Source organism: Staphylococcus sp. ACRSN, assembly GCF_022346615.1.
GTDB lineage: Bacteria > Bacillota > Bacilli > Staphylococcales > Staphylococcaceae > Staphylococcus.
This window is the reverse complement of record NZ_JAKRNS010000001.1, coordinates 288,357-346,027: the sequence shown is the minus strand read 5'-3', so window position 1 is coordinate 346,027 and position 57,671 is coordinate 288,357. Positions and strand designations below refer to the sequence as shown.

47 protein-coding genes and 2 riboswitches (2 of these 49 cut by a window edge) are annotated in these 57,671 nt (G+C 32.9%); of the genes, 21 read left to right on the top strand and 26 right to left on the bottom strand.

Annotation, left to right across the window (positions count from 1 at the left end):
- On the top strand, window positions 1–1,538 hold the 3' portion of the coding sequence (locus MHZ36_RS01545) for a PucR family transcriptional regulator (protein ID WP_239229161.1). 82 nt of this gene lie to the left of the window's left edge; 1,538 of the gene's 1,620 nt are visible here — the last part of the coding sequence; its start codon lies beyond the left edge, outside the window; its stop codon occupies window positions 1,536–1,538.
- Window positions 1,539–1,662: 124 nt separating this feature from the next.
- Here the strand turns inward: MHZ36_RS01545 and MHZ36_RS01540 are convergent, their stop codons facing one another.
- A complete protein-coding gene (locus tag MHZ36_RS01540; RefSeq protein WP_239229159.1) occupies window positions 1,663–2,178 on the bottom strand; it encodes a GrpB family protein in 516 nt (171 codons plus the stop codon).
- A 205-nt stretch (window positions 2,179–2,383) separates the two neighbouring features.
- Between MHZ36_RS01540 and MHZ36_RS01535 the strand changes: the two genes are divergently transcribed.
- A complete protein-coding gene (locus MHZ36_RS01535) occupies window positions 2,384–3,799 on the top strand; it encodes an MDR family MFS transporter (RefSeq protein ID WP_239229158.1) in 1,416 nt (471 codons plus the stop codon).
- A gap of 69 nt (window positions 3,800–3,868) precedes the next feature.
- On the opposite strand, the gene MHZ36_RS01530 is transcribed toward MHZ36_RS01535, so the two are convergent.
- Window positions 3,869–4,765: a LysR family transcriptional regulator gene (locus MHZ36_RS01530; RefSeq protein ID WP_239229157.1), complete on the bottom strand. Its 897-nt coding sequence runs from the start codon at window positions 4,763–4,765 to the stop codon at window positions 3,869–3,871.
- Window positions 4,766–4,878: 113 nt separating this feature from the next.
- Between MHZ36_RS01530 and MHZ36_RS01525 the strand changes: the two genes are divergently transcribed.
- Window positions 4,879–6,057, top strand: coding sequence for an MFS transporter (locus MHZ36_RS01525; protein WP_239229156.1), 1,179 nt, complete (start codon window positions 4,879–4,881; stop codon window positions 6,055–6,057).
- A gap of 51 nt (window positions 6,058–6,108) precedes the next feature.
- Here MHZ36_RS01525 and cspD read toward each other — a convergent pair whose 3' ends face one another.
- Both cspD and MHZ36_RS01515 read right to left on the bottom strand, forming a co-directional pair.
- Window positions 6,109–6,309, bottom strand: coding sequence for a cold-shock protein CspD (gene cspD, locus MHZ36_RS01520; protein WP_042737587.1), 201 nt, complete (start codon window positions 6,307–6,309; stop codon window positions 6,109–6,111).
- 296 nt (window positions 6,310–6,605) lie between these two features.
- A complete protein-coding gene (locus MHZ36_RS01515) occupies window positions 6,606–7,160 on the bottom strand; it encodes a PepSY domain-containing protein (RefSeq protein WP_239229155.1) in 555 nt (184 codons plus the stop codon).
- A 250-nt stretch (window positions 7,161–7,410) separates the two neighbouring features.
- Here MHZ36_RS01515 and MHZ36_RS01510 point away from each other — a divergent pair, with 250 nt between their 5' ends.
- Both MHZ36_RS01510 and MHZ36_RS01505 read left to right on the top strand, forming a co-directional pair.
- Window positions 7,411–7,998, top strand: coding sequence for a hypothetical protein (locus MHZ36_RS01510; protein ID WP_239229154.1), 588 nt, complete (start codon window positions 7,411–7,413; stop codon window positions 7,996–7,998).
- Window positions 7,999–8,153: 155 nt separating this feature from the next.
- Window positions 8,154–9,047, top strand: coding sequence for an ABC transporter substrate-binding protein (locus MHZ36_RS01505; protein WP_239229153.1), 894 nt, complete (start codon window positions 8,154–8,156; stop codon window positions 9,045–9,047).
- Between the two features lie 44 nt (window positions 9,048–9,091).
- On the opposite strand, the gene MHZ36_RS01500 is transcribed toward MHZ36_RS01505, so the two are convergent.
- The 6 genes from MHZ36_RS01500 to xpt form a co-directional block, all read right to left on the bottom strand.
- Window positions 9,092–9,604 (bottom strand): DUF1440 domain-containing protein, encoded by a 513-nt coding sequence (locus tag MHZ36_RS01500; RefSeq protein ID WP_239229152.1) that lies wholly within the window; start codon window positions 9,602–9,604, stop codon window positions 9,092–9,094.
- Between the two features lie 205 nt (window positions 9,605–9,809).
- Window positions 9,810–10,115: a Dabb family protein gene (locus tag MHZ36_RS01495; protein WP_239229151.1), complete on the bottom strand. Its 306-nt coding sequence runs from the start codon at window positions 10,113–10,115 to the stop codon at window positions 9,810–9,812.
- A 294-nt stretch (window positions 10,116–10,409) separates the two neighbouring features.
- Window positions 10,410–11,951 (bottom strand): glutamine-hydrolyzing GMP synthase, encoded by a 1,542-nt coding sequence (gene guaA, locus MHZ36_RS01490; protein ID WP_239229150.1) that lies wholly within the window; start codon window positions 11,949–11,951, stop codon window positions 10,410–10,412.
- Window positions 11,952–11,971: 20 nt separating this feature from the next.
- Window positions 11,972–13,438, bottom strand: a complete 1,467-nt coding sequence (gene guaB, locus MHZ36_RS01485) for an IMP dehydrogenase (RefSeq protein ID WP_239229149.1) — start codon at window positions 13,436–13,438, stop codon at window positions 11,972–11,974.
- A 37-nt stretch (window positions 13,439–13,475) separates the two neighbouring features.
- On the bottom strand, window positions 13,476–14,744 hold the full coding sequence (gene pbuX / locus MHZ36_RS01480; RefSeq protein WP_239229148.1) for a xanthine permease PbuX: 1,269 nt from the start codon (window positions 14,742–14,744) through the stop codon (window positions 13,476–13,478).
- Window positions 14,744–15,322, bottom strand: a complete 579-nt coding sequence (gene xpt / locus MHZ36_RS01475) for a xanthine phosphoribosyltransferase (RefSeq protein WP_239229147.1) — start codon at window positions 15,320–15,322, stop codon at window positions 14,744–14,746. Before xpt ends, pbuX begins: the two co-directional genes overlap by 1 nt.
- Before the next feature lie 248 nt (window positions 15,323–15,570).
- A riboswitch (purine riboswitch) is annotated at window positions 15,571–15,673 on the bottom strand.
- Between the two features lie 226 nt (window positions 15,674–15,899).
- Between xpt and MHZ36_RS01470 the strand changes: the two genes are divergently transcribed.
- The 4 genes from MHZ36_RS01470 to MHZ36_RS01455 all read left to right on the top strand — a co-directional run bounded on the left by MHZ36_RS01470 (window position 15,900) and on the right by MHZ36_RS01455 (window position 20,100).
- Window positions 15,900–16,316: a general stress protein gene (locus MHZ36_RS01470; protein ID WP_239229146.1), complete on the top strand. Its 417-nt coding sequence runs from the start codon at window positions 15,900–15,902 to the stop codon at window positions 16,314–16,316.
- Window positions 16,317–16,535: 219 nt separating this feature from the next.
- Window positions 16,536–17,204 carry a hypothetical protein gene (locus MHZ36_RS01465; RefSeq protein WP_239229145.1) on the top strand — a complete coding sequence of 223 codons (669 nt, stop codon included), beginning with the start codon at window positions 16,536–16,538 and terminating at the stop codon, window positions 17,202–17,204.
- 126 nt (window positions 17,205–17,330) lie between these two features.
- Window positions 17,331–18,368, top strand: a complete 1,038-nt coding sequence (locus tag MHZ36_RS01460; protein WP_239229144.1) for a RodZ family helix-turn-helix domain-containing protein — start codon at window positions 17,331–17,333, stop codon at window positions 18,366–18,368.
- A gap of 346 nt (window positions 18,369–18,714) precedes the next feature.
- Window positions 18,715–20,100, top strand: coding sequence for an L-cystine transporter (locus tag MHZ36_RS01455; RefSeq protein WP_239229142.1), 1,386 nt, complete (start codon window positions 18,715–18,717; stop codon window positions 20,098–20,100).
- 271 nt (window positions 20,101–20,371) lie between these two features.
- Here MHZ36_RS01455 and MHZ36_RS01450 read toward each other — a convergent pair whose 3' ends face one another.
- Together MHZ36_RS01450 and nfsA are read right to left on the bottom strand one after the other, a co-directional pair.
- Complete coding sequence (locus tag MHZ36_RS01450) at window positions 20,372–20,959, bottom strand: hypothetical protein (RefSeq protein ID WP_239229141.1); 588 nt, start codon at window positions 20,957–20,959, stop codon at window positions 20,372–20,374.
- A gap of 83 nt (window positions 20,960–21,042) precedes the next feature.
- Window positions 21,043–21,798, bottom strand: coding sequence for an oxygen-insensitive NADPH nitroreductase (gene nfsA, locus MHZ36_RS01445; protein WP_239229140.1), 756 nt, complete (start codon window positions 21,796–21,798; stop codon window positions 21,043–21,045).
- Window positions 21,799–22,581: 783 nt separating this feature from the next.
- Here nfsA and ahpC point away from each other — a divergent pair.
- The 4 genes from ahpC to MHZ36_RS01425 all read left to right on the top strand — a co-directional run bounded on the left by ahpC (window position 22,582) and on the right by MHZ36_RS01425 (window position 26,276).
- Window positions 22,582–23,151 carry an alkyl hydroperoxide reductase subunit C gene (ahpC, locus tag MHZ36_RS01440; protein WP_239229138.1) on the top strand — a complete coding sequence of 190 codons (570 nt, stop codon included), beginning with the start codon at window positions 22,582–22,584 and terminating at the stop codon, window positions 23,149–23,151.
- Window positions 23,152–23,167: 16 nt separating this feature from the next.
- A complete protein-coding gene (gene ahpF / locus MHZ36_RS01435; RefSeq protein ID WP_239229137.1) occupies window positions 23,168–24,691 on the top strand; it encodes an alkyl hydroperoxide reductase subunit F in 1,524 nt (507 codons plus the stop codon).
- Window positions 24,692–25,094: 403 nt separating this feature from the next.
- A complete protein-coding gene (locus MHZ36_RS01430) occupies window positions 25,095–25,718 on the top strand; it encodes an NDxxF motif lipoprotein (protein WP_239229136.1) in 624 nt (207 codons plus the stop codon).
- A 342-nt stretch (window positions 25,719–26,060) separates the two neighbouring features.
- On the top strand, window positions 26,061–26,276 hold the full coding sequence (locus MHZ36_RS01425; RefSeq protein ID WP_042737604.1) for a hypothetical protein: 216 nt from the start codon (window positions 26,061–26,063) through the stop codon (window positions 26,274–26,276).
- Between the two features lie 38 nt (window positions 26,277–26,314).
- Here MHZ36_RS01425 and MHZ36_RS01420 read toward each other — a convergent pair whose 3' ends face one another.
- On the bottom strand, window positions 26,315–26,899 hold the full coding sequence (locus MHZ36_RS01420) for a histidine phosphatase family protein (protein ID WP_239229135.1): 585 nt from the start codon (window positions 26,897–26,899) through the stop codon (window positions 26,315–26,317).
- A 138-nt stretch (window positions 26,900–27,037) separates the two neighbouring features.
- On the opposite strand from MHZ36_RS01420, the gene MHZ36_RS01415 reads away from it, so the two are divergent.
- Both MHZ36_RS01415 and MHZ36_RS01410 read left to right on the top strand, forming a co-directional pair.
- Window positions 27,038–27,415: a hypothetical protein gene (locus MHZ36_RS01415; protein ID WP_239229134.1), complete on the top strand. Its 378-nt coding sequence runs from the start codon at window positions 27,038–27,040 to the stop codon at window positions 27,413–27,415.
- 120 nt (window positions 27,416–27,535) lie between these two features.
- Complete coding sequence (locus MHZ36_RS01410) at window positions 27,536–27,871, top strand: DUF4889 domain-containing protein (RefSeq protein ID WP_239229133.1); 336 nt, start codon at window positions 27,536–27,538, stop codon at window positions 27,869–27,871.
- Between the two features lie 116 nt (window positions 27,872–27,987).
- Here the strand turns inward: MHZ36_RS01410 and MHZ36_RS01405 are convergent, their stop codons facing one another.
- From MHZ36_RS01405 to MHZ36_RS01390, 4 genes are all read right to left on the bottom strand, one after another.
- Window positions 27,988–29,322 carry a PepSY-associated TM helix domain-containing protein gene (locus tag MHZ36_RS01405; RefSeq protein ID WP_239229132.1) on the bottom strand — a complete coding sequence of 445 codons (1,335 nt, stop codon included), beginning with the start codon at window positions 29,320–29,322 and terminating at the stop codon, window positions 27,988–27,990.
- A 212-nt stretch (window positions 29,323–29,534) separates the two neighbouring features.
- Window positions 29,535–30,161: a LysE family translocator gene (locus MHZ36_RS01400; RefSeq protein WP_239229131.1), complete on the bottom strand. Its 627-nt coding sequence runs from the start codon at window positions 30,159–30,161 to the stop codon at window positions 29,535–29,537.
- A 282-nt stretch (window positions 30,162–30,443) separates the two neighbouring features.
- Complete coding sequence (locus MHZ36_RS01395; RefSeq protein ID WP_239229130.1) at window positions 30,444–30,758, bottom strand: DMT family transporter; 315 nt, start codon at window positions 30,756–30,758, stop codon at window positions 30,444–30,446.
- Window positions 30,755–31,084 (bottom strand): DMT family transporter, encoded by a 330-nt coding sequence (locus MHZ36_RS01390; protein ID WP_239229129.1) that lies wholly within the window; start codon window positions 31,082–31,084, stop codon window positions 30,755–30,757. Before MHZ36_RS01390 ends, MHZ36_RS01395 begins: the two co-directional genes overlap by 4 nt.
- Window positions 31,085–31,136: 52 nt before the next feature.
- A riboswitch (guanidine-I (ykkC/yxkD leader) is annotated at window positions 31,137–31,236 on the bottom strand.
- Between the two features lie 291 nt (window positions 31,237–31,527).
- On the opposite strand from MHZ36_RS01390, the gene MHZ36_RS01385 reads away from it, so the two are divergent.
- The gene (locus MHZ36_RS01385; protein ID WP_239229127.1) at window positions 31,528–31,758 is read left to right on the top strand and encodes a hypothetical protein; all 231 of its coding nucleotides are present in this window, start codon (window positions 31,528–31,530) and stop codon (window positions 31,756–31,758) included.
- Window positions 31,759–31,792: 34 nt separating this feature from the next.
- Here MHZ36_RS01385 and MHZ36_RS01380 read toward each other — a convergent pair whose 3' ends face one another.
- On the bottom strand, window positions 31,793–32,212 hold the full coding sequence (locus MHZ36_RS01380; RefSeq protein ID WP_239229125.1) for a GNAT family N-acetyltransferase: 420 nt from the start codon (window positions 32,210–32,212) through the stop codon (window positions 31,793–31,795).
- Window positions 32,213–32,493: 281 nt separating this feature from the next.
- Here MHZ36_RS01380 and MHZ36_RS01375 point away from each other — a divergent pair, with 281 nt between their 5' ends.
- A complete protein-coding gene (locus MHZ36_RS01375) occupies window positions 32,494–32,670 on the top strand; it encodes a hypothetical protein (protein ID WP_239229123.1) in 177 nt (58 codons plus the stop codon).
- Window positions 32,671–32,774: 104 nt separating this feature from the next.
- Here the strand turns inward: MHZ36_RS01375 and MHZ36_RS01370 are convergent, their stop codons facing one another.
- Window positions 32,775–33,179 carry an SRPBCC domain-containing protein gene (locus MHZ36_RS01370; protein WP_239229122.1) on the bottom strand — a complete coding sequence of 135 codons (405 nt, stop codon included), beginning with the start codon at window positions 33,177–33,179 and terminating at the stop codon, window positions 32,775–32,777.
- Window positions 33,180–33,347: 168 nt separating this feature from the next.
- On the opposite strand from MHZ36_RS01370, the gene MHZ36_RS01365 reads away from it, so the two are divergent.
- The 3 genes from MHZ36_RS01365 to MHZ36_RS01355 all read left to right on the top strand — a co-directional run bounded on the left by MHZ36_RS01365 (window position 33,348) and on the right by MHZ36_RS01355 (window position 35,348).
- Window positions 33,348–33,722, top strand: coding sequence for a VOC family protein (locus MHZ36_RS01365; RefSeq protein WP_239229120.1), 375 nt, complete (start codon window positions 33,348–33,350; stop codon window positions 33,720–33,722).
- 165 nt (window positions 33,723–33,887) lie between these two features.
- A complete protein-coding gene (locus MHZ36_RS01360) occupies window positions 33,888–34,634 on the top strand; it encodes a poly-gamma-glutamate hydrolase family protein (protein WP_239229119.1) in 747 nt (248 codons plus the stop codon).
- Between the two features lie 294 nt (window positions 34,635–34,928).
- A complete protein-coding gene (locus tag MHZ36_RS01355) occupies window positions 34,929–35,348 on the top strand; it encodes a YxeA family protein (RefSeq protein ID WP_239229117.1) in 420 nt (139 codons plus the stop codon).
- Between the two features lie 241 nt (window positions 35,349–35,589).
- On the opposite strand, the gene rpsR is transcribed toward MHZ36_RS01355, so the two are convergent.
- The 6 genes from rpsR to rpsF form a co-directional block, all read right to left on the bottom strand.
- Entirely contained in the window at window positions 35,590–35,832 is a 243-nt protein-coding gene (rpsR, locus tag MHZ36_RS01350) for a 30S ribosomal protein S18 (RefSeq protein WP_042737618.1), read from the bottom strand.
- Window positions 35,833–36,122: 290 nt separating this feature from the next.
- The gene (locus tag MHZ36_RS01345) at window positions 36,123–36,818 is read right to left on the bottom strand and encodes a thioesterase II family protein (protein WP_239229116.1); all 696 of its coding nucleotides are present in this window, start codon (window positions 36,816–36,818) and stop codon (window positions 36,123–36,125) included.
- Between the two features lie 11 nt (window positions 36,819–36,829).
- Window positions 36,830–37,462 carry a 4'-phosphopantetheinyl transferase family protein gene (locus tag MHZ36_RS01340; protein WP_239229114.1) on the bottom strand — a complete coding sequence of 211 codons (633 nt, stop codon included), beginning with the start codon at window positions 37,460–37,462 and terminating at the stop codon, window positions 36,830–36,832.
- A 73-nt stretch (window positions 37,463–37,535) separates the two neighbouring features.
- Complete coding sequence (locus MHZ36_RS01335; RefSeq protein ID WP_239229113.1) at window positions 37,536–54,335, bottom strand: non-ribosomal peptide synthetase; 16,800 nt, start codon at window positions 54,333–54,335, stop codon at window positions 37,536–37,538.
- 449 nt (window positions 54,336–54,784) lie between these two features.
- Window positions 54,785–55,300: a single-stranded DNA-binding protein gene (gene ssb / locus MHZ36_RS01330; RefSeq protein WP_239229111.1), complete on the bottom strand. Its 516-nt coding sequence runs from the start codon at window positions 55,298–55,300 to the stop codon at window positions 54,785–54,787.
- Between the two features lie 18 nt (window positions 55,301–55,318).
- Complete coding sequence (gene rpsF / locus MHZ36_RS01325; protein ID WP_239229110.1) at window positions 55,319–55,624, bottom strand: 30S ribosomal protein S6; 306 nt, start codon at window positions 55,622–55,624, stop codon at window positions 55,319–55,321.
- Between the two features lie 412 nt (window positions 55,625–56,036).
- Between rpsF and MHZ36_RS01320 the strand changes: the two genes are divergently transcribed.
- Window positions 56,037–56,828 (top strand): GH25 family lysozyme, encoded by a 792-nt coding sequence (locus tag MHZ36_RS01320; protein ID WP_239229109.1) that lies wholly within the window; start codon window positions 56,037–56,039, stop codon window positions 56,826–56,828.
- A gap of 103 nt (window positions 56,829–56,931) precedes the next feature.
- On the opposite strand, the gene ychF is transcribed toward MHZ36_RS01320, so the two are convergent.
- Window positions 56,932–57,671 carry the 3' portion of a redox-regulated ATPase YchF gene (ychF, locus tag MHZ36_RS01315; RefSeq protein WP_239229108.1) on the bottom strand. Its footprint extends 358 nt past the window's final position, so the window shows 740 of its 1,098 coding nt (coding positions 359–1,098); its start codon lies off the right edge, out of view; its stop codon occupies window positions 56,932–56,934.

Here is a 57,671-nt window from a genome sequence, read left to right as displayed (position 1 = left end):
AAGTTACCAATTTAGATATAACGGAAAACAATGATATAAAAAATTTCACTTCAGAAAATTCATTTATATTAACAACAGGTGTGTTATTTCAAGAAAGTCAAGAAGGCTTAAAAAGACTAATCAAAGATTTAAATGATATTCACACAGCAGGTTTAGGTATAAAAGTTTCAAGATTTCTTCATCAAATTGATAAAGAAGTTATAGCTTACGCCGATGAACTTAAGTTCCCTTTAATTGAAATACCTGAAAGTTGGAATTTAGGAGAAATCACACATGAAATTTCTTCTTTTATATCAGATTCTGAAACAGGCAAATTGAATTACGCCCTACATATTCAACAAGAATTAAATCAATTGTTGATAAAAGGATTTAGTATCAAATCAATGATAGAACGTATGAGTAAATTATTAGGTGTTCCAATCATATTGTTCAATCCATTTAAAGTACCCGAAGCACTAAGTCATCACTATAATCAGAACAAATCATTAACCAGCGCTCATATTAGTTATTTCCATAATCATTACCATGAATACCTTGAGCATGACAAAAACAAGCAAGTATTTGAAAATAAAGATCATATTATCTTTAAAGTCTTAGGCTATACTTATTTTCCATATTACCTCATGGTTTCACAGGTTGATAAGTTAACTTATCCTTTCAGTTTATTAACCATTGAGCAAGTCGTCAGTGTGCTAAGTTTCGCTTTATATAAAAACACCAAGGTTGAAGAAGCTGAACAAAATGATATTAATCGATTTTTCGAATCACTGGTAAATAATCGCTCGGAGCAAACATTATCCATTAAAAATCACACTGATTTATTAAATCGCTATCATATATATCAATCGAACTATTACCAAGTTATTATATGTGCAATTGATACTGAGAATTCATTAGAAAATAGCTACTACGTTAACGAACGCCAACAACTCACGTTGCAATGGCTAAAACATAAACTGACAGATATAGATGACTATACAAGTATCTATAGGCTACCTAGTAATGATCGTTTCGCAATATTATTACAAAACAAACATCACTATTATTACGATTATTTAAAGCACATACAAAAGGACTATCCTAACCATTTTGACGGTACAATTTCATTTGGTATTGGGAATGAAGTCACTGAATTCACACAGCTTCCTTCTTCATTTTTTGAAGCAAACGAAGCTTATGAGAATGCCTTACTGAATAATCAACGTGAATTCATTTCAGATTATCACTCAAAAGATATCAAAGAATTATTGCAACTTATTCCAAAAGAAAAGCTTCAACCCTTTGTCACTCACACATTAGGTCCTTTAAGTCACCCAACTGTAAAAAAAGATGCTGAACTTAAACAAACATTGCAAGTCTATATGGATAATCAATGTGACATTACAAAAACTGCTGAAAAAATATACATCCACCGAAACACGGTTAAGTATAGAATCAACAAGTGTAGTCATATGCTAGGAAGAAATATCGAAGATCCACTTCATTCTCTAAACATAAGAATCGCACTATATGTTTCAGAAGTGATGGATTTTGATTAATATATAAAGTAATATTACAAAAAATATATGCAATAAATGTTTAATCTATTTAGATACTATTTACTAAATAGTTAAGCCACCGACTACCTCCAAGATTAACTTGATAAGCAGACGGTGGCCTTTTTTATTTTTTATACCACTGTAATGCATCGCTTTCTAATTGTTTCATATAGTTATATTTACCTTGCCAATAACCTTCACTATCAAAAGGAAATTTCACCGCAAGCTGCTGTTTGAATTCACCATATGCTTTTACAACACGTGGATGGTTTAACAAATAGTCCCTCACTGCTACATGACGTATAATTTCTGCCTGCTCATATTCAGGAAAAATGTGAATATGGTGTGTACGGTGATTTCCTCCTTTTATAAAAAATCTACGGTTTGAAAGTCCATTTTCACCTTTAGCAATATAGCCTAATTTCATCATTTGGCTATTGTATAGATCTACATTTTCTATATGCTTTACAACAATTAGTATATCAATAATTGGCTTTGCATAGAGATTAGGTACTGACGTACTACCTATATGATAAATATCAACGATTTCCTTTGAAAATATTTGTTCCAATTTACTTTTTTCTATACGATATGCATTTACCCACGATGCATCATAAGGTACGACTTTAATTTGTCTCATACTCTCCCCTACAATTCATAAAATTTCATTATTTAATACTTTTTATTTTTAATTCCCTATTTTATGCACCTTCACATATTGATTTTATATTTTTCAAAATAATAATTTCAAATTTATTTAGATTTTATAAACAAATGGTTTGCTTTGCTAACTTAAATTCATTACAATTTATTGTTGGGATGTTATAAAAGGAGATGTATTTGTAATGTCGGAGATTGCTTTATCGAGTAAAAAAAGAAATACAATTATTTTAGTTATGCTAAGTAGTGCTTTTGTGGCAATGCTTAATCAAACCTTACTTAATACAGCCTTACCTGCAATTATCTCAGGTTTGAAAATAACTGAAACAACGGCTCAATGGCTTATTACGGGATTTATGTTAGTTAATGGTATCATGATTCCATTAACTGCATTTCTAATGGATCGCTTCCATACAAGACCACTCTATATATTCTCAATGAGTGCATTCTTACTTGGATCTATTATAGCTGCATTGTCTCCAACATTTGAATTGCTTATGTTTGCACGTGTGATACAAGCAATCGGGGCAGGTATTTTATTACCACTTATGCAGTTTACGGTTTTCACGTTATTCCCTACTGAAAAACGTGGCTTTGCAATGGGACTTACGGGTATTGTTGCCCAATCAGCACCAGCAATAGGCCCAACATTAACTGGTTTCTTAATTGATTCATTTAGTTGGAGAGCGCCTTTCTTAGTAGTCGCTACAATTGCTTTGATTGCATTTATTATTGGTGCTATTTTTGTAGAAAGTAATAATGAAACAAAATTAACGAAATTAGACAAAACGTCAGTTGTATATTCAACATTCGGTTTCGGTCTTATGCTTTATGCATTTAGTAGTGCTGGAAATTTAGGATTTACTTCTCCAATCGTTATCGTTTCGTTAATACTTGGTCTAATTATTGTTGGTGTGTTTGTCTCTAGACAAATTCGAATCGACAATCCTTTATTGAATATGCGCGTGTTTGCAAATAGAACATTTTCTTTATCTGCATTCTCGTCAATGGTGTTATTTATCGGAATCGTGGGACCCGCTTTACTTATACCAATGTATATTCAAACTGGTTTAGGCTTATCAGCTATTTTATCTGGACTAGTAATTTTACCTGGTGCTGTCGTAAATGCATTTATGTCAGTTTACACTGGAAAAATATTCGATAAATATGGCTTAAAAATACTGGCAATACCTGGCTTTATTTTGTTAATAATTATGACTATTTTACATTGTTTCTTAACTGTAGACACACCTTATTGGTATGTTGTAGTCATTTATGCTGTGAGAATGTTCGCAGTCGCACTCATCATTATGCCTTTAAATACAATAGGTATTAATGCCTTAGATGCAAAAAATATTTCACATGGTACAGCTATCATGAATTCATTACGTATTATCGCAGGTGCTATAGGTACCGCAATTATGATTACAATCATGGCTATTGTTAGAACAAATTACGCAAATCATGCTTCAAATCACTCTAAAACTGAAATTATGCAACATGCAACGGTACTAGGTGTAGATGCAGCATTTGCTTTTACCACAGTACTATTAATTATCGGTTTTGTACTAACTTTAATGATTCGTACTCAAAAAAAATAATAATTAGATACACTAAGCCCCTTACGTTATTGTCTTTTACGTAAGGGGCTTTTAATATAAACTATCTTTTTAATTCTTTTCACAAACAGTAGTAGCTCTATCTAAGAACAATTGTGCCGCTTTAGAAAAGGTATGATCTTTACGCCAAACAATATTATGTTTAGCTTCCAATACTGGATACAATGGAATAAAGCACAGATTATTTTCCTCAGATGTATCGATTAAATTTTCCAATGAAATCGCATGACCAATGTTGGCCTTAACCATCATACCGGCATTAAATGCTAAGTTGAACGTAGCCACTACATTCATTTCCTCATCATTCTCGCCAAACCAACTCAAGAATTCGTTATTCGGAATTGTTTTATCAATTGCTTGTCGTGAACAAATAAGTGGTACATCAGTGAGTACTTCTCTGTCAATCTGACTATAATGCGCAAATTCGCTATCCTTTCGCGTAATAAGCCCCCATCTATCAGAAGATGGTAAATTCAGCGCCTCATATTTGTTTAAATTCGCAGGCTGAATTAAAATGCCGAAGTCTAATAATCCTTTATCTAAGCGATATTCAATATCCTCAGCATTCCCACTATAAATATGGAAATAAACATTAGGATATTCCTTTTGAATATCTTTAAATATCTCCGCAATAATTTGGATACCAATCGTTTCTCCACAACCAACATAAACATTACCTTCAATTTGTTTATCAATGTATTTAAACTCATCTTGCAACTTTTGTGACATATCCAATAGCTCTTGAGCACGATGCTTCAATAGTACACCCTCTTCAGTTATATGAATATGATGATTGCTTCTTTTAAATAGTTTGACTCCCAATTCTTCCTCTAAATCTTTAATCTGTCTAGAGAGCGTTGGTTGTGTAATATGCAATGAGTTGGCTGCTCTAGTAATACTTTCTTCTTTTGCAACCGTAACGAAATAGAATAAAGTTCTTAAATCCATTATGCTCCTCCTGTTATACAATTTAAGTATATCTAGACATAGTCATTAAGTAATTGTTATAACTAATTATACATCTTACACTACTAATAACAACTATTTTAGGAGTGAACAAATTGAAAAAACATAGGCTGATTATCTTCATTCTGACATTAGGCGTATTTGGTATTCTAAATACTGAAATGGGCTTTATTGGACTAATACCAAATATTGCAACACATTTCAATGTTTCAACATCTACTGCAGGTTGGCTTGTCTCAGCATTTGCAATTGGCATCGCTATTTCAGGTCCTATCATGCCATTATTAATGTCTAAATTAGAACGTAAACGGATTATGATACTTGTCTTAAGCATTTTTGTCGTCAGTAACCTCATCTCTATATTTACTACAAGTTTCAGCGTACTACTAATTGCCAGAATTATTCCAGCCATATTCCATCCAGTGTACATTGCCTTAGCATTCTCCGTAGCTGCTGATTCTGTTGCAAGTAAAGATGCTCCAAAAGCTGTATCACGTGTATTCATTGGAGTTTCTGCTGGCATGGTAATTGGTGTACCCATCGTCAATTTCTTAGCATCTCAATTTTCTTTAGAGGTAGCAATGACCTTTTTTGCAATGATCAATATCATTGTCTTGATAATGACTTTATACTTTATTCCAAGAATGACCAACAAGGAAACAACATCTTACGGTAGTCAATTACAAATACTAAAACGACCATTAACTTGGATTTCTATTATTGTTTCATTATTATTTAATGCTGGTATATTTGGTGTTTATAGTTATCTCACAGATTACTTAAATAGCGTAACAGAGGCCACACATTACATCACATCTATAACACTATTTATATATGGTGCAGCGAATATACTCGGTAATATAATAAGCGGAAAATTATTAACTATCATTCCGCAGAAAGCTATATTTACTCTCCCCTTCACATTGATTGTTATTTATAGCGCAATGTTTATATTAGGCTCTCAGCTAATTCCAATGCTGATAATCACATTAATTTGGGGTATTGTTGCAGGCATTTCAGCTAATATTACACAATATATTATTACAAGTGCAGCACCAGATGCACCTGACTTATCAAATGGTATCTTTCTATCAGCCGTCAACATCGGTACTACGATTGGCACATTTGTAGGTGGATTATTTATTAGTACCTTTGGTTCAAACTATGTATTACTTGTTGGAATTTTAGCGAGTGTACTAAGTATTTACTTAGTTATATTGAGAAATCGTCAATTTACAGCTAGTGCTGAACACTTTCCCGAAACACAAACTTAAAAAAGCGCATAAAAAAAGAGGCGAGCATTGCTCGTCTCTTTTTATGCGTTATTATAATTTAACAACGTTAGCTGCTTGAGGACCGCGGTCGCCATCAACGATTTCGAATTCAACAGCTTGTCCTTCTTCTAATGATTTGTAGCCTTCTTGAGCGATAGCTGAGAAGTGTACGAATACGTCGTTTCCACCTTCAACTTCGATAAAACCAAAACCTTTTTCTGCGTTAAACCATTTAACTGTACCGTTATTCATATTAAATTCCTCCATGTGCTTTTGCACGAATATTCGTAATCTGTCTTAAAAAATCAAAAGGAGTAAATTCAAAAGAATAAAACTACAAATCAATTTCACGAACTAAATTACTTAATACCTATTATAAAGATAGATGTTCCATTTGTACACCTTTTTGTGTAATAAATTTTAAATTTTAATCAGTATCTTTATTATATTGCATTAAACGATATAATTTTTAAAGCGTAACTTATAGTCGAAAATCAATGATAGACTGTATAAAACCTTGTTATATAGTGTTTTTAGTATTACAAAATTTAATCATCTTTTTCATTTTGTAAAATTTTACCACTTTTAGCATCTACTGTAATTTCATGTGCTTTTTTCCCTTTTTCTAAATTAATATCGTAAATTAACTTTCCTTCATCTTTAGATAATGACCATTCTTTAATTTTACCATTAAATTCTTTTTGAGATTTTTTAATTGCCTTTTTATAGTCGATAGCATCTCCATAGTTGAATAATTCATTTTTATGAATATCATTCTCTTTTTCACTTTCTCTATGGATTACTTTACCTTGTTTATCAGCAATAATGACTTCTGATTCTTCACCATTCTTTTGTTGCTCAACTTTATAACACCATTTTCCATTCTCTCTTTCATATGCTAATCCTTTTAAATCTTGATCAGTATATACTTTACGAGATTTTTTAATCGCATCTTCAGGTGAGGTACTTATTTGGTTTAATGTAATCACCCTATCATCTGCTTTTTTATTATTTTCACTTGATTTTTCACCCGAATCATCATTACTACATCCTAATAACATTGCACTAGTTAAAATAAGCACAGATATATATTTTTGTTTCATAGATAAAACCTCCTTTAATAATTATTTTTAAATTCCCAAATCATAAATTGGCAAACAATATAAATTTTGACTAAATGTAAATTAAGATAAACTTATAGAACATGTGTTTTTTATTAAGCATAAGAATATGTTATCAACATTTGTACAATAATAACTTAAACGAATTATTATATTTTACACAATTTAGATATTATTATTTACGTAGTAATAATGTACTTTATTATTAAAAATTATATTGGGAGGGTGTTTTATGGACGAAAAAAAGGCAGGTATATTTGGTTGTCTCGGATGTTTAGGGTGCTTCGGCCTAATCATTTTAATCATTGTATTATTTAGTGGATGTGCTATGATTATCGATAAAACTCAAAACAACGATACAAATAATGAAGAAAAGAAAATACATAAATCAGATAAAGACAAAAAAGATAAAGATAAGAAAAAAGAGAATGATCAAGATACAAGCGCTATTGATAATGGAGATGCAAGCACTGTCGACACGTCTGAAGAGAATGATAATAATAGTGATACAAATGCATCTCATAATCATGCTACGAGTCAATCTAATTCACAAAATTCAAACTCACAATCAACAACAGAAGGTAGTGAATCTACTGCAGCTTATACCGATCCAGATACTGACGTAGATGTCGATGCACCAGAAAAAAATGATATTCCAAGTACTCCAAATGTAAATTCATCGAATAATAACTCAAACAGTGATTCTAACAATAATAATTCTGGTGTCGATACACCTAAACCTGGTGAAATTACAGCTGGAATGCCTGGTTATGATGCAAGTCGTGATAGAGATAAAGATGGCATAATTAATGAAAAATAGTTGATACATTTAGAGCGTCTACACGAGTTGTAGACGCTTTTTCCATTACAACATAATAGAAAATTTAATAATATTTTTAAAATTCAAATTGATAATGATTCCCAATTAATTCATAATTGATATTAAATAAAATATTGAATAAAAGGAATGATTTTATGAAGAAGACACTCTTCTTATTTATCGCGTTATTACTTATACTCGCTGGGTGCAGTCAGGACAAATCATCATCTTCAAAAGATACAAAAACTTTTGAAACAAAATCTGGAGACAAAATTAAAATTCCAAAAAATCCAAAACGTATCGTTGTACTAACATCAAATGGTGGGAATTTCAAAGACTTAGGTGTGACACCAGTTGGTATTGACGCAGATTTTCCAAAATCAAAATATGTTAACGAAAAAGGTTCCAAACGTGTTGGTTCAGAAGATGTAGAAAGCGTTGCAAAATTAAAGCCCGATTTAATTTTAACTTATGACGTAAACACTAAAGTCAAAAAATATAAAAAGATAGCTCCAACGATTCCAATTAAGTACACAGATTATTCATACAAGGAAATGCATTTAGCAGTAGGTAAAATTTTAAATAAAGAACAAAAAGCCAAAGACCAAATTAAAGACTTAGAAAACCAATTGCATCAAGATGGCGAAGATATTGAACAGAAAATTGGTAAAAATAAAACATTTACGGTTATGGAAATACAACCGAAACAACTTTCAATTTTTGGTGAAAACTTTGGTAGAGGAACACCCATTATTTATCAAGAATACGGATTCCCATTCCCTAAAGGTGCCGAAAACGGATTAGCTAAAAACGGATTTAAAAAGATCCCTTATGAAAAATACAACAAATATGCTGCAGATTATGTCCTAATACCAACAGATTCAGGCAAATCAGAACCAAATGATTTCACAAAATCTGAACTGTGGAAGAATCAAGAGGCTTATAAAAACAAACATGTCTATTACTATTCAAAAAATGAAGCAACATACTCAAACCCTACTTCATTAAAAAAACTTTCTAATCATTTTAAAGATATGCTAACTCAATAACATAAACCCCTTGCACCTTATATTAAAGGTTGCAAGGGATTTTCTTATTTTTGTATAAGTGCATTATTTTTATAGACAAAATATCTTCTCACAAATTCAATCACCATCATCCAAACAACGTGGCCAAATAACTCAGACAAATGCTCATGTAAAGGCTGTTGTAATGCACTAGGCACCACACCCATCAAAGGCATAATAATCAAATGGAATGCTATCCATACTATGATACCAAAGACAGCACCATACCCCATTGCCACCTTTGTAGAATAATTTACGAGTATCGCATAAATGAGTGCAAATGCAATAGCAAAGCTAAAATGTATAATAAAGCTTACCCATGGCATTGATTGCTCAGAAAATTGATATGTTGCATGTGTAAAATCCGAACTAAAACCAAAATGTTGTAATAATTCTTGTGGTGGATTCGTAGCATTACGCTCAGGCGTTCTAGGTGGAAACATGACTTCCCAACCAAATTTCACAATACCAGACAGCACACCACCAATTAACGCCACATATACAATTTGAATAAAGGATAACTTATTTCTATTTTTCACAAATACATCCTCCTTATATTATTTCTTCACAAAAATTCTACCAAAGTAAAATTATGCGTTTCAATATCATTTGGAGGATGAATATTAATTTTTTGCGAACATTTTCACATTGTATAAAGGTATCTTTCACACATTATTAATTACTTGCATAGGTGAACTGAACTAAAATTACCTTTGAATAAGTGATAATAATCAAACTGTAGCTTTAATATTCTATTTGTGCAGAATATAATTCACTTGTAATAAAGCAATCATCTTCTGTTCCATTTATACTATTTATGAATGCATGATATGGGTGAACCATATAGGCGTCAAATGCTTCTTTATCTTCCAAATCTACAACCATTGTTACTGCGTTTTCGCCACCAACCCATCCTGTATTTTTTCCAATTGTTAATTCTAAGACTTCTGGTATATTATTTTTCATGGCGCTCAACAATTCTATTTCTTTATTCAGTTTTTCTTCTGTAATACCTTCTTTAATTGGTGCAATAAATATGTGTCTTATCATTTAAATCATTCCCTTAATTTTATCGAATTTTTAAATTATCAACTTTACATATCTTCTACTTAGTGAAATGCTTTGTGACAAATTACGACCTTACAGTACTTAACTATTTCTTCATATCGCATCTTAGTAGAAATATTCCTCTTAAAGTTAACAATTCTAAATATAAATCCTTCGTGTTACTCGAAGTCAATTGGTTTAGCTTCTTAAAATATTTAATAAATCGCGACGCTCCACCAAAATTAAAAACCCTAAAAACCAAATTTTCATGGTTTTTAGGGTTTTTCTTTTATATTATTATTCCCACTCGATTGTGCTTGGTGGCTTAGAAGTAATATCATAGACTACTCGGTTGACGTGGTCTACTTCGTTTACGATACGGCTAGAAATCTTTTGTAAGACTTCCCAGTCGATACGTGCGAAATCACTTGTCATACCATCAATAGAAGTTACGGCTCGGATACCCACTGTGTGGTCATACGTACGGTAGTCTCCCATTACACCTACTGATTGGATACCAGGCAATACTGTAAAGTATTGCCAAATGTCACGTTCAAGACCTTCCTCACGGATGACTTGTCGTAAGATTGCATCTGATTCACGTACGATTTCTAGTTTGTCCTCAGTAATTTCACCTAGTACACGGATACCTAAACCTGGACCCGGAAATGGTTGTCTCCAAACTAAATGTTCTGGAATGCCTAATTCGATACCTAATTCACGCACTTCATCTTTAAACAATGTGTTGATTGGTTCGATTAATTGGAAATCCATATCTTCTGGTAATCCACCAACATTATGGTGAGATTTGATTGTTTGCGCAGTCTTAGTTCCTGATTCAATAACATCTGTATATAAAGTACCTTGCGCTAAGAAATCAACGCCTTGTAATTTAGACGCTTCATCATCAAATACATATACAAATTCGTTACCGATAATTTTACGTTTTTGTTCAGGATCTGAAACGCCATCTAACTTACTCATGAAACGTTCTTGGGCATTAACACGAATGATATTCATGTTGAAACCTTCACCAAATTGTTCCATAACCATGTCGCCTTCGCCTTTTCGCAATAAACCATGGTCAACGAAGATACATGTTAACTGATCACCAATTGCTTTGTGTAATAACACTGCTACTACTGATGAATCTACGCCACCACTCATCGCACAAAGTACTTTGCGGTCTCCTACTTGGGCACGGATTTTTTCAATTTCAATTTCGATAAAGTTTTCCATTGACCATTCACCTGTACAATCACATACACGACGCACGAAGTTACGTAGTAAATCGTTACCGTATTCTGTATGACGTACTTCAGGGTGGAATTGTACGCCATAAATACGACGCGCTTTATCTTCGATAGCAGCATAATTTGTGCTTGGGCTATCTGCAATGACTTCAAATCCTTCTGGAATTTCAATTACTTTATCTGAATGACTCATCCACACGTTTTGTTCTTCTGGCAAGCCAAAGAATAACTCGTCCGTCTTAGCGTTAATAACAGCTTTACCATATTCACGTTCATTAGCACGTTCAACTTTACCACCTAATAATTTGGTAGTCAGTTGCATACCATAACAAATACCTAAAATTGGAATACCTAAGTTATATATTTCAGGATCAATTGTAAATGAATTTTCTTCATATACAGAATTTGGTCCTCCCGAAAGAATGATGCCTTTAGGATTTAAATTTTTAATTTCATCAATACTGATTTCATGATCATGTAACTCACTGTATACGCCCATTTCACGAATACGTCGTGTGATTAATTGGTTGTATTGGCTACCAAAGTCTAAAACAAGTATTAATTCTTGCTCTTTCGCCATTTCCATAACTTTAAATCTCCTTTAACTTAGAATGAATAATTTGGTGATTCTTTTGTAATTTGAACATCATGTGGATGACTTTCTGCTAAACCAGCAGGTCCCATACGTGTAAATTGTGCTTCTTCTCTTAATGCTTCTAAGTTTGCTGAACCAGTATAACCCATACCAGATCTTACGCCACCCATTAATTGATAAACTGTATCTTGTAAAGGTCCTTTATATGCAATACGTCCTTCAATACCTTCAGGAACGAATTTTTTAGGTGTTTTATCTTCTTGGAAGTAACGGTCATTAGAACCACTTTCCATAGCACCTAATGAGCCCATGCCACGGTATACTTTATATTGTCTACCTTGGAAGATTTCTGTTTCTCCTGGGCTTTCTTCTGTACCTGCAAGTAAACTACCTAACATTACTGCATGTCCACCTGCAGCTAATGCTTTAATAATATCACCTGAGAATTTAATTCCTCCATCAGCGATAATCGCTTTACCGTGTTTACGCGCTTCTGTAGCACAGTCATAGATTGCTGTAATTTGAGGTACACCAACACCTGCAACAACACGTGTTGTACAGATTGAACCTGGACCAATACCAACTTTAACAACATCTGCACCTGCTTCATACAATGCTTTTGTTCCAGCTGCTGTTGCTACGTTACCAGCAATTAATGTAACTTGTGGGAATGTTTCTTTAATGTGTTTCACTTGTTTCAATACACCTTTAGAGTGACCATGTGCAGTATCAATTACAAGTGCATCTACACCCGCTTCAACTAATTTTTGTGCACGGATATCTGTATCTTTAGCAATACCAATTGCTGCTGCAACTAATAATCTACCATGCGCATCTTTAGCTGAATTAGGGAATTCAAGTACCTTTTCAATATCTTTAATTGTGATTAAACCTTCTAGACGTCCATCTTTTACTAATGGTAGCTTTTCGATTTTGTGCTGTTGTAATAAATCTTCTGCTTCATCTAGTGTTGTACCAACTGGTGCTGTAACTAAATCTTCTTTAGTCATTACATCAGAAATTTTGATTGAAAAGTCTTCAATAAAGCGTAAGTCACGGTTCGTAATAATACCTACAAATTGTCTATCTGTTGTATTGTTAACGATTGGCACACCTGATATACGGTATTTGCCCATCAATGCTTCTGCTTCATATACACTTTCTTCAGGAGTTAAGTAAAATGGATTTGTTATTACACCATTTTCAGAACGTTTAACTTTTTGTACTTCGTCTGCTTGATCTTCGATATTCATATTTTTATGAATAACACCTAAACCACCTTGACGTGCCATAGCGATAGCCATTTTTGATTCAGTTACTGTATCCATACCCGCAGATAATACTGGTATATTTAATTTTACACCTTCTGATAATTGCACACTTAAATCTACCTCTTTTGGTAACACATCAGATTCCGCTGGTAACAATAACACATCATCAAACGTTAGTGATTCTTTTTCAAATTTATTTTCCCACATACTCGTACAGCCTCCTATTATTTGTTTTATAGTTACATTATTCCATAACTTCTGACTTTTGTTGATACTTTATGCCATTAAAAAAGAAATTCAAAACAATCGCCGACACTGCTCCTAGTACAATACCATTCTGGGTTAACCAAGCGAAATTATCACCTAGCGCTTTAAATGCTTGCGGTACTGCACTTATACCCGTTCCTAGTCCAACTGATACAGCAATTATCAATAAATTATTTTGATTCTTAAAATTAATATTACCTAATATACTAACACCATATGCCATGACCATGCCAAACATTGCTATCATCGCACCACCTAATACTGGTAGTGGAATCATATTAGCCATTGCGCCTATTTTGGGAATACATCCACAAACAAGCAACATGATCACCATGCCATAAATCACATTATTCTTTTTCGCACCTGATAAAGATACCAGCCCAACATTTTGTGAATAAGCTGTATAAGGAAACGCATTAAAGATAGAGCCTAGAATAATCGCAATACCCTCTGCAGTATAACCTTTTCTAAAATCTTTACGCTCTAACTTCTTGCCAGTAATTTCACTTAATGCATGGTATACACCAGTGGACTCAATTAAACTAACTAATGCGACAATGAAAAATACTAAAGTCGCTCCGAAATCAAAACTAAACGTTGCAAATCTAAACGGTTGTGGCAAAGCAAACCAATGTGCATCACCAATCTGTTTAACGTCTACCACACCAAAGAATGATGCCAACACTGTACCAACGATTAAACCGATTAGTATCGCAATAGATTTCATAAACCCGGTGGTCAATCGTTGTACAACTAAAATAACAATCAATGTTGTAACACCTAAAATGATATTTTTAGCATCACCATAATTTTTAGCGCCTTCTCCACCTGCTAGATAATTCATTGCAACTGGCATTAAATTAATACCTATAATCGTTACAACGCTCCCTGTTACGACTGGGGGAAAGAATTTAACAAGGTGCGAGAAGAATGGCGCAATGATGACAACTAGAATGCCTGATAGAAACAAAGAACCATATAAATCACCAATACCTTTCGTTTGTCCTATAAGAATCATCGGTGCCACTGCAGTAAAGGTACAACCTAATACAATAGGTAAGCCTGTCCCTGTACCTTTCCAAACTTGCAAGAATGTTGCTAAACCACACATAAATATATCTACTGTAACTAAAAATGCAATTTGTTCTGGTGTGAAATCTAAACTCGTTCCAACAATAATTGGAACCAATATAGCTCCAGCATACATCGCTAATAAATGTTGAAGACTTAGTATAAATGTCTTCATTAATTTCCACCTACAAATGTAACTTTATTACCTTTTAATGAAGCGATTTTACATAAAGAAGAAACTGTTAAACCAGCTTGTTCTAAACGTTCTCTACCTGGTTGGAAACTTTTTTCAACAACAATACCAATGCCTACGGTAGTTGCTTTAGCTTGCTGAACGATTTCATTTAATCCTAGTGATGCATCGCCATTCGCTAAGAAATCATCAATAATTAATACACGGTCATTTTCATTTAAGAATTCATTAGACACGATAACCGTGCTCGTAGTGTTTTTAGTAAATGAATGAATTGAAGCTTGAAAAACATCCTTCGTCAATGTGCTTGGTTTTGCTTTTTTCGCAAATAAACATGGCACATCAAAATGTAATGATGCCATAATTGCAGGTGCAATTCCTGATGCTTCGATAGTTAATACTTTGGTAATTCCTTCTTCTTTGAATTGTTCATAAAAGGTTTGTCCCACACTATGCATCAACTTAGCGTCTATCTGATGATTTAAAAATCCGTCTACCTTAAGAATCTTCTCATCAATGACCACGCCATCATCTGCAACCTTCTGTTTTAACAAATCCACTCAAAAAACCTCCTCATTTTGTATACAAAAAAAATCCTAAACTAACTTAGTTTCAGGATCTATGAGTGAACGTGCAATACCAAAAGAAGCCATTCTCCATTTTATAACGATTACGCGTCTGAATTATCATTTACATTAATTTCATTTCCCTAAAATTGTAAAATGTAAATTTGTATCAATGGTAATGTTATTATTATTTTAGCTTTAACAGTCTCTAAAAGCTCAATATAATATGAATTTTAGTCTTGTGTATTGTATAGGTTACTCATAGTCATATCGTTAATGGCGACATGGTAGAAACTTCTAAAGCCGTATCCTTTAGATTATATGAGTTAGATAAATTATTAACTGATAATAGCAAATTTCACGATTATTTTCAATATGTCATTTTATGTAATCGTTTTTATATAATAAAATTGTAAATTCATTACCATTTTATGTAAACGCTTTATCCACATCTTAAATAGTATTTGTAACTATAATCGCCTAGTTATATAATAATAGTATATTCGTTTTATTAATTTAGTATGCGGGTAAATATTACTAACCACATAACATCGGATGGAGGGACTTTCAAATGTCAGATTTCACAGTTGTACAAAGTAAAGAAGAAATTTTAAACACGATTGAAAAAAAATTAAGTGAAGGTTATAAATCCTCAGAACTTTCTGTTTTGAGTAAATCAAAATTACACATTGATGAATTACATGATTCTGAAGTTAATCTAACATCAACAAGTGGAACATTTAGTGATAAAGTGGCTAAAATCTTAACTGGTGAAGATGGTGAAGAAATTGTCTTATCATATTATCACATCTCAGATGAAGAAAAAGCACGATATAAAGATGCAATCCTAGATGGTAAATATGTAGTAGTAGCGAAAAAAGACACTTCTGCACATGAAGAGGTGGAAGATAACAACGCTGCCTATGACCCAAAGCCTAAACCTGGCGTAACACATTACGCCGAAGAAACACATGGTCCTAAGTCATAGTTTAAAATGTAACGCATAACAATTATAATTCAACAAAATCGTACTTATGCACCAATCCTAATCAAATGACATCGGATTGGTGCTTTAAATTTTTCTATTTTTATCACTTTCTTACATAAATTCTAATAATGATTTAGCTGCATTAACAAATTTATACCGAAGCCATTACAAACAATGCTTCTATGTTATAATGAACGCAATAATTTTGGAGGTGTCCCCATGGAGTTTAAGACTGTTACATCGATTGATGATCCTTTATTCGAATCAGCATTAAAGATATACGATGAAAAATTTGATATCGGATTATCAGAAGATAAACAAATCTTTAAGCAATCAATAAAGAATGCACATACTAAAGACGATTATTTATTTATTGTTGGTATTGAAGACGATCGACCAGTAAGTCTAGCAACAGCACATTATGAAGCAACGACAAACTCTGCGTTTTTAATTTATCTCATAGCCATCAATCAGTCTAACCATAGCGAACTGATTACCAAAACCCTTGATCAAGTTGAACTCGAAATCAATAAATTGTCCAACCAATTACACGCACATGATGTTAACTTTATTATGTTGGAAGTGGAGAAAGAGCCTTCAGAAATAGAAGATAAAGATATACAAATTCTAGAAAACAGACGTGAGTTTTTATATGAACATGGATTTGAAAAACAAACGGATATTGATTATTTAGCACCTAGTATCTATGGATATGCAGATGGTGTGCCAATGGATTTATTTATTAAATCGAATATTGAATTGACTAAAGATATATTTGGACCAAGCATCAAATCGAACTATATTCTTAAATATGTTTTTGCAAATAAGATTTCCAGAAGTATTATTTATCCTTTATTAGAAGAAATGGATTTACGCAAACGATTGTGATAGACACTTGAAATCACTAGTTAAACAGGTTAAAATGACGTAGAGGTAAGACTGACGTTTCACTAACCGAAGACAAACGTCTGTATACATAAAACCAATTACTTAATTATGAAAGGACTTATTTCTATGTTAACCAAAGAATTTGCACAACGCGTGGAGCTAAGTGAAAAACAAGTCCGCAAGATCGTTCAACATTTAGAAGAACGTGGCTATCAACTTAGTAAAACAGAATACCGAGGCCGTGAAGCAACTGATTTCCAAGAAGAAGATATCGAACTTTTCCAAGATATTGCAGATAAAGTTAAGCAAACAAATAGCTATGATTTAGCATTTGACGAATTAGAAAAAGAGAAAGATTTCTTACAAGTGCTTGTTAAAGACGAAGGTAGTAATCTTCCAACAGACCAAAATGTTTCTCATTTAGTAGAAGACTTACGTAATGAAATTCAAAAAATGCGTGACGAAAGACAAATGTTAGGTCAAATGATTAACCAAGTGCACCAACAACAACGTGAATTGCATGAGATGCAAAGTCAGATTACATCACAATTAAATGATAATACAGAGTCATTAAAAGCTATACAATCTTCTACTGATGAAATAAAAACAACTCAAAGCGCGATTCAAGAAGCGCAAATAGAACAACAAGCCGTAGCACAGACTAATACCGAATCTAAACAAGTACCTACAAATGAAGCAACAACTGCTTCAGACAATAACTACACAGAAAGTACGACTGAACAGAACACTAAATCAGGTGAAAATTCGGATGCCGACTCAGTAAAAGAGCAAAGCATTAAAGCAGATGATACTGCTCAAGTTACGACACCATCATCTGCTCAGGCTAAGACAGAAGAAGAGGAAATCACTTTAGTTAGCGATTCAGTTGATACTGATACAACACTAGAAAACAACAGTGACAAAGTTGAATCTGGCCAAGAAGCTGTATCGACAACAGCAGCTACAGATAATCCAAGTAGCGCAAGTGATAAAGACACATCAACACGTGACGAAAAAGTTGAACATTCTGTTGAATCAGACAAAGCAGAAATCAATACGGATGATGTGTCTAAAGAAACAACTCAAACGTATACTTCTCAAACTTCTAACAATGAACCTAAAGAAGAGCGTAAAGGCTTTTTTGCTCGTTTATTCAATTTATAATATAAACTATAATAACTCAGCAAGTTACAATAGCGACCTTCAAGGTCGCTATTTTTTCCTTTTAAATATCTACGCCCAGTTAAATTTCCATTTTTTTACTACGCTTAAACGCACAAATTTCATAATATTAATACGTTAATAATAGCGACACCCCTTCTATCCAATATCAATATAAAACAATATGATGTTATTTATATAATTCAATTATTGTCAGAAAATAAAATCATTTTCATTTTATAAATTATTTTGAGTAATAGACTTGAATAATATTTAATTAGCTACTATCCTTAGTATGCGTATCGGATTATAAAACAAATTTTTCAAAAGAAAGTGTAGGTCCTTATTTATGTTATTAACAATACTTAACATTATTATTTTTGTGGCCTTTCTTATTTTATTATATGCGATGACACGTCGACACGTATCATTTCCAAAGCGTGTATTTACTGCTTTAGGGATAGGAATTGTATACGGTGTCGTGTTGCATTTAATTTATGGGATTGATTCTAGCATCACTAAACAAACAACAGATTGGTTTAGTATCGTTGGAGACGGCTACATCGCACTATTACAAATGATTGTTATGCCTTTAATCTTCATTTCAATCGTTTCAGCATTTACAAAAATTAAGATTGGTGAAAAATTCGCTAAAATTGGCATGTATATTTTCATCTTCTTAATTGGTACTGTAGCAATTGCTTCTATTATCGGAATTATTTCAGCATTAGTATTTAACTTAGATGCCTCTTCTATCGATTTGGGTCACGCCGAAAGTTCACGCGGTAGTGAAATTGCAAAAGAAGCAAAAGATATGACAGCTAGTACTTTACCACAACAAATATTACAGTTGATACCAAGTAATCCATTCTTAGATTTCACTGGTCAACGTACAACATCTACAATTGCAGTTGTTATCTTTGCCGCATTTGTTGGTTTTGCATTCTTACGTGTAATGCGTAAACAACCAGAAAGTGGTAGCGTCCTTAAACGTGGAATAGACGCACTTTACAACTTAGTTATGGCTATTGTAACGTTCGTTTTACGTTTAACACCGTACGGAATCCTAGCAATCATGACTTCAACTATCGCTACAAGTGATTTTGGCGCTATTTGGACGTTAGGTAAATTCGTTATCGCTTCGTATGCAGCATTAATTGCAATGTATATTATTCATTTAATTATCATTTCACTATTAGGATTAAATCCAATTACTTTCATTAAAAAAACGGGTGAAGTGTTACTATTCGCATTTACGTCACGTTCAAGTGCCGGAACATTACCAATTAATGTTCAAACTCAAAAAAACAGATTAGGTGTACCTGACGGTATCGCAAATTTTGCGGCATCATTCGGATTATCAATTGGCCAAAATGGATGTGCTGGTATTTATCCAGCAATGTTAGCAATCATGGTTGCACCCGTTGCACATGTTGAAATCAACTTACAATTTATTCTTACTGTTATCGGTGTTGTAGTTATCAGTTCCTTTGGTGTAGCTGGTGTTGGCGGTGGTGCAACATTTGCATCTATCTTAGTATTATCAACATTAAACTTACCAGTCGCATTAGCAGGTGTACTCATCTCAGTAGAACCTTTAATTGATATGGGAAGAACAGCACTGAATGTTAATGATTCTATGTTAGCAGGTACAGGTACGGCTAAGTTAACAAATCATTTAGACAAAAATGTCTATGATTCAAATGAATACGCAGAAGTAACTGCAAACAACTAAATTACACAATTTAAACTTATCAAACATGTCCATTTAAAATACTGTACTGCTCTATCAGTATTGTGAATGTGGCATGTTTTTTTAATTCAATTCATTTTAGTGTTAAAACGATTCATCAATAACACTTAACTTTCCCACTAAATGCTCAATCTTCCAATAATTATTTTACAGTAATTCCATAACACTACTATTCAAGTGCATATATAAAAACACACCTCTATTTTATATGGAGGTGTGTAATACATTGTCTATTATTTTCTACTTGTATTAGCTAGTATGCCTCAGGTTTAAACGGCCCCCAAGTCACCTTTGCTTTACTATCTAACGGTAGTGATTCTACAGATCTCGCAACATCGTCAAACCACTTTAAAAATGCAGGATCTTTGTCTAATTGTGCTTCAACACTATCTTCTGTAATATCATGTAAATACCAGGTCTTACTCTCAAACTCAAATTGAATTTGAGAATATGCTATACGTGACATATTTACACTATCATATAAACAATTGACTTGTTTCACTAGATTAGGTGCTTGAGTAATTAAATTCTGTGAAATTGTTCGCTTATAATCTTCATTATCTAAATCATTCCACATTCTTAATTGACCATTCATTTGGAAAAAGATATCTATCGTTGATGCTTTATCATCAAATGATATAAGAATAAATACGCGTTCAGCTGTATGTTCAACAGATTTAATTGTCCCAACAACAATTTTTTGTGCCATCTTCACCCAATATTCTTGAGCTTCATTTGGAGTCAGTTTACTAGAAGAAGAGTAAATGTATCTATCACTTGGGTTATTTTGCTTATCTTCATGGTCAGATTTTTTATGAAATAGCTTTTCAAACATACTCATCATCTTCAACCCCTTTTCCACTCAATATTTTATTTGAGCAAATTTAATATGCATCAACAATACGATAGTCAAATGAAGCCATGCTATTTACGAATGAAACCTGAACTATTTAAATGATCCAACATATCTAATCTTTGTTTTGAACTCATGAATTGTGCAATTTGTTCTGACCAAACCTCGCTACGCTCACCATTTGTACGTACTTTATAATAGTCACTTACTTCTTGATCATATTTATCTAACGACTCTTTTTGCACTGATTTATCTGAATTATAACGGTCTTTATGGAATACACTCTCAAATGGCAAACGTGGTTTTGGACTACCATTTTCATCTTCATTAGGTACGCCTAAAGCCATACCAAATAATGGGAAAGTATGATCTGGCAAATCTAATATTTCTCTTACTCGCTCAATATCATTTCTCAATGACCCTAAGTATACAATGCCATAACCCATATCTTCAGCAGTTACTGCAATATTTTGTGCTACCAATGTAACGTCTACAGTACCAACTAGGAGCCCTTCAGCTGATTCAAATGATGTAGCCATATCTGCTTTAGTATTTTCATCAATAATAGAGTGTCTGTAATAATCAATTACAAATACAAATAAATACCCATTTTCTACTACATACGGTTGGCCCGAAACTTCCTTTAATTCTTCTTTAATTTCAGGATTTTCAACACCTATAACAGAATATGTTTGTAGATAACTAGAAGTCGAGGCACTCTGTCCTGCTTCTATCAATTGCTTAATATGTTCTTCTGGTACATTTTCTTTCTTAAAATTTCTAACTGAATGGTGTTTTTTCACCAAATTATAAACATGTTCAGACATGTCATCCGCTCCTCTTTTGTGTTTTTGTACACATAGCTTAACAGACATAAATATGGATTGCTTATATTATGTTTACCCAATTTCCCTATGCTCTAAAAGGAAATGAAGCAATTAATTAGTCGATTAAAAATATATTCCACACTACTAATTATATCTCTATATATTAATAGACTATTCAGAGCGTCCTCGTACTTCTATATAACAGTCATTACTTCAAAACTGCTATAGCTTCGCTATTAATAGTTACATTTAAATTTTCATTTTTTGTACATATTTTATCAAGCTATTCAAAAATACGTTTTATTCATCAAATTATTCAGATACCTTGTACTGTAGAATCTGGTTATTTACTGTTACTTATAATGAATAACTTATTGTTTTTCAACATAGCATCTATGTAATTAATCAATACTACAACCAGTAATACCTTTTCAAAATATACTCTATCAAAAATGCAATTTGTCTTATTTTCTTTAGTTCAGTTCTCAATTTTATATGTTTAGTTGAGAATAAGTTGGCTATTTATGAAATATAAATTAAGCATTAATGACTTAAAACAGGTTACCAAACGTCCTAAAACAACTTCTCTAGATGAAATAAATTTGTAATTAAGTGGCGTTATTTTACTCTTTTCACAAGCAAGTTCTCATTGTTGACGAATCATATAATAAATGTAATAATGTAAATTATAGAGATTAGAATTATTATAATTAAGTAATCATAATAATCTACTTTCCAGTAATTCTAATCAACTTATTACAAATTAATCAGGAGGATGTTTTTATGTCTTTAATAAATAAAGAAATTTTACCATTTACAGCAAATGCTTACGATCCAAAGAAAGATGAATTCTTTGAAATCTCAGATGAAAATATAAAAGGTTCATGGAGTGTCGTTTGTTTCTACCCAGCAGACTTCTCATTCGTTTGTCCAACTGAATTAGAAGACTTACAAGGACAATATGATAAATTACAAGAATTAGGCGTTAATGTATATTCAGTATCAACTGATACACATTTCGTACACAAAGCATGGCATGACCATTCAGATGCAATCAACAAAATTCAATACGCTATGATTGGTGACCCTTCTCAAACAATCACTCGTAACTTTGACGTTTTAGATGAAGAAGCTGGTCTTGCTCAACGTGGTACATTCATCGTTGATCCTGATGGTATCGTTCAAGCAGCAGAAATTAATGCTGACGGTATTGGTCGTGACGCTAGCACATTAGTACACAAAATTAAAGCAGCACAATATGTGCGTCAACACCCAGGCGAAGTATGCCCAGCTAAATGGGAAGAAGGTTCAGAAACATTACAACCTGGTCTTGACTTAGTAGGTAAAATCTAAGGAGGCATCGATTTAAATGCTTGATGATCAACTTAAATCACAATTACAACAATTACTTCAATTAATGGAGGGTGACGTTGTACTCAATGCAAGCATTGGATCAGATGACAAATCTAAAGAATTAAAACAATTATTAGAAGAAGTCGCTGAAATGTCACCCCGCATTTCAATACAAGAATCAACACTTAAACGTACACCTAGTTTTTCAGTTAATAAACCAAATGAAGAAACAGGTATTACGTTTGCAGGTCTTCCAATGGGACATGAATTCAATTCGCTTGTGTTAGCATTATTACAAGTGAGTGGTCGTGCGCCTAAAGAAGAACAAGCAGTTATTGATCAAATCAAAGCATTAGACCGTCCGTTACATTTTGAGACTTATATTAGTTTAACTTGTCAAAAATGTCCTGACGTTGTCCAAGCTTTAAATTTGATGAGTCTATTAAATCCTAATATTTCTCATTCAATGATTGATGGTGCGATTTTCAGAGAAGAATCTGAAAACATCATGGCTGTACCAGCTATTTTCTTAGATGGTGAAGAATTCGGTAATGGTCGTATGACAATTCAAGATATCTTAACTAGTTTAGGAAGTAAAGCAGACCCAGCAGAGTTTAATGATAAAGACCCATACGATGTTTTAATCGTCGGTGGTGGCCCTGCTAGTGGTAGTGCAGCCATCTATACTGCAAGAAAAGGATTGCGTACAGGCATAGTAGCTGACCGTATCGGTGGCCAAGTAAATGACACTGCTACAATTGAAAATTTCATCACTGTTAAAGAAACAGATGGACCGAAGTTTTCATCAGCACTAGAGGATCATATCAATCAATACAATGTTGATGTGATGACAGGCATACGTGCAAGCGCAATTGAAAAAACAGATCATGGTATTGATGTTACGTTAGACAATGGTGCTCAATTACAAAGTAAAACTGTAATTATCTCAACAGGTGCACGTTGGCGTAAATTAGAAGTACCAGGTGAAGATGCGTTGATTAATAAAGGCGTTGCATTCTGCCCGCACTGTGACGGACCTTTATTTGAGAACAAAGACGTTGCCGTTGTCGGCGGTGGTAATTCAGGTGTTGAAGCTGCTATCGATTTAGCTGGTATCGTTAAACACGTTACCTTGCTAGAAAGAAACGCAAACTTGAAAGCTGATAAAGTACTACAAGAACGCCTTACCTCTTTACCGAATGTAACTGTAATTAAAAATGCACAAACTACAGAAGTACTTGGCGAAGATGCAGTTACAGGTCTTAAATATCAAGATAAAAACAGTGGCGAAGAGCACACTCTTGAATTAGAAGGTATCTTCGTACAAATCGGTTTATTACCAAACACTGAGTGGCTCGACAATTACGTTGAGCTTAACCAAGCTAACGAAATTATGATTGATCGTAAAAATGCAACAAGCATCCCAGGTATCTTTGCCGCAGGTGATGTTACCGATGATAGAAACAAACAAATCATCATTTCAATGGGTGCAGGCGCTAATGCAGCATTAAATGCATTCGATTATATCATTCGACATTAATTACTACCCTATCAATTTAAAATATAAATTCAGTGGTAATATGTCTAGAACATAATTCCTATCAGCAGAGAGCCGAGGAAATCATATTTGATTTCCATCGGCTCTTTTTTATATTTAAAAGCTCATCAATCAAACCATCACACTTATTACTTTAAATGAGTCTTCAAATCTAAATTACTTTATGACAAAAATGATTTAACTTATTATAAAATTGCTAGCGTATCTTTTTATTATTTTATAATAGTCTATTTGTTCAAGAGATTGTGCATTTATTATTACATAGCATATTTAAATCAATAGCACTACATGATACGCTTAAGTTATAATTTTAAAGAACGCGTTTAAACATTCATCTTCTGTGTTTATATTCGCACCATTATTATCAAAGGAGCAGTATTATTTTATGAAAAAAAGCATACTATTATCGTTAGTGTTAGTCTTATCCATGATACTTTCAGCATGTTCAAATAGTGAATCAGACGATAACGACCATCAACATAGCGAAAGACACGCGCCAAAGAATGTAAAAACTCTTACTGAGAGTGATATTTTCCACTCAGATAAAAAAGGAAAAAAAATTAGCGAAAAAGAAATGAACGATGCAATTACAAAATATTTAGCAGTCAATTCAGATATTCTAGATAACAAATACCTAATTCAATATAAATTAGATCAACAATCAAATTCTGATAAGAAAATCACAGATGCACAAGCAAAAAGATTATCCAATTTATCACATTTAGCAGTTAAAAATGACGTTCGTTTTGAAAAATTCATCAAGCATAATACACTGCCTAATGGCTATCAAGATAATGTAGAACGTATTCATAAATATTTCACCGCTTTAAATACTACGATTAAAGATGCGGATGAAGCTATCGAAGAATTAGATTATCAACCTCAAAATGAACTTAACGTCGTTGATGTTTCAACGAAATATGCCGGGGACGTGAATGGTAAGCAACAAGATAAAATCAAAAAATTCCTCAAATCAAAAGATATAGAGACAAAGGCAATAGATAAATAATGTCTAAATAGTGACAAAAAAAGACTTTTAAAGGTGATGAGTCGTCTCAAAAAAGTTGATAATTTGGATAAATTATATGAAATTTCGTATTATTGACAGATTAATTACAAAATGATGACAACACAAATTACTTGATATACCTTAGCTTACACCTAAAAAATGCATATTTCGACAGTTTACAGTGTCTTATATTCGTAAAAAACCTTACATGATTGTAAGGTTTTTTAATACAATATTCCTTTTTTTCTCAAATGGTAATTTGTTATGATAATGGCAAGTTAAGAAATAAAAATTATAAAGAAGCACAGCCGATCGTATTATAAATTGGGAGGTTCCATAATTATGATTTTAACCATCTTATTTGGAGCAATGGCTGCTGTCTTCATAGCTTATTATCTCTTTGAGAAACAAGAAAAATATGGCGTTATATCATTTAAATCAATCGCTCTTAGCATTACTTACGTCATACTTGCTGTGATTGTTGGTAGTTTCTTAGACAATATAAACACGATATTCCAAGGATTTCATGAAAGCTTAACAGCAGCTAAAAAATATTAACCTGAACCTATTTTTATAGGTCAGGTTTTTTTATTACTTTATTTAATGTCTAAAACATAAGGAACGCAATTTTCTACTTTTTTATCGACTGCACTTTCTTTCGATTCATACCCAAAATAAACTAGAATACAACGAATTACTACTTGATGCGCAACAATTGCTATATTTTCCTCACTATCTTGTACTTCCTTTTCAAAAAATTGTTCTATTCTATATAGAACATCAGCGTAACTTTCCCCTTCTGGTGCTTTTTGTTCGAAACTATGACGGAAATACTTGTAATTTTCATCATTAAAATAGCGTGAAAACTTAGTAGATTGTTCTAACTCATCGACCATTTCTCCTTCAAATTTTCCTAATGAGCGTTCTCTTAGCAAAGGCGTTTTCGTTTTTGATATCTTTTCACTTGGAAAAATAGCCTGTGCTGTTTGCTTAGTTCTCGTTAAATCTGAAAGATATACATGATTAATTTCCTTATCTTCAAAATAATTTTGTAAATCAATTGCTGACTCTTTCCCTTTATCAGTTAACGGTACATCCATTTGTCCACAAAAATAATGGTTGCCGTTCTTTTTGGCAAAATTTGATTGCGATTCTCCATGTCTAATTAAATAAATTTTCATATTCAAAATCCTCCATTTTCAATATATTATTCTATTGTCTTTTTTTACGATTCAAAACTAACAAAATTGTAATATTACTTCCAAACACTATATTTCACCTCATTTTCTTGTTAGCCTTAATTATGAGGTGATAATCAAATGGAAGAAACTTACAGTAATCACTATAAGTCTAATATTCAAGGAAATCGTGTCTTAGCATCTATAAGTTATTTTAGTTTATTCTTTGCTCCTATCATAGTCCCTATCGTCATTTGGATTTTTGCTGACAAACCAGCATCTCAACATGCATCCAAATCACTCGTCTATCATATTATAACGTATTCGGGACCAATCATAGCACTTGTAACAGGTTCACTCGGCATGTCATTAATGCAAAATACATCTAACAATTGGATTACTATTATTGCAATAGCCATTGCCTGTCTACTAGCGTTTGCGACATTATGGTATACCATAAAAAATGTATATCGAGGGGTAAGTGTATTAACTTCTAAAACAGCAATTTTTTATCCTTAATCTGAAATTGTTTAAAACTAACTTTCTAATTAACTAAATTTGACAATATTTAAAACTTTAATAATCATTATATACGTGTCCTTGATTATCTATTAAGATGAACAAAAGGAGACATATAACATGAAAAACAAACTTACTTTAGCTTTAATTAGTATTTTAGTCATCATTGGCATTGTAGTTACAATTGCCATGGTCGTTTCAAGCCAAACAAGCACATATTATGGTTATATGAAAAATAGTAACACTGCTGAAAAAGTCGTGAGCGAAAAAGATGGTCTTGTGACACATAACGTCAAGTTAAAGACAAGCGATGATTTCACCCCTAAAAAAGGTGATTTTGTTAAACTTGTTTCTAAAGATGAGGGCAAGACATTTTATAAAATGCAAGTCGTTAACCACGATGATATTCCTCATGGTTTAATGATGAAGATTCACGAAATGGATATGAAAATGTAAATATTAAAAAGAACCAATAACTAACAATACACATGCTACTCACCATTGTTGAAATTTCAACAACGGTAAGCAGAAATTTGTTCAGAAATTGGTTCTTTTTAATTTAAATATTTAGTTTATTGTTTTTTCTTCTTATCTTTCATAAATAACAACAATTCAATGGCAAAAACAATAATTAGAGAAAATCCAAATAGTGGCATTAATATACCCAGTATAATTAAAAATACAATTACTGGTAGCGACATTGGTTTCTTAACTCTATGTGGTACTTTAACAGTCTTGCCTTTCAAACGTTTAATCCATGACGTAAAACCAAATCCAATGGCTGCAAGCAATGCAAGACATACGAATAGATTAATAACTTTATTAGCAATGCCAAATAGATGGCCTTCGTGTAATGGAATACCCCAAGTAAACCATTTACCAATGATGCCGTATTCTTGATACTTCACTTCTCCTAAATCCTTACCATTATATTGATCCATATATAGCGTCTTCTCATCATACGGAGAAACATCTAAACCTGTCACACCTGTATTACTCCCCTTAGAAACTGTGAATGTCCCTTCAACACTTGACGGATAAACAATTGAAAACGGCTTATTAAAATTATCTTTTTCTGCATTTTCAATTACTTTATCTAATGAGATTTGATGCTTCAAATCTGTTTGTGGCATTGCACCACCACCATGATGCGCTGCATGCTCACCCGAAGCAGGTTGCTTATTACTTCTAGTCGCCCATGGGATTTCATTAACATCTGATTTTGGAGGATTAATTGCCAATTCTGATTGTCCTAGACTACCTGAATTGTTCATAACATCTGAAATTTTCGCTCCCATAAATCCTGACCATGGCAAACCCGTTAGAACAAGAACAAATACTGGTATAGCAATAATGACACCGGTGATACCATGCCATTTTTGAAATCTTAATTTCTTACTTTTATTTGTGATCAGTTTTTTCTTAATAAGTAAATATGTACCAGAAATAATCATAAAAATAGTCCAACACGCTGTTAATTCAACCAAATAGTTAATTACAGTATTCTCTGTAAATAATGAACTATGAATATTTCTAAGCACATTTGCATATGTATGTTTCGCATTTTGATCTGCCACAATTTGATTATTTTGGTCTAAAAAGACATACCTTTGATTCCCTGCCATATCATCTAATGTTATTCGATTATTGTATGGCTCAGCCAACATACTCACCTTACTGACATAGAAACCATCAAACTCTTTTTCTACATCATCTATAGCTTGATTCATAGATTGATGTGTTTTGATTGAACTATCTCCAAAAAACTCTGTTTTATAAATGTTATTTTCGACTTCTTGATAAAAAAGGAAACCAATACCTGAAATTGTTAATGTAATTAATAATGGTGTAATAAATATAGCCGCATAAAAATGTAATCTTTGTAGTGGATTAAATGTATTTTTCAATCTCATACCCCCTCTCTTTCAATATTATAAATAACTAAAAAATATAATATGTAGATAAATTGTGACTTTTCATTAATATAGTATTTTATTTTTTATATCTATTTAATTTAACTATACAGAAGCTTTGTTTTAACATAAAAAAGACTAAGTTATCCATTTATTTATAATGGCTAATAACTCAGTCTCTTTAATTTAAATTTCCTTGGAAATATTTAACTACTTTTACTAAATAATAAATTAATTGAAAGTGTAATTAATATAGCACCTACAGCATAGTCAAATATTGCTTTTACCTTTTTGTTTGTAAACAATAATTTTATATATTGGAAAATATAAACACAAAAGATAAACCATACTAAAATGACAGTAGTAACGATTGCTGATAATATTGCAATTTGTGAAGAAACACCCTCACCAGCTGTAATAAATTGCGGTAAAATACTTATGTAATACAGTAAAGCTTTAGGATTTAATAATGTACTTAAAAATCCTTGTCTATAAGAGCTTAAATAGCTAATTCGTTTAGCCTGCATATGCTCCTGGGAAAACTCCATCCCTTGCCTTGCAGTTAAAATACTTTTAATACCTAAATAGACTAAATAACATGCACCAAGTATTTTAACTACTAAAAATACATAATACATATTCGCTAAAATAAAAATAATACCAAACACTGCTAATAATGAGTAGCATACATGCGCACTTGTGATGCCTAATGCCGCCATTGCTCCGTTCCCTTTACCCGATGTAATAGAATTCTTCATTACTACAAAGAAATCAGGTCCCGGCACAATAATAATCATTAGTGTGATGGTTATAAATGCTGCGATTCCTTCCATCATATCACCCCTGTTGCTTTATCCTATCAATCACTCCTTATTTGTGCAATAGAATATAATAAATCACTCTAAAAACGATTACATAATCAAAGTATTGAATCAAATTCATCCAAAAAATTATAGCGTTTACATTGTGTATTTACCTAAAACTTGGTATATTATAAGTGTAGTTGGGAACCGACTACTAGTCTTTTATATTCATGAACATATTACTCTAAAAGCGACGCCATATGGTGTCGCTTTTTCCTTTTTTAAAGTTTATTTGTTATGAATCCAACTATTTTAACTTAATAATTTTAATCCAACTGTACTTGCAAGAATTACGACAATACATAATATTCTTTTTATATCCGTAGACTCTTTATAAAAAATCATACCAAGTAACGTTCCTCCAACTGCACCAATACCAGTCCATACTGCATAAGCCGTGCTCATAGGTAAAGCTCCCATAGATATTGAAAGTAAAATAAAGCTTAGTACAAAAGTTACACACATCAACCATAAATTTATTTTCTTTTGACTATTAACATATGCATTCAAAAAATTGATACCTAACATTTCAAATATGCCTGCAAATACTAAAATAATCCACATCATTTTGCTTCATCTCCTTTATCTGTAGTAACTAACTTCAATCCAATAACACCTATCAATAAAGTAAAAATCAAAATCACCTTTCCAACATTAATCGTATGGGCGAACACTAAGAAATCAAAAACAGTAACACCTGTCGTACCTAAACCAACAAATACTGCATAAGCCGTCCCAACAGGTAAGCTTTTTGAAGCATTGATCAGTAAATAAAAACTCAACACGATAGCAATAACCGTAAATAACCATTCAATAGTTGATGATGCGTGCGTCAATCCAACAACCCACCCAATCTCAAATACAGCTGCAATGATAATTTTTATCCAATTCATTTTAATTCCTCCTTATATAAAATAAAAAAGCCTGGGAGACAGTAAAAATACTATCTCCCAGGCTTTTATCCTTCCGTGTCACATTTATCATGTGGCTTTCTCTCGGACCAGTCCAATTATAGTTTAATTGCGGAACCCTAGAAAGCTATTATTAAATTTCATTATATCTTAGCAAAGAATCAATCATAATTCAACCTAGTATCATTCAACCTCTCACATTATAATTATTCCAATCTAATGTAAGCGATTCATAATATTTTAAGTTCTTAAATTAAAATTATTTTAATTTATTTAAGCAAAACCCTCTACAATTTGGAAATCATCATGTATAATAAGAGTTACATTATAATAATTCTAATTTATATAGAGATGTCTAAACTCACCTCCACTTAAATTAAATGCTTAAATTAGAACTCAAAAAAATAGAGAAAGAAGGAACTATTATGCAACTATTAAATTATAAAATGCAAAATGATGAACTTGTAGCTACTGTTTTATCAGATAAAAAACAACTTTTTAAATACAGTTTCGATGTTACTACACCTGAATATGAAATTTTAGAAGTTTTAGAAGAAATTAATGAACACGTAGATAACGGACAACATCCATTAGGTTGCTCTTTATTGAAAACATTCACATACGAGGACGTGAGTCGTCACCATGCCTTATCATAAAACTATTTCTAAAAGATGAGTATCGCTGTTAACTTTACACAGTATACTCATCTTTTAATTTTTGATTACGATAAATAGCCATTCCAGTTTTTAATTTACTGAAACCCATTTCTTCATATAATGCTTCATTACCTGTAGTAGCAATTAAGTGCACACACGATAAATCCCCCAGATGTTCAAGCATCTGTTTGATAATTTCTCTACCTATACCTCGCTTTTGATAATCTGTATGAACTACTAAATCATATATTGCTGCATTGTACACACCATCTGATAATGCGCGTGAAAAGCCAACAACATGCCCATTTTCCTTAGCAATAATAACATGCGTACTAATATTAAATATTTTGATGATTTCTTCTTGATTGTGATTTAACCAACCATTAGATTGATATACTGTTAGCATATCTTCTACGTCATTTATATTAAATTGATATTCATATTGCAATGCCATACCAAATAACCACCTTTATCCTTACATTAAAATAACACACACATCTCATTCTATTTATAAATGACATTATAAATTTATTATTTAATGAATATGTTTTGATTAATCATAGTTTAACATGATTAATGCTAAATTCCTGTCAAAAACACTATAATTATTCCAATACAAAGTTTGCTCCTTCCACTCATTAAATAAAAAATTTCAAAAAAGTTATCTCTTTATTTTTACGGGTACATGTATAGTAAATGACTTAACTCTCACTTATGAATTAAGGAGGGATAGCAATGCTATATCTAGCTATTTTATTGATCATTGTCGGTGTCGTACTATTAATCATGAATAAAATAACACCTAAGCGCAAAGATGCGAGTAAGAAACAAAGTTATATTAGTTTTGGTGTGATTTGTTTGATTATCGGTGTATTTTGGCTTGTTGGTACCATCATCAAAATGAGCCTTTAATACCATTTAATTATTAATAATTTAAAAATCAGGAGTCTAGGCTAATCTCTTACGTATATCATATACGTTTACAGATAATGCTAAACTCCTGATTTGTATTTAAACTATAACAAAGCAGCTCTAATTTTCACATTATGCTCAAGGTATGCCTTTAAACAACTTAACATATAGACCCAACCTTCTTTTTGCCCTAACACCTGTTCTACTTCACTTTCGTCAAAATCTTTTTCAATTGTGGTTACTACAATACCCTCGTCATTTTCCTCAAGATGAATTTCAACAGGATGATTCCCCCATGTAAACTCAATTAAACGATTCTCTTCAATATGAGTAATCTCAATATCTAATTCTGCATTATATTCAGCATATTTTAAGGTAATAGTCTTTCCTTCTTTCCACCTATCCGAACTATGTGAAAACCAAAATCCTGAAATTTCTTCTGGATTAACAAACGCTTCAAAAGCTTTATTTGATGTAACATTTATTTGCATTTTAGTTTGAATATCCATATATTCACTCTCCTTTTTTAATACTATTTATATTAAACTTACCCTATTTAACTCCATTACAAATGTAACGATATATAAATGAATCTACCCTCATAACATTTTGCAAAACTGAACTAATTTTATATACTAGTTTGTAATTACAACAATTCATTCGAGGAGTTGATTTATATGTTAAAAAGATTAGATGAAGTAATGATTTATGTTTACGACCACGAAAAAGTAATTCAATTTTGGACAAAACACTTAAATTTCACGGTATCCGAAGATACAGAAGAAATGGGTATGCGTGTAGTTAAATTGCTGCCACAAGATCAATCTGAAACTGCTATCGTACTACAAGACAAAGCAAAGGTTGATGAAATGAATATGGGTGTAAGTACAGCAACACCTTCACTTATATTTGCAACTACTCAATTTGATGAACTATATCAACAATTAAACGATAATGGGATTACTGTTGGTGACATTATGACTTTACCAATGGGTAGAGTATTTAATTTTGCTGATCCAGAAGATAATTACTTTGCTGTAAAAGAAGTTTAATTTTTCATTTACAATATACAGTTAAACATGTACTATTTTTTAAAAATAAAATTTTCTCATTTTAACGTTCGATTTAACCTAACTGTAAACTGATAACAATATCTAAATATATGTAATTTTGTTATAATCTTGTAATCAATTATTCTAAATTGTTTGGAGCTTTAAATGAGAAATATTATAAAGGATTACCTATATTATGGTGTAATGTTAAGTATTGTAATCATTATTTGTTTATTCTTATCCATACTGTATATTTGGAAACAAGATCAACCAGCAAACAAAGACCATTACAAGGATTTTGCATCACTTAAAGCAGACACTAATGCACACAAAGACTGGGAAATTAACACCAAGACAACCAATAACAAAGATATACTCATTACCGCAATTCACGGTGGAGGTATTGAACCAGGAACATCAGAATTAGCAAAAATCATTTCGAAAAAAGGTGACTACAATTTATATAGTTTCGAAGGTTTACTACCTTCAAACAATAAAAAACTCCACATCACCTCAACAAATTTTGACGACCCTAAATTAACAGAAATGGTATATAAATCAAATGAAGCCATTTCCATCCACGGCATTGAAGAAGACAAAAAAGCCGTTTATATTGGTGGAAAAGATAAAAAAATGGCAAAATCTATTACTAAGTATCTTGAAAAAGAAGGTTTCAATGTTGAAAAAAGTCCTCACTATGTCAATGGCAACTCAGAACATAACATTATAAACAAAAATGATAGTGGTTCGGGAGTACAAATAGAAATATCAACTAAATACAGAAAGCAATTTTTTGAAGATGGCAAATTAAATCGATTAACACGTGAAAACACAAGTCACTATAGACAGAATATCTATGATTTCGCCGAAGCTGTAACAAAAGGCATCAAAGCGCAGACAAATAAAAAATAAGATTTTATAATATAAGCATGCTAGGATAATTTAATTTTATTGTTCTAGCATTTTTTTATTTTCAAGCAGTCAATATGATTGCATTAAAAAAACGATTAATTCATAAGAAGTAACCACAATTATTCTTAAAAAGGTTTATAATAGGCTATTTTTACATACTTCTTTTGATATAACATACAATGGAAAATTTTATGTAATTACATTATTGTAAGGTATATTGTCACTTTAAATTGTAGATATAATATATTAAAATCTCTAAAATATAATTTAACATCTCGTTAGGAGGAATTATTTTTGAGATCAATCTACAAGCTAATATTACCTATCTTATTATTATTAGTTTTCATCTTTTTGGTATTAGTTGGATGGAAACTTTATGCGGAAAGTCATCAAGATAATAATAAAGTACGCGATTACGCTAAGTTTAACCCCTTAATTCACAACGAATATTATTACGTCAAAATACAACAACCAATCAAAAAAAACGTTAATTATGCAAATAATGGTCAAAAATTCATTAGCTATGCATATAAACAAACTGCATCCAATCATTCCGGTAATACAAAAGAAATTAAGTTTAACTCATTTAATGAGCATAAATTAAAACCAAATCATTACTTAAAACTTGAAGTACGTTTAGGTGATACCCAAAGTTATAAAGAAGTACAAAAATCCCAAGTACCTAAAGCAGCATTAGACAAAATAGATAACTAATTGAATCAATATACGAACATAGCAGATTTGCTCTGAAAATAAGTGAGTGAATCTGCTATGTATATTTCATTTATTAATGAGAATACAGCTAGTTGCCAGAAAAAATGATTTATCGTTAAAGTAAATTCACTTGTTTTCAAAGCATATTCTCCCTTCTCTATAACTCTATTTTCACAAATTCCAAAAAACACAAAAAACCCCGTAAGCATATGCTTACGGGGTTGTTCAGATACAATAACTATTATTGTTCTTCTTTAACATATGGTAATAATGCCATATGACGAGCACGTTTAATAGCTAAAGTTAACATACGTTGATATTTAGCTGAAGTGCCTGTTACACGACGTGGTAAAATTTTACCGCGTTCTGAGATAAAACGTTTTAATAATTCTGTGTCTTTATAGTCGATGTGTGTAATTCCGTTTGCTGTGAAATAACAAACTTTTTTACGACGACGTCCGCCTCTTCTTGGTCCACCTGCCATGGTTAACTGCCTCCCTTATTGATTATTTTTTTATAACGTTCATATGCGTTCTTTATCAATCACTCTATGGCGATTCATGTTTATACGTTTTTATTATTAAAAGATTTATAAATATGTGTGAAGTATTGTATTAAATCTTTACGTGTGTGTATATGTGCACCACTAATAGTATAAAATTATATGACATTTGTCAATATGTTATAAACTATTAATACACATTTCATAGTAATATTTTCATAATTCAACAAATTGCAAACGTAAAATAACTACACATCATTCAATCATTACAATTAATGATTTAAGACGAGTTTTATTTTTTCACTGAAACCGTCGTATTGGTTATTGATAAAGAAATGTCCGCCATCGAAAAATTGATAATCAACTTGGCCTCTCGTTAAATCTGACCACTTGTAGATATCTTGATCACAAATCTTATCTTGTTTGCCAACAAAGACAGAAATATTTGCTTTTACTTTTTCAGCTTTAGGCTTATTATCGTAGTAATCTATTGCTAAGAAGTCATTTTTAAGAGAAGGTTTTACAAGCTCCCATAATTCTTCATGTGCTAAGACTTCTTCTGGTGTGCCACCTTTATCTTTAATAAATTGCTTGAATTCTTCATCTGTCATATTCGCAATATTATTGTTTCGGTCTATACATCCTATAGGTTCGCTTGCGCAGAGAATCATATGCTCAGGTCTATAACCTAATGCATCTAATTTATAATATAATTCATATGCTAAGATAGTTCCTAAACTATAACCTAGTAAGATAAATGATTCTGGTTTTTCTTTAACAATTTGGTTTGCTAAGTCATCAACCATATCTTCAATGCTATCTAACGCATCTTCAATCAGTCGTTCACCACGTCCGGGTAACTCTAATGGTTTGAATTGGATGTGGTTTGGTAATTTTTCTTTTAACGGATAATATAAGGTTTTGCTTCCCCCTGCAAACGGAATACAAAATAATGTTGTCTTTGCCATATTCTCGCCCCTTAACATATACATTCTGCATTAAATGTATGTGTGATGTCTGTGAAATTTACTTTTATATCTTGATTAGCAGTTTCTAAAATTATTGAAAATGCATATTGGTTAAATAATAATTTATGAAAACTGGATAAACGTTGTTCTTGATTATTTACTAATTCAATCATCTTATAAGTTTGATGTTCTGGAGTAATAGAAAAACTATCTAACGCTTTATAGATTCCAGTTCCGAGCATCTTGATATAACATTCTTTCAATGTCCACACTTCAAAAAAACGGTTCAACTGCGCTTTATTATAACCATCTTTCATAATGTATTGATATTCTGCTTGCACAAAATAATTCTTAGCAATCGTCAAATCGATTGGTTCTATTTTTTCTATATCAATACCTACATTTATGTCACTGACGATACATACTGAAAAACCATCCGTATGTGAAATATTTAAGTGTTTGTTATATGGCCTATACAACAAAGGTTTCCCATAATCGCCTGTTTTAAACGCAATATCGTTAATTTCATGCCCTGTTGCCGCTTTAACACAAAAACATTTAAACATTTCTGAGTATTTAGCTTTTCTTTGCTTATTTTGATAAATTGAATCACTGGTATCTAATATATATACAGTAACTTCCACTGTATCACTTCCACATTTTGTATTAGCAAAGCAATTGAAGCAGCAAATATATATTTGCTGCCTCAGTTGTTGCTTAGAAATTATTTTTTGGATGACTGATCATTTTTGATAATACTTCATTATCTGTTGGTTTCCACTCAAAGTTTAGTTTTTCCAAGATATAATTCGTCTTGAAATCTAATACTTCAAAGTGTGATTTGTTAAACATATTATTATCTAAAATACCAGTGTGTAATAGGAAATCATTGATTTCATCACTCTTAATACCTTGTTCGATACATTCCATTAAGAAGTCCATAAAGTCATTCCATTGGATGTTTTCGATATGATAATCATGTTGATTATAAACATTCATCAATTGCGTTAATGTTAAATGATGTGTGTTGTATATATGATGTATTTCATTGCTTAGTTGATTGTTCTTAATCAAAGTACTACAAGCTTCAGCAGCTTGATCTACCGGTGTAAATTCTAAACTGTCATTTGGAAGTTCTGGGAATTTTTCCAGTTTCTTAAATGATTTAATAACGCTATAGAATGCATTATTTTCTTCATTTTTTTGGAACAATCCAGTTCTAGAATCACACTGTAAGTTACCAAGTCTATAGATATTTGTTTCTACTCCTTGTTCTCGACTATCAATTAAGATTTTTTCAGCTTCGATTTTACCATCTAAATACACATTATTTGGTTTTTGACCAATATCAACATCGTATTCTGAGAATGTTAGTTGTGCCTTGTCTTCAACTTTACCTGAAGCTATTGAAATTGTAGACATATGGTGTATTTCTTTTACTTTGCCATCTTGTGCAAATTGAATTATTTGTTCAATTCCACCAACATTGGCGCCGTAAGATGCATCTTTAGTTGCAAAGTGATTTACGTTTGCTGCAGCATTGACAATTAAATCAATTTCTCCAGACAATGCTTCATAAGTCGATTCACTCATACCTAAATGTTCAGTCTCAATATTACCTTCAACGATATGAATTCTATTTGCAAATGCTTCGTCAATTTGAGATTCAAAATAGTAAACCCAGTTATTGTGCAACTTCGTTTCGCCTGTAATCTCTTTATTACTACGAACCATCACATAAATATCAAAGTCAGTATCTTCTAACAAATTATTTAGTAGATAAATACCAAAGAATCCAGTTGCACCTGTAAGCAATACATTCTTGTTAGATTTAACCGCTTCTACATCAATCACATCATATTGTTCTGCACTGTTTTCTTTATAACTTGCGATTTCTTGCATGAATGCATTACTAAATTGATGCGGTTGTTCTAAGTTAAACTCTTTTAGAGATGCTAATTTAGTCAACAAGTTCGTGTCTGCACTATCGTCTAACGATTCACTAATACGCTCAATCGTTTGTAGTTCAAATAAATCTTTAATAGAAATATTATATGTTTTAGATAATTCTGACGTTAACTTAATGGCTTTAATAGAGTCGCCACCAATTTCAAAGAAGTTATCATATACGCCTACTTGTTCGACATTCAAGACATTTTTAACTGCTTCTACTATTGTTGCTTCTGTCGCATTTCTAGGTTCAACATAAGCCTTGCTTTCCACTTCAATTTCAGGTAAAGCACGTTTGTTCAATTTGCCATTAGCAGTCAATGGTAATTGCTCAATTTGCATCATATATGCAGGAACCATGTAGTCAGGAACTTTTTTACCTAATTCTGCTTTAATATCACTAAATGATATCTCTTGGTCAGATACTAAGTAAGCACATATAGATAAATCGTCGCCAACCATTTGTCTAACAATAACACCTACGTCTGAGATACCATCGATTCGGCGTAAGTGACTTGCAATTTCGCCAAGTTCAATACGGTAACCACGAATCTTAACCTGCTCATCGATACGCCCAATATATTCAAGCTCACCATCTGATCTCCATTTTGCTAAATCACCTGAACGATATAACTTACCTTCTCCGAATGGATTATCGATAAATTGTTGTTCAGTCAATCCAGGACGGTTTAGATATCCGTGCGTAACCGCGATTCCACCGATACATAGTTCTCCTGGAACACCAATTCCCATTAGATTATTCTTCTCATTCAAAATGTAAATTTGAACATTTGAAATCGGTCTACCAATTGGAATAATATCGTATGTTTCACTTGGATATAGCGGATTACAAACGACTTCAATTGATGCTTCTGTTGGTCCATATAAGTCGATCAATAATGAGTTATTCGGTCTACCAAGTAAATCATTAAATCGATTTACTTGTTCTGGTTTCAATGCCTCACCACTAGATGGAATATAGTTAATCGACGCAATATCATCCATTCTATTTGTTGATTTAATGTAATCAATAAATACGCCTAACATCGAAGGTACAAAGTGAACCATCGTAATATCATTTTCTTGAATGATTGAAGCAAGCTTATCAGGATTACCTTCCTCACCAGATGGTAATAACACTAGTTGTGCACCTACCATAGCAAATCCAAAGATTTCCCATACAGATACATCAAATGTGTACAGTGTTTTGAATAATACTTTATCTTCACTATTAATATTGAAATCTTTAATCATCCAATTAATACGGTTCATTACACCTTCATATGATACGATAACCCCTTTTGGATTACCTGTAGTACCAGATGTATAAATAATGTACATTAAATCATCGGCACTAACGACACTTGGTAAATTCTCTGTTGGAAGATGGGCTAATCCAGCCTTATCAGTTAAGTTAATAATGTTACCATCATACTCAATCTGTTCGTCTAACGTTGCATCCGTCAATAGGATTTTAGGTTGGCTATCGTTTAGCATATAGTTAATACGATCCACCGGATTGTTCGGGTCAATTGGAACATAGGCTCCACCTGCTTTTAAGATACCGTAAATACCGATCATCATTTCTAAACTACGTTGTGTCAGCATGCCAACTACCATGTTCGGTTTTACACCTTCACCGCGTAATTTATAAGCAAGTTGATTTGCTCTGTCATTCAATTGTTGATAAGTCAGACTTTCCCCTTCATAAACAATCGCAGTACGGTCAGGTGTTTGTTCTACTTGAGCTTCGAAATGATCCATAAATATACGTCTATTATCTAATGCTTCACGTGTATTGTTAAATTCACCTAATATTTGCGTTCTCTCTTCAGACGTTGCAATGTTAATTTCGCCTATTTGATTTTCTGGTTGTTGTACTACATTAGCCAACAATTCGACATAATGCGCTAACATACGTTCAACCGTTTGATGTTCGAATAATTCTGCACCATATTCAATAGATACTTTATAGTCACCATCATCTTCAATCATCATGTTTAAGTCGAACTTAGCGTTGATGTTTGTTGCTTCTTTAGGTTCAACAATCCAATCTTCAATATCTAGACTTTCTTTTTCATTATTTTGCAATGTGAATAACACATCAAATAATGGGTTTCTTGTTAAGTCACGTTTTTCAACAATTTCATCTACCAATTCTTCCAGTGGATATTCTTGGTGATCATATGCTTTCAACGAAACATCTTTCACTTCATTGAGTAATTGATTAAACGATTTATTGCTTTCAGGATATGCACGCATCGGTAATGTATTTACAAACATACCGACAATATTCTCTGTATCTTGATGCGTACGCCCAGCAATCGAACTTCCCACGACAACATCCTCTTGTCTGCTGTATTTATGCAATAACACCATAAATGAAGATAGAAGAATCATGAAGTCAGTACATCCTGTTTTTTGTGTTAAACGACTGATTGCATGTCTTGTTTCTGCTGGAATTTGAGCGCTAACCGTCTTACCTGTAAAGCTTTGTGATTTTGGTCTAGTGAAATCGTATGGCAAGTCTAATACTGGTGCCTCTTCTTTAAATTGAGATAACCAGAATTCACGTTGATCACTTAAGTCACGTGTACTCATCCATTCACTATAATCTTTATATTGCACTTTTAATTCTTCTAATGTTTGATCATGATATAAAGCAGTAAATTCCTTAATAATCAAATTGATTGAGAAACCATCTGAAATCACGTGATGGATATCGAATAGTAGTACATAACGTGACTCAGCCACTTTAACAATTTTGACTTTTAACAATGGCGCTTGACTCAAGTCAAATGGTTGCACGAAATCATCTAGCAACGTCTCATAATTATCTGTAGAAATCTCAGCATATTCAATATTGATTTCAGCTGAATCATTAACAATTTGTACTGGTTCACCATCAATTGTCTCAAAGTGCGTACGTAATGTTTCATGACGTTCAATTAATGTTTGGAACACGTTTTGTACACGTTTTGGATCTACTTCACCTTGAATTTCTAGCATGCTTGGCATATTATATGCTGTTTGACCTTTCACCATTTCATTTAAGACATATAGTCGTTTTTGTGGTGAAGATGTTGCATAATAAGCTTTTGTTTCTGCCTCTGGTATATGTTGTGCAGTTGTTTCGTTAGCATGTTCATCAACAATCTTCGCTAATTGAGCTATTGTTGGATTTTCGAACATAGCCTTCAACGGTAAACGCACACCATTTGAAGCCTCTATCTTATTAATAATACCGATAGCTTTTAACGAATGACCTCCAATTTCAAAGAAGTTATCATGAATACTTACTTTTTCGATATTAAGATTCGTTTCATAAATTGTCGCGAGCATTGATTCAGTTTCATTTGTTGGCGCAACATAAGCTTTACTTTCAACTTTAATTTCAGGTAGTTTTTTCTTATCTAATTTACCATTTGAAGTTACTGGCAATTGTTCAATTTGAGCCATATACGATGGCACCATGTAGTCAGGTAATTTCTGGCTTAAAATAGCTTTGACATCTTCATTGACGATATCCTTATCAGATACGAGATATGCACAAATTGCAAGCTCTTCACCAGCCATAGGTTTAGCAATGACAGCTACATCTGAAATATAATCAATTTGGCCTAATAAGCTTTCAATTTCACCCAATTCAATACGATAACCACGAATTTTAACTTGTTCATCTATACGACCAAGATATTCTACATTACCATTTGCGCTCCATTTTGCTAAATCTCCTGTACGGTATAATTTACCATCACCAAATGGATTGTCGATAAATTTCTCTGCTGTTAAATCCGGTCTGTTGAGATAACCTTTCGTAACACCGACACCACCGATACAAAGTTCTCCCGGAACCCCAATACCCATTAAGTTATTATCTTCGTTCATAATATAAGCTTGGATATTGGCAATTGGCTTACCAATAGGAATCGTGTCATAAGTTTGATCTGCAGTACATGGATAATAGATAACTTCTATAGAAGCTTCTGTCGGTCCATATAAATCGATGAGCAACGAGTCATTCTGTTTACCAATAACTGTATTGAATTGGTTCACTTGTTCTGGCTTCAACGCTTCACCACTTGCCAACACATAATTAACAGTTGAAATGTTGTCTACTTTATTTGTTGATTTTATAAAATCAATAAATACACCTAACATAGATGGAACAAAGTGTACCATTGAAACTTGATGTTGTTCTAATAAATCAGTGATTTTTTCTGGGTTACTCTCTTCTCCAGATGGTAACAGAACTGCTTGACCACCTATCATAGCAAATCCAAAGATTTCCCATACTGACACATCAAATGTGAATGGTGTCTTAAATAAAATCGTATCATCACTGCTGATATGATATTTATCAATCATCCAATTTAGACGGTTCATAACACCTTTATAAGGAACCATAACACCTTTAGGTTTACCTGTTGTACCAGACGTATAGATGATGTACATCAAGTCATCGACTGTTGTTACAGGTTCTAAATTATCTGTAGCTTGCGTTGTAACCATCGCGTCATCAGTCAGATCAACTACCTTATTATCAAACTCAATAGACGCATCTAATGACTGATCCGTTAACAATACACTTGGCTGACTATCCCCTAAGATATAGTTAATACGATCACTTGGATAGTTAGGATCAATCGGTACATATGCACCTCCAGCTTTCAAGATACCGTATATTCCAATCATCATTTCTAAACTACGATTTGTCATTAGACCTACCGGTGAATTAGGTACTACACCTTCAACACGTAAATAGTTCGCTAATTGATTCGCTTTCGCATTCAACGCTTGATAAGTCAAACTTACACCTTCATATGTGATAGCAGTTTGTTTTGGCGTTTTAGCCACTTGAGTTTCAAAGCGTTCCACAAATGTTTTCGTATTATTAAATGGCACGGCTGTATCATTGAATTCATTGAAGATAATATCTTTTTCTTCCTGTGTAATCATTTCTAAATGACTAATTTTCTGTTCAGGTTGTTGAACACTATGCTCTAAAATTTCAACATAATGTGCCAACATACGTTCAACAGTTTCACGATTGAAGAGTTCTTGTGCAAATTCAAGTGCAATGCTATAGCCTTGGTCATCAAAGATTGTCATGCTTAAATCAAATTTGGCATTCGTAGTCGATGGCTCTTTTTGTTCAACTGACCAATCATCGATTTGCAAACTTTCTTTTTCATTATTTTGTAATGTAAATAATACATCAAATAATGGATTACGTGTTAAATCACGTGTCTCAACAATTTCATCTACTAGTTCTTCTAATGGATATTCTTGATGATCAAATGCTTGAAGGGATGTGTCTTTCACTTCAGCAAGCAATTGTTTAAATGACTTCTCACGTTCTGGATATGCACGAATTGCTAGCGTATTAACAAACATACCTAACATTTGCTCTGTTTCTTTATGCGTACGACCAGATATCGGACTACCTACAACGATATCTTCTTGTCGGCTATATTTGTGTAATAGCACCATGAATGATGACAACAAGATCATATAATCAGTACTGCCCGTCTCTTGTGCTAGTTGTTGAATTGCAGTTCTTGTTGTTTCAGAAATAGACACGCTAACTGTTTCACCTGTATAGCTTTGGTGATTTGTACGTGAATAATCATAAGGTAAATCAAGCACTGGTGCTTCATCACTAAACTGTGACAACCAGAATTCACGTTGTTCATTTAAATCACGTGTATGCATCCATTCACTGTAATCTTTATATTGTACTTTTAATGATTCTAATGCTTGATTATGATATAGCTCTGTAAATTCTTTAATAATAAGATTTATAGAGAAACCGTCAGAAATAATATGATGCATATCGAATAATAGTACATAACGCTGTTCTGCACATTTGACCACTTTAACCCTTAATAAAGGTGCGTTGGCTAAATTAAATGGTCTGATAAAGGCATTTAACAATGGTTCGTAATCTTCAGTATACGCAACTTCATAGTCCACATTGATTTGTACTTTATCTTCAATAATTTGTACTGGTTCACCATCAATCGTATCGAAATGTGTACGTAATGCTTCATGACGATTTACTAGTTTTTGGAATGCATTTTGTACACGTGCCACATCAACACTGCCTCTAATTTCTAACATACTTGGCATATTATAAGATGTCTGACCATCCATCATTTCGTTTAATACATATAAACGTTTCTGTGGTGATGATGCCAAGTAATGTGATCGAGTTTCAGCTAATGGAATTTCTTGGTTTGTTGATGCTGTTGACTCATTTTCAATCGCGCTCGCTAACTGTGCTACCGTTGAGTTTTCAAAAATTGTTTTCAATGGTACGCGTACAGATAATCGACTTTCAAGCTCATTAATTACACTGATAGCTCTCAGAGAATGCCCACCAATTTCAAAGAAATTATCTGTTGCACTTACGTTTTCAATATTTAGTACATTGCCAAATACCGTAGCTATTGTTGCTTCCATTTCATTCCTTGGCTCAACATATACTTTCGTCTCAAGCTCAATTTCAGGAAGACCTTTCTTATCTAACTTACCATTCGCCGTAACTGGTAATTGGTCAATTTGCGTCATATATGTCGGAATCATATATTCAGGTACTTTCTTAGATAAAACTGCTCTGACAGAATCAAAATTTATAGCATGATCTGAAACAAAATATGCTGCAATCATTGCTTCTTCGCTACCTTTTGGCGCTTTAGTAACTACAGCTACTTCCGCTACTTCATCGATTTGAGCAATCAAGCTTTCAATTTCACCTAATTCAATACGATAACCACGTATCTTGACTTGTTCGTCAATTCTGCCAAGATATTCTAATTGACCATCTTTTCTCCATTTTACTAAATCGCCTGTGCGATACATTTTACCGGTACCAAATGGATTATCAACATACTTCTCAGCTGTTAAATCTGGTCTATTCAAGTAACCTTTTGTGACATTGGCACCACCAATACACAATTCTCCTGGCACACCAATACCTAATAAGTTATTATCTTCGTTTAAAACATAACCTTGGGAATTGGCAATCGGTCTACCAATAGGAACCTCAGTATAAGTTTGGCCTGCAAATACAGGGTAATATGTTACCTCGACCGTTGTTTCAGTAGGTCCATATAAGTTGTATAGCAATGTTTGGTTTGGTCCGCCAACTAAATCATTAAATTGATTCACATAATCGACTTTCAATGTCTCACCACTCGTAAATACATGGTTTAGCGAAGCGATGTTGTCTTGTCGTTGTGTTGTCTTAATGAAATCTATAAAGACGCTGAGCATTGAAGGAACAAAGTGTGCCATCGTAATATCATACTCATCGATTACGGAAGCAATCTTCTCTGGGTTACTCTCTTCTCCTGAGCGTAGCATAACAATTTCGCCACCCATAACTGCCCAACCAAAGACTTCCCATATAGACACGTCAAAGGTAAATGGTGTTTTGAATAATATTTTATCCGTTGCACCTAATTCGAAGTAATCGACCATCCAGTTCAAACGATTCATTACGCTACCATATGGTACCATTACACCTTTAGGCTTGCCTGTAGTACCAGAAGTATAAATGATATACATTAAGTTCGTTTCATCAATCACGAGTGGCAGGTTATCCGTTGGTAGACTTTCAAGGAATGTATTATTCGTTAATTTAATAATTTCTTTCTCAAATTTAATACCGTAGTCTATGTTTTCATCGGTCAACAACGCTCGTGGATTACTATCTTCTAAAATAAAATTCGTACGCTCATGCGGATGACTTGGATCTAATGGTACATATGCACCACCTGCTTTTAAAATACCGTATATACCAATCATCATTTCTAAACGTCGCTGAGACATAATACCAACTAAGTCATTTGGTTTAACACCTTCATTACGTAATTGATATGCCACTTGGTTTGCGCGTTCATTTAACGTTTTATACGTTATCGTTTCACCTTCAAATGTAATAGCTACTTTATCAGGAGATTGTGCAGCATGTTGTTCGAATCGTTCAACAAGCGTCACAGTATTATCTAATAATAAATCTGTATCATTAAATTGATTCAAAATCACATCTTGTTCTGACTCAGTAATAATATCAATATCGCTAATATGTTGTTCTGGTTGTTGTGCTGCATTCGCAATCACTTCAATAAAGTGATTTAACATACGTTCAACCGTATCTCTTTCGAATAGTTCTTCTGCATATTCCAACGATACTTGATAACCATTATTTTCATGAATCGTCATACTTAAATCAAACTTAGCATTCGTGTATGCCGCTTCTTTTTGCTCAACAGACCAATCTTCTATTGCTAAGCTATCTTTTTCGTTATTTTGTAATGTAAATAACACATCAAATAGAGGATTACGCGTTAAATCACGTGTCTCAACAATTTCATCAACAAGTGCTTCCAATGGATATTCTTGGTTATCAAATGCACTCAAAGCCTGTGTTTTCACTTCTGATAATAATTGGGCAAATGATTTCTTGCTCTCAGGATATGCACGCATTGGCAACGTATTTACAAACATACCAATCATGTTTTCAGTATCTCTATGTGTACGTCCTGATATCGGGCTACCTATAACGATATCTTCTTGACGACTATATTTATGCAACAATACCATAAATGAAGACAATAGCACCATATAGTCCGTGCTTCCTGTTTCTTGTGTTAATCGTTGAATATCCTGTTTAACTGTATCAGGCATGTCTACCGTTAAAGTCTTACCGGTAAAGCTTTGTTGATTTGGTCTTGAATGATCGTATGGTAAATCTAATACCGGCGCTTCATCTTTAAACTGATCTAACCAGAACTCACGTTGGCCACTTAAATTACGTTCACGCATCCACTCACTGTAATCTTTATATTGAATATCTAATGGTGCTAATGATTGATTATGATATATTGCCGTGAACTCTTTAATAATTAAATTAACTGAGAAGCCATCTGAAACGATATGATGCATATCAAAGAGTAAAATATAATGTTGTTCTGCTAACTCAACGATACTCACTCTCAGTAATGGTGCTTTACTCAAATCAAATGGTCGAATAAAATCACTCAATATTGTTTCATAATCATCTATGTTGGACTGGTTGTAATCAACAACTACTGTTGCAGAATCATTAACAATTTGCACAGGTTCTCCATCTTTAGTTTCAAAATGCGTTCTCAATGCCTCATGTCGATTGACAATAGTTTGGAATGCCTGTTGCACACGTTCCACATCAACTTCACCTTTAATTTCTAACATGCTTGGCATATTATAAGCTGTTTGACCATCCACCATTTCATTTAATACATAAAGTCGTTTCTGCGGTGATGATGTAAGATAAAATGCTTGTTGCGTCGCCTTCGGAATACTTTGTGTACTACTATCAGTTGCATATTGTTCAACTGATTTTGCTAATTGAACTATTGTTGGACTTTCAAAGATAATCTTCAGCGGTAAACGCGTTCCGATTCGACTTTCGATTTGATTAATAATACCAATAGCTCTTAGAGAATGTCCGCCAATTTCAAAGAAGTTATCCGTAATACTCACTTGCTCAACATTTAAGACATCTTCATAAATGCTTACAAGCATAGATTCCATCTCTGTTGTTGGTGCAACATAAGCTTTACTTTCTACTTTAATTTCTGGTAATGCTTTTTTATTCAATTTACCGCTTTGTGTTACTGGTAAATCATCGATTTGCATTATATAACTTGGCACCATGTAATCTGGTAATTTATGACTTAAGTCTGCTTTAACTGCTTCTAAGTCAATTTCTTGGTTAGCAACAATATAAGTACAAATTGCTAAATCACCATCTGTCATTGATTTTGTTACAACGGCAACATCTAATAAATCCGTATTTTGGCGTAATACACTATCGATTTCACCTAGTTCGATTCGGTAACCACGTATTTTAACCTGTTCATCAATACGACCTAAATATGCAATATTGCCATCTGCATTCCAACGTGTTAAATCACCAGTACGGTACATTTTACCTTCACCGAAAGGATTGTCTACAAATTTTTCAGCCGTCAATTCTGGTCTATTTAAATAGCCATTTGTCACATTGACACCCGTAATACATAGTTCTCCAGCTACACCAACGCCCATTAGATGATTATCTTCATCTAGAATGTAAGCCTTAGTATTAGCAATTGGTTTCCCGATTGGAATAGCGTCATATTGTACACCTGACACACAATCAAAGCTAGTAACGTCAATTGTAGTTTCTGTAGGTCCATAGAAATTCAATAATCTTGTATTATTTTCTAAACCAATGTGTTCATTAAATTGATTCACTAATTCTGGTTTTAACGCTTCACCACTTGCCAAGACATATCTCAAACTTGAAACTAAGTTCGCTTGATTTGTTGTCTTAATGAAATTAATAAACACACTAAACATAGATGGTACAAAGTGGACCATTGTCGCTTTGTTGGTATGAATTAAAGACATAATCTTCTCTGGATTACCTTCTTCTCCAGAAGGTAATAATGCTGCTTCAGCACCTATCATCGCAAAACCGAACACTTCCCATACAGATACGTCAAATGTAAATGGCGTCTTGAAACAGATTGTATCTTCATTTGTGATTCCATATGTTTCAATAATCCAATTCAAACGATTCATTACACTCTCACCAGGAACAAGTACACCTTTTGGTCTACCCGTCGTTCCAGAAGTATAAATAACATACATAAGATTCGAAACATCAGTAATATGTGGTAAGTTCTCTGTCGGCAATGACCAAATTGATTTATCTGCTGTTAAATCAATCACCTTATTATCAAATACAATATTTTCATCTAGTGGTTTGTCTATTAACAAGACTGGCGCTTCACTATCTTCTAAAATATAATTAATTCGCTCGATAGGATAATTTGGATCAATTGGTACGTATGCGCCTCCTGCTTTTAAAGCACCAAAAATACCGACAATCATTTCTATACGACGATTCGTCATAACTGCAACAAGCGAGTCTGCACCGACGCCTTCAGCACGTAATTGATACGCCATCTGATTAACACGTTCATTCAATGCTTGATAAGTTAAACTTTCTCCTTCAAATGTAATAGCAACTTTATCTGGCGCTTTTGCCACTTGTTGTTCAAAGCGTTCAACAAATGTTTGTGTATTATTGTATGGCACTGTCGTATCATTAAAGTCATTTAGAATCATATTTTTCTCTTGCTGCGTAATCAATTCTAATTCACGTATGTTATGTTCTGGATGCGCAGTGATTTCCGATAAAAGTTCCATAAAGTGTGATAACATACGTTCGATTGTTTCACTTTCAAACAACTCTTCAGCATATTCTAATGCCACTCTATAACCATCATTGTCATGAATTGTCATGCTTAAATCAAATTTAGCATTTGTAACTGATGATTCAATTTGTCTCGTTGACCAATCGTCAATTTGGAAGCTTTCATTTTCTGTATTTTGCAATGTGAATAATACATCAAATAGCGGGTTACGTGTTAAATCACGTTTTTCTACAATCTCTTCGACGAGTGCTTCCAATGGATATTCTTGATTATCTGACGCTGCTAATGATGTCGCCTTCACTTCATCTAACAACTGCATAAACGATTTGTTACGTTCTGGATTCGAACGCATAGCCAATGTATTAACAAACATACCAATCATATTTTCCGTTGCTTTATGTGTACGACCAGAGATTGGGCTACCCACAATAATATCTTCCTGACGACTATATTTATGCAATAACACCATAAATGAAGACAATAGAACCATATAGTCTGTGCTACCGGTACGTTGAGATAGCGATTGTATTGCACGCTTAGTATGCTCAGGCATTTCTAAACTCACAGTTTTACCCGTAAAGCTCTGTTGATTCGGTCGCGCATGGTCATATGGCAAGTCGATAACTGGCGCCTCTTCTTCAAATTGAGATAGCCAGAATTGGCGTTGGTCATCTAAATCTCTTGAACGCATCCATTCACTATAGTCTTTATATTGAATCGATAATTCCTCTAATGTTCTCCCTTTATATAGCGCAGTAAATTCTTTAATAATAACGTTAATAGAAAGGCCATCTGAAATAATATGATGCATATCAAAAAGTAATACATAACGTTTTTCGTCACACTTCACCACTTTAACACGTAACAATGGCGCTGTAGTTAAATCGAATGGTCTGACAAACTCGCTTAATAACGCGTCATAATCTGTCGTATCTATTTCATCATAACCAACTTCAATTGACCCCTCGTTATCGATAATTTGTACTGGTTCACCATCGACAGTATCAAAGCGTGTTCTCAATGCTTCATGACGTTCTACAAGTGCTTGAAATGCATTTTGCACTCGTTTAATATCTACATCGCCAACGATTTCTAACATACTAGCCATATTATATGCTGTCTGTCCTTCGACCATTTCATTCAGTACAAAAAGACGTTTTTGAGGTGAAGATGTAAGATAATACGGTTTTGTTTCCGCTTTCGGAATCTCTTGTCCTAAAACATTTGATTCTTCACTCTCAAGTAAATACGCTAATTGCGCTGAAGTAGGATTATCAAATACAGCTTTTAATGGCAAACGTTTTGCAGTTGTACTTTCAATTTCATTAATCACACTAATTGCTTTTAATGAATGTCCTCCAATTTGGAAGAAATTGTCAAAGACACTTACTTGGTCAACATTCAATACTTCTGCAAAAATATTAACAATCACTTGCTCCATATTATTACGTGGTTCAACATAATCTTTACTATCAACTTTTATTTCCGGTAATGCACGTTTGTTCAATTTACCACTTTGTGATACTGGTAACGATTCGACTTGCATTATATACGCAGGAACCATATACTCAGGCAACTGTTTGTTTAATTGTGCTTTAATAGCTTCAACATCTATGTCAGCATCCGAAACAATATATGCGCAAATTGATAATTCTTCATCTATTACTTGCTTCGCTACGACAGCAACATCCGTTACAATTTCATGCTGACGTAAAACATTTTCAACTTCGCCTAATTCAATACGATAACCTCTGATTTTAACTTGTTCATCAATACGACCTAAATAAGTAATATTACCGTCAAGTTCCCATTTAGCTAGGTCACCTGTACGATACATTTTCCCTTCACCGAATGGATTATCTACAAATTTTTCTGCAGTTAATTCAGGTCTGTTTAAGTAACCCTTTGTAACATTGGTTCCGGCAATGCATAATTCACCTGCGACGCCAATAGCCATCAAGTTATTATTTTCATTTAATATATATGCTTGTGTATTTGCAACTGGTTTACCAATAGGAATGGCGTCATATTGTTCACCACTGATACAATCAAAACTTGTTACGTCTATCGTCGCTTCTGTAGGACCATATAAATTAATTAATAATGTATCATTTTTGCCACCTATTAAATCATTAAATTGATTTACTAACTCTGGTTTTAATGCCTCACCACTTGCTAAGACATACCTCAAACTCGACACAGCGTCAGCTTGATTTGTAGATTTAATATAATTAATAAACACACTGAACATAGACGGTACAAAGTGGACCATAGTCGGTTGTGTTGATTCAATAACTGATACAATTTTTTCAGGGTTACCTTCTTCACCTGATGGTAGTAGTACTGATTCTGCACCGATCATTGCAAATCCAAACACTTCCCAAACTGATACATCAAATGTAAATGGCGTTTTGAAAAACACCTTGTCTTCGTTCGTAATATCATACTTATCAATCAACCAATTCAAACGGTTCATCACACTTTCGCCAGGTACAAGTACACCTTTAGGTTTCCCTGTTGTACCAGACGTATATATGACATACATCAGGTTAGAAACATCCGTATTGTGAGTTAAGTTAGTTGAATCTAATATTTCAAACTTTTGAGTTTGAGTGATATCTATAACTTTGTTGTTATAAATGATGTCATTGTCTAAAGATTGATCGGTTAATAATACTTTAGCTTCACTATCCTCTAGAATATAATTAATACGTTCCGTTGGATAATTTGGATCTATCGGCACATAAGCTCCTCCAGCTTTAAGTGTTGCATATATACCAATAATCATTTCTATTCTTCGATTAGACATAATTGCCACAAGCGAATCTTCAACCACACCATCTGCACGCAATTGACGTGCCATCTGATTTACTTTAGCATTTAAGGCTTCATAAGTGAGACTTTCTCCTTCAAATGTAATTGCAGTCTTTGTAGGATGTTGTGTCACTTGTTGTTCAAAACGTTCAACAAATGTCATTTTATTATTTAACGCTAATGCTGTGTTGTTAAAATCTTTCAAAATGGTTGTTTTTTCTTCGCCGTTTACAACTTCAATGTCCTTGATTTGGGTCTCTGGCTGATCAATCATATGGTTTAATACGTGGAATATCGTTTCGTGAAGATTGTAGATACCTGATTCGTCTAATGCATCGATTTGGTAATCGTAATCGATATCCATTCCCTCACCATTACTTCTATTACTAAGATTGACACTTAAAGGTGAGTTGTTTGTACCATTATCTAACCATTCATCCGTATATCCTTTTTTGACAAATTCTGCATCATATTGCGTATTTTGGAAGGAAACGAAACAGTCTACTAAGCCTTTTTTATTGCCACTATTTTCCACAATATAATCATATGGATATTTTCTATGTTTCAATAAATTCAAGCTTTCTCTACGAATCTTTTCAAGATAGTCTCGAACTGTTTGTTCTGGATCAGTATCAACAATCATCGGTAATACGCGTGAAAATATACCCGTTGATGATTTTTCCTTTTTCGTATTCCTGTTATGTATAAGTAGTCCGACAGAGTTTGTTTTAGAAAGTGTATTTTTGTGCTTGATGATTTGCATGATAGCAGAAAACAAATTACTAATACTAATTTCATTATCTTCACAAAATTGGAAAATACGTTTAGTTTCATCCTCAGGTAATTTAATGCTTATTCTTTTACCTACAGCGCTATCTAACGTGGATTTATCAAATAAAATATTATCTTCGAAATTTTCTAATTTTTCTAGCCAAAATGCTTTATCTTTATTAAAACGATTAGTTGTCTCATATTTTTCTTCTGTTTCTATGGCTTCAAAATAAGTTGCACCAATATCTTCCTCAGATACAGATTTACCTAACAACTTCTTAATGAGGTTATTAACTACAATTGTTACGCCCCACGCATCACTAATTAAGTGATGTTGTAATAAGAAGATACCATAGTACCCTTCAGGATATTTAAAAATGACAGTCTTATATAATTTCTCATCCAAATTAAAGATATTCGTGCTTGCTGTTTCTTTAATCCATTTTTCATATCCGTCTTGATCTTGATAAAAATCATGATATTCAAAATCTTCATGTTCATAATCTACTAAATATTGTTTATATACGCCATCTTCCTTTGTGATTCTGATACGAAGTGTATCATGTTGCTTCACAATTTCATTAAAGGCTTCATTAATTTCATCATATGTTATGTTATTTCTCATATGTACTACGCCAGCGATGTTACTAATACTTGTATTTTCGTAATATTGTTCAATCTGTAATATTTCTTTTTGTGCATAAGATAATAATTTTGTTTCAGTCAATGCAGCGAACCTCCTATCAATCTACAGTAAAAAAATATAATAATATTATTCTATTTTATAACCAATCGTATAATAATTATTATAAGTTACAGTTACATAAATTAATTCCCATTTATACTCTTTCTAAACATTTTAATATCTATTTTCGTAATATTTTTAATGAGCAATTTTGTACTTAAAATTTAAATTTAAATTTTTATTATTATTATTTTAATATTAATCTATTTAGAGCTTTTCGATTAAGCTATGTTTTATAATTTTTATATGGGTTTTCACTACATGTTTTTATCCATTATGTAAAAAAACATAAAAAAATACACCTCCATTTCTGAAGGTGTACCTTTTCATTGCATTATATTTCACACATTTCACACACATATATAATACAATTCACACATATTATGATTAATCTTTGAATCTACATTTCGTATTCACACAATACTTGTAGATTAAAACGGTAAATCATCATCACTAATGTCTATCGGGCCATTCGCATTTGCAAATGGATTATCTGATTGTCCATTATTGTTTGATGGTTTGTTATTATTTTGATAAGACGTGTTTTGACCAGATTGTTGTCCACCGAAACCTTGGCCATAGTCTTGGAAATTATTATTTCCATCCTGTTGTTGGCGTTGGTTTTGACCTTTAGGTTCAAGGAATTGAACACTATCACAAACAACTTCTGTGACAAAAATACGACGTCCTTCTTGGTTTTCATAGCTACGTGATTGAATGCGACCGTCAACGCCAGCCAAACTACCTTTAGATAGGTAATTATTTACATTTTCTGCTTGCTTTCTGAAGACAACACAGTTAATGAAATCAGCTTCGCGTTCCCCTTGCGCATTTGTAAACGTACGATTTACCGCAAGGGTAAAAGTCGCAACACTCACGCCTGAGGGTGTTGTTCTATATTCTGGATCTTTAGTTAAACGACCGACTAAAACAACTCTATTTATCATTTAAGCGACCCCCATTAATTATTTTCTTGTTTTATCTTCGTCTTCACGAATAACGATAAAACGGATGATATCATCATTAATTTTAGCTAAACGTTGGAATTCGTCAGTAGCTTCATTGTTATCAGTTTGGATACGTACGATATTGTAGTAACCTTCTGTGAAATCGTTGATTTCATAAGCTAAACGACGTTTGCCCCAATCTTTAGTTTCTAAAACTTCTGATACGTTAGTTGCTAAAATTCCGTTGAAGCGTTCAACGACAGCTTTCTTAGCATCTTCTTCAATGTTTGGACGAACGATATACATAACTTCATATGTTCTCATATTATAATTGCACCTCCTTGTGGTCTATACGGCTCATCATATTGTATGATAAGCAAGGAATAATTTTCATTACTCACAGTCAAGAATTATAGCATAAGGTATTACTTTTTACAATGATAATCCAAACCCTACATACATATTTCTAATTACTATGTTTCATATGAAACATTTTTTATTAAACTACAAAAACCCCCTCTAAAATCATTACAATATTGTATTGCAACACAATTTTAAGGTACTTCTATTATTAAATTTATAATTATTTTTTAAAAAGTTTTAATGTACTTCCACATATGGTTGCTAAATAAATATAATTCCATTAGCATAACAACTACGCTACATATTTAGTTGTTTATCACTTTGCATAACGATTATTGTCACGTAATTTTAAGCACATTATAAGGAGAAAGCTATGGTTTCTACAATCAAGAAAAGTTTAATCTCAATGAGTGTTATTTTCGCATCAACTTTGACAATTCAAGCTACAAACGCTTCACAAATTGATGCTAGCGAAAAAGGCACAATGGGTTATGGTTATCACAAATATGTTTCGAATCATCCGGATATAAACGCTAAAAAACAAAACTCAAAGCAATTGCAATCTGAAGCAGGCAATAGCGGAGATCGTGTACTCGATATTTCCGAATGGCAAGGCGACTTATCAGAACAACAGGTCAAATCCTTAAAAGATAATTATGATTTCATTATTATTCGTGCCCAATATGGCTCAGAAAAAATAGACGCATCACTTAGTCATAATTCAGCTATTCTGGATAAATATAATATGGATTTCGGTGTCTATTCTTATAGCATGTATGAAAATCCAGATGACGCGCGTTATGAGGCACAAACATTATATAATCGTGCGCCAAAAGCAAAATTCTATATTAATGATTTTGAGCAAAATTCTGTTACTTCAGGTACGACAGACCAAAGTACAAACGCTTGGTATGATGAAATGAAAAGCTTAGCAGGTAATAAAAAAGTGCTCTTTTATTCATATGAAAACTTTATGAAACAACACGCAACCCAATCTGCCAACAACTATGACGGCGTGTGGATTGCCAACTATAATGAAGCTCAACCGACTTCATCTCATGTATTATGGCAATACACAGATAGTTATAATTCTCAAGAACTCAATCAAAATGTTGATGCGAATTATACTGGCCCAAATGTTAATTCTGAATGGTTCACGTCTTAAATATATATTTTTATATCATCATATCTTTATTTCGATATAAAATAGCGCCCACAGCATCCAATTGCTGCGGGCGTTTTATATTTCGACTACTTTTAAATTTTAATTAAACATTAAATCTGAAGTGTACGATGTCTCCGTCCTTCATAATATATTCTTTACCTTCAAGACGTTGTTTACCAGCTTCTTTAGCACCACTTTCACCATTATATTCTACATAGTCATCATAACCTGTGACTTCAGCACGAATAAAACCACGTTCAAAATCTGTATGAATAATACCTGCACATTGTGGTGCAGTCATACCTTTAATGAACGTCCAAGCTCTGACCTCTTGAACACCTGCAGTAAAGTATGTTGCTAAACCTAAAAGGTCGTAAGTCGTACGAATCAAACGATCTAAACCAGGTTCTTCAATACCTAAGTCCTCTAAGAACATCTCTCTATCTTCATCATCTAACGTTGCAATTTCTTCTTCAATTTTGGCACTGATTACAATTACTTCTGAATCTTCTTTTTGTGCATATTCGCGAATTGTTTTCACTTTTTCATTGTCTTCGTCACCAATTTCATCTTCACCAACGTTAGCAATGTATAACATATCTTTCGATGTTAATAGTTGTGCATTTTTTACATATTTTTGATCTTCATCTGTAAATTCTAGACTTCTCACTGGCTTACCTTCAGCTAACGCTTCTTTTATTCTTGATAAAATGCGGACTTCATTTTCAGCATCTTTATCTTTTTGACGCGCCATTTTTTCAATTTTTGGTAAACGTTTTTCTACTGATTCTAAATCAGCTAACACTAATTCCATATTGATTACTTCAATATCATCGATTGGAT

Excerpts from the sequence above, each read along its gene's own strand:
- MHZ36_RS01540 (WP_239229159.1), bottom strand. The coding sequence starts at position 2,178 with ATGAGACAAATTAAAGTCGTACCTTATGATGCATCGTGGGTAAATGCA.
- MHZ36_RS01535 (WP_239229158.1), top strand. The coding sequence starts at position 2,384 with ATGTCGGAGATTGCTTTATCGAGTAAAAAAAGAAATACAATTATTTTA.
- MHZ36_RS01530 (WP_239229157.1), bottom strand. The coding sequence starts at position 4,765 with ATGGATTTAAGAACTTTATTCTATTTCGTTACGGTTGCAAAAGAAGAA.
- cspD (WP_042737587.1), bottom strand. The coding sequence starts at position 6,309 with ATGAATAACGGTACAGTTAAATGGTTTAACGCAGAAAAAGGTTTTGGT.
- MHZ36_RS01515 (WP_239229155.1), bottom strand. The coding sequence starts at position 7,160 with ATGAAACAAAAATATATATCTGTGCTTATTTTAACTAGTGCAATGTTA.
- MHZ36_RS01510 (WP_239229154.1), top strand. The coding sequence starts at position 7,411 with ATGGACGAAAAAAAGGCAGGTATATTTGGTTGTCTCGGATGTTTAGGG.
- MHZ36_RS01505 (WP_239229153.1), top strand. The coding sequence starts at position 8,154 with ATGAAGAAGACACTCTTCTTATTTATCGCGTTATTACTTATACTCGCT.
- MHZ36_RS01495 (WP_239229151.1), bottom strand. The coding sequence starts at position 10,115 with ATGATAAGACACATATTTATTGCACCAATTAAAGAAGGTATTACAGAA.
- guaA (WP_239229150.1), bottom strand. The coding sequence starts at position 11,951 with ATGGAAATGGCGAAAGAGCAAGAATTAATACTTGTTTTAGACTTTGGT.
- guaB (WP_239229149.1), bottom strand. The coding sequence starts at position 13,438 with ATGTGGGAAAATAAATTTGAAAAAGAATCACTAACGTTTGATGATGTG.
- pbuX (WP_239229148.1), bottom strand. The coding sequence starts at position 14,744 with ATGAAGACATTTATACTAAGTCTTCAACATTTATTAGCGATGTATGCT.
- MHZ36_RS01470 (WP_239229146.1), top strand. The coding sequence starts at position 15,900 with ATGTCAGATTTCACAGTTGTACAAAGTAAAGAAGAAATTTTAAACACG.
- MHZ36_RS01465 (WP_239229145.1), top strand. The coding sequence starts at position 16,536 with ATGGAGTTTAAGACTGTTACATCGATTGATGATCCTTTATTCGAATCA.
- MHZ36_RS01460 (WP_239229144.1), top strand. The coding sequence starts at position 17,331 with ATGTTAACCAAAGAATTTGCACAACGCGTGGAGCTAAGTGAAAAACAA.
- MHZ36_RS01455 (WP_239229142.1), top strand. The coding sequence starts at position 18,715 with ATGTTATTAACAATACTTAACATTATTATTTTTGTGGCCTTTCTTATT.
- MHZ36_RS01450 (WP_239229141.1), bottom strand. The coding sequence starts at position 20,959 with ATGAGTATGTTTGAAAAGCTATTTCATAAAAAATCTGACCATGAAGAT.
- nfsA (WP_239229140.1), bottom strand. The coding sequence starts at position 21,798 with ATGTCTGAACATGTTTATAATTTGGTGAAAAAACACCATTCAGTTAGA.
- ahpC (WP_239229138.1), top strand. The coding sequence starts at position 22,582 with ATGTCTTTAATAAATAAAGAAATTTTACCATTTACAGCAAATGCTTAC.
- ahpF (WP_239229137.1), top strand. The coding sequence starts at position 23,168 with ATGCTTGATGATCAACTTAAATCACAATTACAACAATTACTTCAATTA.
- MHZ36_RS01430 (WP_239229136.1), top strand. The coding sequence starts at position 25,095 with ATGAAAAAAAGCATACTATTATCGTTAGTGTTAGTCTTATCCATGATA.
- MHZ36_RS01425 (WP_042737604.1), top strand. The coding sequence starts at position 26,061 with ATGATTTTAACCATCTTATTTGGAGCAATGGCTGCTGTCTTCATAGCT.
- MHZ36_RS01420 (WP_239229135.1), bottom strand. The coding sequence starts at position 26,899 with ATGAAAATTTATTTAATTAGACATGGAGAATCGCAATCAAATTTTGCC.
- MHZ36_RS01415 (WP_239229134.1), top strand. The coding sequence starts at position 27,038 with ATGGAAGAAACTTACAGTAATCACTATAAGTCTAATATTCAAGGAAAT.
- MHZ36_RS01410 (WP_239229133.1), top strand. The coding sequence starts at position 27,536 with ATGAAAAACAAACTTACTTTAGCTTTAATTAGTATTTTAGTCATCATT.
- MHZ36_RS01400 (WP_239229131.1), bottom strand. The coding sequence starts at position 30,161 with ATGGAAGGAATCGCAGCATTTATAACCATCACACTAATGATTATTATT.
- MHZ36_RS01395 (WP_239229130.1), bottom strand. The coding sequence starts at position 30,758 with ATGATGTGGATTATTTTAGTATTTGCAGGCATATTTGAAATGTTAGGT.
- MHZ36_RS01390 (WP_239229129.1), bottom strand. The coding sequence starts at position 31,084 with ATGAATTGGATAAAAATTATCATTGCAGCTGTATTTGAGATTGGGTGG.
- MHZ36_RS01385 (WP_239229127.1), top strand. The coding sequence starts at position 31,528 with ATGCAACTATTAAATTATAAAATGCAAAATGATGAACTTGTAGCTACT.
- MHZ36_RS01380 (WP_239229125.1), bottom strand. The coding sequence starts at position 32,212 with ATGGCATTGCAATATGAATATCAATTTAATATAAATGACGTAGAAGAT.
- MHZ36_RS01375 (WP_239229123.1), top strand. The coding sequence starts at position 32,494 with ATGCTATATCTAGCTATTTTATTGATCATTGTCGGTGTCGTACTATTA.
- MHZ36_RS01370 (WP_239229122.1), bottom strand. The coding sequence starts at position 33,179 with ATGGATATTCAAACTAAAATGCAAATAAATGTTACATCAAATAAAGCT.
- MHZ36_RS01365 (WP_239229120.1), top strand. The coding sequence starts at position 33,348 with ATGTTAAAAAGATTAGATGAAGTAATGATTTATGTTTACGACCACGAA.
- MHZ36_RS01360 (WP_239229119.1), top strand. The coding sequence starts at position 33,888 with ATGAGAAATATTATAAAGGATTACCTATATTATGGTGTAATGTTAAGT.
- rpsR (WP_042737618.1), bottom strand. The coding sequence starts at position 35,832 with ATGGCAGGTGGACCAAGAAGAGGCGGACGTCGTCGTAAAAAAGTTTGT.
- MHZ36_RS01345 (WP_239229116.1), bottom strand. The coding sequence starts at position 36,818 with ATGGCAAAGACAACATTATTTTGTATTCCGTTTGCAGGGGGAAGCAAA.
- ssb (WP_239229111.1), bottom strand. The coding sequence starts at position 55,300 with ATGATAAATAGAGTTGTTTTAGTCGGTCGTTTAACTAAAGATCCAGAA.
- rpsF (WP_239229110.1), bottom strand. The coding sequence starts at position 55,624 with ATGAGAACATATGAAGTTATGTATATCGTTCGTCCAAACATTGAAGAA.
- MHZ36_RS01320 (WP_239229109.1), top strand. The coding sequence starts at position 56,037 with ATGGTTTCTACAATCAAGAAAAGTTTAATCTCAATGAGTGTTATTTTC.